This is a genomic window from Pseudarthrobacter oxydans (assembly GCF_013314975.1).
GTDB lineage: Bacteria > Actinomycetota > Actinomycetes > Actinomycetales > Micrococcaceae > Arthrobacter > Arthrobacter oxydans.
The window spans coordinates 1-57671 of sequence record NZ_JABTYH010000019.1 but is presented as its reverse complement, the minus strand read 5'-3'; the positions used below and the strand labels follow the sequence as shown (position 1 = coordinate 57671).

Annotated in this window: 53 protein-coding genes and 1 tRNA gene (1 of these 54 running past the window's edge); 19 read left to right on the top strand and 35 right to left on the bottom strand. The window is 65.4% G+C overall.

What is annotated here, in order from left to right; translation table 11 throughout:
• Positions 1 to 257, bottom strand: the 5' portion of a protein-coding gene (locus HTS88_RS13415; RefSeq protein ID WP_174179161.1) for an ATP/GTP-binding protein. 100 nt of this gene lie to the left of the window's left edge; only the first 257 of its 357 coding nucleotides appear in the window; its start codon is at positions 255 to 257; its stop codon lies off the left edge, out of view.
• A gap of 104 nt (positions 258 to 361) precedes the next feature.
• Here HTS88_RS13415 and nucS point away from each other — a divergent pair, with 104 nt between their 5' ends.
• Entirely contained in the window at positions 362 to 1057 is a 696-nt protein-coding gene (gene nucS, locus HTS88_RS13410) for an endonuclease NucS (RefSeq protein ID WP_174179159.1), read from the top strand.
• Between the two features lie 301 nt (positions 1058 to 1358).
• Positions 1359 to 1562 carry a cold-shock protein gene (locus tag HTS88_RS13405; RefSeq protein ID WP_011692441.1) on the top strand — a complete coding sequence of 68 codons (204 nt, stop codon included), beginning with the start codon at positions 1359 to 1361 and terminating at the stop codon, positions 1560 to 1562.
• Positions 1563 to 1730: 168 nt separating this feature from the next.
• On the opposite strand, the gene HTS88_RS13400 is transcribed toward HTS88_RS13405, so the two are convergent.
• From HTS88_RS13400 to HTS88_RS13335, 14 genes are all read right to left on the bottom strand, one after another.
• Positions 1731 to 4268 carry a phosphatidylglycerol lysyltransferase domain-containing protein gene (locus HTS88_RS13400; protein ID WP_343044963.1) on the bottom strand — a complete coding sequence of 846 codons (2538 nt, stop codon included), beginning with the start codon at positions 4266 to 4268 and terminating at the stop codon, positions 1731 to 1733.
• Positions 4265 to 5575, bottom strand: a complete 1311-nt coding sequence (locus HTS88_RS13395; RefSeq protein WP_174179155.1) for an alpha/beta hydrolase-fold protein — start codon at positions 5573 to 5575, stop codon at positions 4265 to 4267. Before HTS88_RS13395 ends, HTS88_RS13400 begins: the two co-directional genes overlap by 4 nt.
• Before the next feature lie 5 nt (positions 5576 to 5580).
• Entirely contained in the window at positions 5581 to 6012 is a 432-nt protein-coding gene (locus HTS88_RS13390; protein WP_174179153.1) for a DUF2550 domain-containing protein, read from the bottom strand.
• Between the two features lie 10 nt (positions 6013 to 6022).
• Entirely contained in the window at positions 6023 to 6307 is a 285-nt protein-coding gene (locus HTS88_RS13385; RefSeq protein ID WP_174179151.1) for a F0F1 ATP synthase subunit epsilon, read from the bottom strand.
• A gap of 1 nt (position 6308) precedes the next feature.
• A complete protein-coding gene (atpD, locus tag HTS88_RS13380; RefSeq protein ID WP_104184908.1) occupies positions 6309 to 7763 on the bottom strand; it encodes a F0F1 ATP synthase subunit beta in 1455 nt (484 codons plus the stop codon).
• 83 nt (positions 7764 to 7846) lie between these two features.
• Complete coding sequence (locus tag HTS88_RS13375; RefSeq protein ID WP_104184909.1) at positions 7847 to 8737, bottom strand: F0F1 ATP synthase subunit gamma; 891 nt, start codon at positions 8735 to 8737, stop codon at positions 7847 to 7849.
• Between the two features lie 73 nt (positions 8738 to 8810).
• Positions 8811 to 10448, bottom strand: a complete 1638-nt coding sequence (atpA, locus tag HTS88_RS13370; RefSeq protein WP_066277086.1) for a F0F1 ATP synthase subunit alpha — start codon at positions 10446 to 10448, stop codon at positions 8811 to 8813.
• Positions 10449 to 10528: 80 nt separating this feature from the next.
• Positions 10529 to 11356, bottom strand: a complete 828-nt coding sequence (locus HTS88_RS13365) for a F0F1 ATP synthase subunit delta (protein WP_174179149.1) — start codon at positions 11354 to 11356, stop codon at positions 10529 to 10531.
• The gene (locus HTS88_RS13360) at positions 11356 to 11907 is read right to left on the bottom strand and encodes a F0F1 ATP synthase subunit B (RefSeq protein ID WP_066277091.1); all 552 of its coding nucleotides are present in this window, start codon (positions 11905 to 11907) and stop codon (positions 11356 to 11358) included. Before HTS88_RS13360 ends, HTS88_RS13365 begins: the two co-directional genes overlap by 1 nt.
• A 52-nt stretch (positions 11908 to 11959) precedes the next feature.
• A complete protein-coding gene (atpE, locus tag HTS88_RS13355; protein WP_009356484.1) occupies positions 11960 to 12163 on the bottom strand; it encodes an ATP synthase F0 subunit C in 204 nt (67 codons plus the stop codon).
• 107 nt (positions 12164 to 12270) lie between these two features.
• The gene (gene atpB / locus HTS88_RS13350; protein WP_174179147.1) at positions 12271 to 13071 is read right to left on the bottom strand and encodes a F0F1 ATP synthase subunit A; all 801 of its coding nucleotides are present in this window, start codon (positions 13069 to 13071) and stop codon (positions 12271 to 12273) included.
• Between the two features lie 81 nt (positions 13072 to 13152).
• Positions 13153 to 13491, bottom strand: a complete 339-nt coding sequence (locus tag HTS88_RS13345; RefSeq protein WP_174179145.1) for an AtpZ/AtpI family protein — start codon at positions 13489 to 13491, stop codon at positions 13153 to 13155.
• Positions 13484 to 13966, bottom strand: coding sequence for a Cg1360 family ATP-synthase-associated protein (locus tag HTS88_RS13340; protein ID WP_174179143.1), 483 nt, complete (start codon positions 13964 to 13966; stop codon positions 13484 to 13486). Before HTS88_RS13340 ends, HTS88_RS13345 begins: the two co-directional genes overlap by 8 nt.
• 108 nt (positions 13967 to 14074) lie before the next feature.
• Entirely contained in the window at positions 14075 to 15187 is a 1113-nt protein-coding gene (locus HTS88_RS13335; protein WP_174179141.1) for an MraY family glycosyltransferase, read from the bottom strand.
• 284 nt (positions 15188 to 15471) lie between these two features.
• Between HTS88_RS13335 and HTS88_RS13330 the strand changes: the two genes are divergently transcribed.
• Positions 15472 to 16368, top strand: coding sequence for a glycosyltransferase (locus tag HTS88_RS13330; RefSeq protein ID WP_174179139.1), 897 nt, complete (start codon positions 15472 to 15474; stop codon positions 16366 to 16368).
• 25 nt (positions 16369 to 16393) lie between these two features.
• Here the strand turns inward: HTS88_RS13330 and HTS88_RS13325 are convergent, their stop codons facing one another.
• The 10 genes from HTS88_RS13325 to argS form a co-directional block, all read right to left on the bottom strand.
• Positions 16394 to 17167 (bottom strand): WecB/TagA/CpsF family glycosyltransferase, encoded by a 774-nt coding sequence (locus HTS88_RS13325; RefSeq protein ID WP_174179137.1) that lies wholly within the window; start codon positions 17165 to 17167, stop codon positions 16394 to 16396.
• Positions 17167 to 18048, bottom strand: coding sequence for an L-threonylcarbamoyladenylate synthase (locus HTS88_RS13320; RefSeq protein WP_174179135.1), 882 nt, complete (start codon positions 18046 to 18048; stop codon positions 17167 to 17169). Before HTS88_RS13320 ends, HTS88_RS13325 begins: the two co-directional genes overlap by 1 nt.
• Positions 18049 to 18060: 12 nt before the next feature.
• A complete protein-coding gene (prmC, locus tag HTS88_RS13315; RefSeq protein WP_174179133.1) occupies positions 18061 to 18933 on the bottom strand; it encodes a peptide chain release factor N(5)-glutamine methyltransferase in 873 nt (290 codons plus the stop codon).
• 21 nt (positions 18934 to 18954) lie between these two features.
• Complete coding sequence (gene prfA / locus HTS88_RS13310; RefSeq protein ID WP_174179130.1) at positions 18955 to 20028, bottom strand: peptide chain release factor 1; 1074 nt, start codon at positions 20026 to 20028, stop codon at positions 18955 to 18957.
• A gap of 223 nt (positions 20029 to 20251) precedes the next feature.
• On the bottom strand, positions 20252 to 22429 hold the full coding sequence (gene rho, locus HTS88_RS13305; protein WP_174179128.1) for a transcription termination factor Rho: 2178 nt from the start codon (positions 22427 to 22429) through the stop codon (positions 20252 to 20254).
• Positions 22430 to 22725: 296 nt separating this feature from the next.
• On the bottom strand, positions 22726 to 23700 hold the full coding sequence (gene thrB, locus HTS88_RS13300) for a homoserine kinase (RefSeq protein WP_174179126.1): 975 nt from the start codon (positions 23698 to 23700) through the stop codon (positions 22726 to 22728).
• Between the two features lie 2 nt (positions 23701 to 23702).
• Entirely contained in the window at positions 23703 to 24809 is a 1107-nt protein-coding gene (gene thrC / locus HTS88_RS13295) for a threonine synthase (protein ID WP_174179124.1), read from the bottom strand.
• The gene (locus tag HTS88_RS13290; protein ID WP_174179122.1) at positions 24810 to 26138 is read right to left on the bottom strand and encodes a homoserine dehydrogenase; all 1329 of its coding nucleotides are present in this window, start codon (positions 26136 to 26138) and stop codon (positions 24810 to 24812) included. It lies immediately after the preceding gene.
• Positions 26139 to 27620 carry a diaminopimelate decarboxylase gene (gene lysA / locus HTS88_RS13285; RefSeq protein ID WP_174179120.1) on the bottom strand — a complete coding sequence of 494 codons (1482 nt, stop codon included), beginning with the start codon at positions 27618 to 27620 and terminating at the stop codon, positions 26139 to 26141. It abuts the gene before it with no gap.
• A 5-nt stretch (positions 27621 to 27625) separates the two neighbouring features.
• Positions 27626 to 29290, bottom strand: coding sequence for an arginine--tRNA ligase (argS, locus tag HTS88_RS13280; RefSeq protein ID WP_174179118.1), 1665 nt, complete (start codon positions 29288 to 29290; stop codon positions 27626 to 27628).
• 180 nt (positions 29291 to 29470) lie between these two features.
• Between argS and HTS88_RS13275 the strand changes: the two genes are divergently transcribed.
• The 7 genes from HTS88_RS13275 to HTS88_RS13245 all read left to right on the top strand — a co-directional run bounded on the left by HTS88_RS13275 (position 29471) and on the right by HTS88_RS13245 (position 35186).
• On the top strand, positions 29471 to 29944 hold the full coding sequence (locus tag HTS88_RS13275) for an FMN-binding protein (RefSeq protein WP_174179116.1): 474 nt from the start codon (positions 29471 to 29473) through the stop codon (positions 29942 to 29944).
• 3 nt (positions 29945 to 29947) lie between these two features.
• Positions 29948 to 30820, top strand: coding sequence for an FAD:protein FMN transferase (locus HTS88_RS13270; RefSeq protein ID WP_174179114.1), 873 nt, complete (start codon positions 29948 to 29950; stop codon positions 30818 to 30820).
• The gene (locus HTS88_RS13265; protein WP_174179105.1) at positions 30817 to 32361 is read left to right on the top strand and encodes a ferredoxin--NADP reductase; all 1545 of its coding nucleotides are present in this window, start codon (positions 30817 to 30819) and stop codon (positions 32359 to 32361) included. Before HTS88_RS13270 ends, HTS88_RS13265 begins: the two co-directional genes overlap by 4 nt.
• A gap of 115 nt (positions 32362 to 32476) precedes the next feature.
• Positions 32477 to 32552: transfer RNA gene (locus HTS88_RS13260), tRNA-Arg, on the top strand.
• A 335-nt stretch (positions 32553 to 32887) separates the two neighbouring features.
• Positions 32888 to 33616, top strand: a complete 729-nt coding sequence (locus tag HTS88_RS13255; protein ID WP_251424919.1) for a VldE C-terminal domain-containing protein — start codon at positions 32888 to 32890, stop codon at positions 33614 to 33616.
• 123 nt (positions 33617 to 33739) lie between these two features.
• Positions 33740 to 34792: a M4 family metallopeptidase gene (locus HTS88_RS13250; RefSeq protein WP_174179103.1), complete on the top strand. Its 1053-nt coding sequence runs from the start codon at positions 33740 to 33742 to the stop codon at positions 34790 to 34792.
• A 61-nt stretch (positions 34793 to 34853) separates the two neighbouring features.
• Positions 34854 to 35186 carry a protealysin inhibitor emfourin gene (locus tag HTS88_RS13245; protein WP_174179101.1) on the top strand — a complete coding sequence of 111 codons (333 nt, stop codon included), beginning with the start codon at positions 34854 to 34856 and terminating at the stop codon, positions 35184 to 35186.
• A 57-nt stretch (positions 35187 to 35243) separates the two neighbouring features.
• Here the strand turns inward: HTS88_RS13245 and HTS88_RS13240 are convergent, their stop codons facing one another.
• Complete coding sequence (locus HTS88_RS13240; RefSeq protein WP_174179099.1) at positions 35244 to 36212, bottom strand: GlxA family transcriptional regulator; 969 nt, start codon at positions 36210 to 36212, stop codon at positions 35244 to 35246.
• An 81-nt stretch (positions 36213 to 36293) separates the two neighbouring features.
• On the opposite strand from HTS88_RS13240, the gene HTS88_RS13235 reads away from it, so the two are divergent.
• Both HTS88_RS13235 and hrpA read left to right on the top strand, forming a co-directional pair.
• Positions 36294 to 36461 carry a hypothetical protein gene (locus HTS88_RS13235; RefSeq protein ID WP_174179097.1) on the top strand — a complete coding sequence of 56 codons (168 nt, stop codon included), beginning with the start codon at positions 36294 to 36296 and terminating at the stop codon, positions 36459 to 36461.
• 91 nt (positions 36462 to 36552) lie between these two features.
• Positions 36553 to 40530: an ATP-dependent RNA helicase HrpA gene (gene hrpA, locus HTS88_RS13230; RefSeq protein WP_174179093.1), complete on the top strand. Its 3978-nt coding sequence runs from the start codon at positions 36553 to 36555 to the stop codon at positions 40528 to 40530.
• Between the two features lie 56 nt (positions 40531 to 40586).
• On the opposite strand, the gene HTS88_RS13225 is transcribed toward hrpA, so the two are convergent.
• From HTS88_RS13225 to HTS88_RS13215, 3 genes are read right to left on the bottom strand one after another with little or no spacing between them, the layout of a single operon-like run.
• The gene (locus tag HTS88_RS13225) at positions 40587 to 41012 is read right to left on the bottom strand and encodes an HIT family protein (RefSeq protein ID WP_104184935.1); all 426 of its coding nucleotides are present in this window, start codon (positions 41010 to 41012) and stop codon (positions 40587 to 40589) included.
• A complete protein-coding gene (locus HTS88_RS13220; protein WP_174179091.1) occupies positions 41009 to 42172 on the bottom strand; it encodes an NAD(P)-dependent alcohol dehydrogenase in 1164 nt (387 codons plus the stop codon). The genes HTS88_RS13225 and HTS88_RS13220 overlap by 4 nt, the downstream gene beginning before the upstream one ends.
• Complete coding sequence (locus tag HTS88_RS13215; RefSeq protein ID WP_174179089.1) at positions 42169 to 43065, bottom strand: rhodanese-like domain-containing protein; 897 nt, start codon at positions 43063 to 43065, stop codon at positions 42169 to 42171. The genes HTS88_RS13220 and HTS88_RS13215 overlap by 4 nt, the downstream gene beginning before the upstream one ends.
• 76 nt (positions 43066 to 43141) lie before the next feature.
• Here HTS88_RS13215 and HTS88_RS13210 point away from each other — a divergent pair, with 76 nt between their 5' ends.
• On the top strand, positions 43142 to 44245 hold the full coding sequence (locus HTS88_RS13210) for a pyridoxal-phosphate dependent enzyme (RefSeq protein ID WP_174179087.1): 1104 nt from the start codon (positions 43142 to 43144) through the stop codon (positions 44243 to 44245).
• Here the strand turns inward: HTS88_RS13210 and HTS88_RS13205 are convergent.
• On the bottom strand, positions 44242 to 44898 hold the full coding sequence (locus tag HTS88_RS13205; protein ID WP_174179085.1) for an MBL fold metallo-hydrolase: 657 nt from the start codon (positions 44896 to 44898) through the stop codon (positions 44242 to 44244). The two genes, HTS88_RS13210 and HTS88_RS13205, sit on opposite strands and share 4 nt — an antisense overlap.
• Before the next feature lie 94 nt (positions 44899 to 44992).
• Between HTS88_RS13205 and HTS88_RS13200 the strand changes: the two genes are divergently transcribed.
• Entirely contained in the window at positions 44993 to 45457 is a 465-nt protein-coding gene (locus tag HTS88_RS13200; RefSeq protein WP_174179083.1) for a Fur family transcriptional regulator, read from the top strand.
• On the opposite strand, the gene HTS88_RS13195 is transcribed toward HTS88_RS13200, so the two are convergent.
• The 5 genes from HTS88_RS13195 to HTS88_RS13175 form a co-directional block, all read right to left on the bottom strand.
• A complete protein-coding gene (locus tag HTS88_RS13195) occupies positions 45454 to 46332 on the bottom strand; it encodes a metal ABC transporter permease (RefSeq protein WP_174179081.1) in 879 nt (292 codons plus the stop codon). The two genes, HTS88_RS13200 and HTS88_RS13195, sit on opposite strands and share 4 nt — an antisense overlap.
• Positions 46332 to 47147 carry a metal ABC transporter ATP-binding protein gene (locus HTS88_RS13190; RefSeq protein ID WP_174179079.1) on the bottom strand — a complete coding sequence of 272 codons (816 nt, stop codon included), beginning with the start codon at positions 47145 to 47147 and terminating at the stop codon, positions 46332 to 46334. Before HTS88_RS13190 ends, HTS88_RS13195 begins: the two co-directional genes overlap by 1 nt.
• A complete protein-coding gene (locus HTS88_RS13185; protein WP_174179076.1) occupies positions 47144 to 48133 on the bottom strand; it encodes a metal ABC transporter solute-binding protein, Zn/Mn family in 990 nt (329 codons plus the stop codon). Before HTS88_RS13185 ends, HTS88_RS13190 begins: the two co-directional genes overlap by 4 nt.
• Positions 48134 to 48265: 132 nt before the next feature.
• Positions 48266 to 49336 carry a hemolysin family protein gene (locus tag HTS88_RS13180; protein WP_174179074.1) on the bottom strand — a complete coding sequence of 357 codons (1071 nt, stop codon included), beginning with the start codon at positions 49334 to 49336 and terminating at the stop codon, positions 48266 to 48268.
• A complete protein-coding gene (locus tag HTS88_RS13175; RefSeq protein ID WP_246256292.1) occupies positions 49333 to 50739 on the bottom strand; it encodes a hemolysin family protein in 1407 nt (468 codons plus the stop codon). Before HTS88_RS13175 ends, HTS88_RS13180 begins: the two co-directional genes overlap by 4 nt.
• A 552-nt stretch (positions 50740 to 51291) precedes the next feature.
• On the opposite strand from HTS88_RS13175, the gene HTS88_RS13170 reads away from it, so the two are divergent.
• The 5 genes from HTS88_RS13170 (at position 51292) to HTS88_RS22490 (ending at position 57584) form a co-directional block, all read left to right on the top strand.
• A complete protein-coding gene (locus tag HTS88_RS13170) occupies positions 51292 to 55074 on the top strand; it encodes a multifunctional oxoglutarate decarboxylase/oxoglutarate dehydrogenase thiamine pyrophosphate-binding subunit/dihydrolipoyllysine-residue succinyltransferase subunit (protein ID WP_174179072.1) in 3783 nt (1260 codons plus the stop codon).
• Between the two features lie 187 nt (positions 55075 to 55261).
• Positions 55262 to 55861, top strand: a complete 600-nt coding sequence (locus HTS88_RS13165) for a GDSL-type esterase/lipase family protein (RefSeq protein ID WP_156507369.1) — start codon at positions 55262 to 55264, stop codon at positions 55859 to 55861.
• A gap of 85 nt (positions 55862 to 55946) precedes the next feature.
• Positions 55947 to 56774 carry a DUF4097 family beta strand repeat-containing protein gene (locus tag HTS88_RS13160; RefSeq protein ID WP_174179070.1) on the top strand — a complete coding sequence of 276 codons (828 nt, stop codon included), beginning with the start codon at positions 55947 to 55949 and terminating at the stop codon, positions 56772 to 56774.
• On the top strand, positions 56774 to 57385 hold the full coding sequence (locus tag HTS88_RS13155) for a PadR family transcriptional regulator (protein WP_174179068.1): 612 nt from the start codon (positions 56774 to 56776) through the stop codon (positions 57383 to 57385). The genes HTS88_RS13160 and HTS88_RS13155 overlap by 1 nt, the downstream gene beginning before the upstream one ends.
• Before the next feature lie 124 nt (positions 57386 to 57509).
• Positions 57510 to 57584, top strand: a complete 75-nt coding sequence (locus HTS88_RS22490) for a 50S ribosomal protein bL37 (protein WP_369299106.1) — start codon at positions 57510 to 57512, stop codon at positions 57582 to 57584.
• The last annotated feature ends 87 nt before the right edge of the window (positions 57585 to 57671 follow it).

Below are 57671 nucleotides of genomic sequence, written 5' to 3'. Positions count from 1 at the left end.
ACCACCAGGTGGGCCACACCGGGCGGCACGGCCGTGGAGCACTCGGGGCAGATGTAGGTCTTTTCGGCATTCCTGGCGGTCATGGTGCGCACCATCCACTCGCCGTCAGGGGCGCTCTCCCGCCGCGCGATGCCGGCACGCGCCCGTTCCAGGTCGAGCTCGGGTACCTCCCGGCTGCCCTTCTTTCCAGCGCCCGCCCTCCCGGACACAGCCCCCTTTCCGGACACTGGACGGCGGGGTCGGTTGGAGCGCGGCATGCTTCCATTCTGCCCCAGCCGCCGTGCATATTCCTGCGGGCAAGCCCGGGGGCGGTGGGCACCGGCTGCCAGCTGCGTCCACTGCAGACGGTAGTCTGTACGGCGTGCGACTTGTCATAGCCCGATGCTCCGTTGATTATGTTGGCCGGCTCAAAGCCCACCTCCCGCTTGCCACCAGGCTCCTGCTGGTGAAGGCCGACGGCTCCGTCCTGGTCCATTCAGACGGCGGTTCCTACAAGCCGCTCAACTGGATGAGCCCCCCGGCCACGCTCAGGGTTTCCTCCCCGGAAGACGTGGATCTTGAGCTGGGGGTGATGGAGCAGTGGACCGTCCAGTCGGCCAAGACCGATGACCGGCTCATCATCAACATCCATGAAAAGCTCGATGAATCGTCCCACGACCTCGGCGTTGACCCCGGGCTCATCAAGGATGGCGTGGAGGCAGACCTGCAGCGGCTCCTGGCCGAACAGATCGAGACCCTGGGGACGGGGTACTCCCTCATCCGCCGTGAATACTTCACCGCCATCGGTCCGGTGGATATCCTGGCGCGCGATGCCGAGGGCGCTACGGTTGCCATTGAGCTGAAGCGGCGCGGCGATATCGACGGCGTGGAGCAACTCACGCGATACCTCGAGTTGCTCAACCGCGATCCGCTGCTGGCCCCGGTGCGCGGAATTTTCGCGGCCCAGCAGATCAAGCCGCAGGCCAAGGTCCTTGCCAATGACCGGGGCATCGATTGCGTCACGTTGGACTACGACGCCATGCGCGGCGTTGACGACAGCGAGTCCCGGCTTTTCTGACGGTGCCGCCCGGTGGTCCTTGTGTGGTGGAGGATGCCCTGACGTGCGCATTAACCTCCTCTTTGCCCAAAATTTATCCGTTTTGAAGCCCAAACCGTTGACCTGCGGGAATGGGCATGAAATTCTTATCTCAGTCTTTGTGTAGGTGTTTTTTCATGCTCGCAAGACATGTTGCGAGCGCGAAGCTCCTGCACCGCCGGTTCCTTTTCCAGGGGCGGCACACCAGGATTCTTCTCGCGGAGTGACCAAGGCCGGCACGAGGTGTGCCGATCTTAAAAAGTTCCACAATGAGGAGAAATAAATGGCACAGGGAACCGTCAAGTGGTTCAACGCTGAAAAGGGCTTCGGCTTCATTACCCCGGATGATTCGGACGGTGACGTCTTCGTCCACTACTCCGAAATCCAGACCGGCGGCTTCAAGACCCTCGACGAGAACCAGCGCGTTCAGTTCGAAATCGGACAGGGCGCAAAGGGTCCGCAGGCTACCGGCGTAACGCTGGTCTAGTCTCCGCCCGCCGCCCGCACCAGCGGTTGGCAGCAAAATGGTCCCCGGCATTTATGCCGGGGACCATTTTTATGTTCAGTTCCAGAAGCCGGAGTTGCAGGACAAAAGGCGCGGATTCCCGGCCGCCCGTTTTGGAGGAAATGCATCAGTAAAGGTGCCGCGCGGTATTCATTTTCCTAAACTTCGCACCAGACGCGCGCCCTGCGCGAGGGACAGCCCGGGGAGGTAGGCGCGGGTCAGCGCCCGGCCAATGGCCGGCAGGTGCAGCGGGTCCTGGTAAAAGAGGTAGAGTGCGCGATACTCGGGCTTGAACCTTGATTTGAACGCCGCCAGGGACCGGAACCCGTAAACAGGTTCCAGCGCGTGCCCCACGAGGTCCAGGATTTTCACCAGGTTCTCCGGCCCCGGCTGCCCGTCCTCCCCGCCATCGGGGACCCGCGCCAACGGGGAACCGGACAGGGAGATGACCTCCACCGAGCCGCGCAGCTCCAGGACCGCGGAGGCGATCAGGAACTCCATCACCCCGGGAAAACCCTCGGCGCCACGGCGCATGACGTCCAGTGTCCGGCTGACCAGCCGCCCGCCGTCGTACACGGGAAGCCAGCTGGTGACGCCGTGGACGGTTCCGTTGCCGTCCACGGCGAGGCAGCACAGCACCTCCTCGTCCTCAAGCTCGTCCACACCGCCCAGGGTGAAGCCCATCTCGGGGACAGACTTTCCTGCTGCCCACTCTTCGGACACCTCGCTCAACCGTGACCGGAGCGCCGCCGGCAGCGAGTGGTAAGGCCCCCACACGGCACGAACGCCCAGCTTGGCGGCCCGGTTCAGCGCTGTCCGGACGTTCTGCCATTCCTTGCCTTTGAACTCAAGCTCGCGGATTGGCAACCGCGTTTCCTGGGCAACGGCCACCCGGGCGAACCCCTGCTCCTGAAGTGCCGGCCACAATGTGTCATCGCACGAATACAGTGCCGGAATCAACGCGTGGCTCCTGCAATAGGCCAGGAATTCGCCGGTGACGCGCTGCTGGGCTTCCTTCGGTCCGAAGGCTCCGCCCAGGGTGAGGGCAACGCTGCCGTGCTGCTGGAAGGCGACGGCACCCTTGCCGTCGGAGCTGAACCAGTAGGTGTTGGGTTCCCACAGCGCCATCCACGAGAGCGGGCCGCCGCCCTGGCGCAGGAGCGACCGGGCCCTCTCCCTGTCCTCCACGCCGGAGTCTGTGCCATGGGCCTTGCCCAGCAGCACCCACCACACGGCGGCAAGCGCGATGACCCAAAACACCGGTCCGGAATAGGCAAACAGCACGGATTCCACGGCATTGCGGTCAGCGAAAACGCCGCGGTAATGCTGCGGGATGGGGATGGGGACATACTGCCTGGCCAGCTCGGCCAGCAGTCCCAGCAACCCGCCGTCGCGCTCCAGCCCTCCTGACCAGAACCAGGCCAGCGCGTAGGAGCCGGCCAGCGCCAGCCATGTTCCTCCCGCCACCGCCGCAAGCACCCGGCGGGCGTACGGCGCTGTCTGCACCCGGAACTGCCACCGGTTCAACCACAGGACCAGCGCCAGCAGCAGCGGCACCACCACAAGGGGCAGCACGTGGGCAAACGCCGAGCCCAGCGGTCCGGCATTGGGCACTTGGCTCCTCGAGGGCAACAGCGCGAAGAGGGCAAGGTAGACGGCGGCCAGCGCCGTAACGGCCAGCTGGATGGCGATGGCAATGTTCAGGGCAAGGCGCCGGCCGCGGCGCATGCCGTCCGCGCAGATGAGCAGCAGGGCTACCGGGACCACCGCCAGGGCAAGCCCGACCGGACCGGCAAAACCGGCCCGGCCCTCTTCCAGGCAGGAAGCCTCAACCGTGGCGCCGCAGTTGAATGCAAACTGCCCAAGCGTCGGCAACGGATTCAGGACCACGTCGCGCAGCAGGGCCAGCGGACCCGTGGGCGCCCGGGCGATGCCGGTCAGGATCGGTCCCACGGCAAAGACGGCGACCGTCAGGGCCAGGAGGTTCCTGGTTTCGCGTCCGGTTGAACGGTGCCGGTGGAGCTGTCCCTGGTCCCCCTGGATCCACCACCCGGCCAGGAGCCCCAGCACGGCGCCCAGCAGCCCGATCACGGTTTCAGCGTGGCCCACATACAGGACCAGCAGGAGCGAGATGGACAGCACGGCTGTCCGGAGCCTGCGCTGCCACAGGACCGGCAGCCGCGCGCTTCCCGCCAGTCCCGCCGTCAGCAGCGGGGCGTAAGGGCCCACCAGGACGTCGTCCGACATCCGGTCCAGCCAGCCGTCCCCCACGTACCCGGCAACCTGAGTCACCAGGAGGAACAGCGTGACGGCGGCGAACTGGCCTCCCAGCAGCAGCGCGATGGCCGCCCGCGTTCCCAGCCTGCGTTCGGCGGGCCCCAGGAAGACCACAATCATCAGTGCGGCCACCAGGTAGGCCAGCGGATTCGTGGCGAAGAAGAGGCTGGTAAAGAGGGACCACCAGGTGCCGTCCCGAAGCCCCGGCCCGCTGACGCCCGCAAGTCCCAGCAGCTGTTCGGGCGGGCCTGCCGCGAAGCTGCCGGTCACTGCCCCCACGGCGAGGAAAAGACCGAGCACCACAAGCGTAAAGGGGGCCGATTTCAGGGCTGCCTTCCCGTCATGGAGGGCAGGCAGCACCACCGTGGACCAGGCGAGGCGGGCAGTACGCACCTGCCTGTCAGCGTTCACCTCTCCAGCCCCCACCGCTCGGCCAGGAAATCGAGTGCGTCGCCGATACGTTTCGAGGAGGTATCCCAGGAGTGGCCGGTATGCTCCACCTCGTAGGCGCGCACCGTAAACCCGGCATCCTCCGCCGCTGCGGCCAGGGTGCGGAGGTAACCGACGAATTCCGGGTCGTCCTGCCCGGCGGTCAGGTAGAGTCCGCTGCCTTCAAAGCGCCGATCTTTCATGATGACCAGGGGAGTCTGCCGTACGAAGGCTTCGGGGTCCCCCGGAAAGGACGCCTCGATGGTCTTGTGGCGCTCCTTGGCAATCGCGGGCTCCGCCTCGCCGGAGAAGGACAAGACCGAGGGGAAGAGGTCCGGATGCCTGGTTCCCAGCTGCAGTGCGCAGGTGCCGCCGAAAGAGAACCCCCCGGCCGCCCACCTGCGATGGTCTGTGTCGACGGCGAGCGTGGACTTTATCCAGTGCGGGACGTCCTGGGAGAGGTAGGTGTCCGCGCGTGCAATCCGGCTGTCCATGCACATGGTGTTGGCGGACTGGGACCCGTTGGGGTCGGGCACCACCACCACGGGCGCCACTCCCCCGTGCGCGGCAGCAAAGGCGTCCATGTGGGACTGCAGCGCACCACCGGTCAGCCAGTCCGCCGGGCCGCCCGGCTGACCCGCCACCAGCACCAGCACCGGGAGGGCGGGACGGTTCTGTGCAAAGTAGGCGGGTGGAAGGTAGATGTAGGCTTCCCGGGTATCCATTCCGGAGACATCCCCCGGGATCACGGACCGGCGCAGCGCTCCGCCGCCCGGCATCTCCCCCTCCGCGGTCCAGCCCTGGAGCGTGGCGCCGTCGGCCTCGCCAGGCTGGCGCATCAGGTCCCGCTCCAGCGCGGGGACCCTGGCCAGTGCCGTGCCGAAGAGGTCACTGACGGTGCGGTTGAGGCCATAGTAGGCATTGATCTGTACCGCCGAGAGAGCCGCGACCAGGAGGACTGCGGCGAGCCCGGTTCCACGGCTCCGCCAGGTGCCGCGGGGCACCCGCAGGACCAGGAGGATGAGGGCGGCGACGGCGGCCACGATCCAGAGCAGGACAGCGTCCGGGATGTTCGCGGTGAAGACGGAGAAGACGTTGATGAGGGCCCAGTGCACGGCGAAGACCAGTGCAATCGCTGCAGCTGCGCCTGCCAGGACCCGGAGAAGCCAGGGCCGGGGAGGGATGCCGGAAGGGGGCACCAGGAGGTACAGCGCCCCGGCGAGGCCCAGGATGAGGGACAACCAGTAGACCGGCCCGTCCACGAGCCGGACCTCGAAGAGCCAGTCCACGTCAGCTAGCGCCAGGTGCCGACGCCGATGACCGGACCGGCCTCCAGCCAGGACGAGAGGCCTGTGTAGGCATCGAATTTCATGGCGAGGCGCAGGTCCTTGCCTTCATAACGCAGTTCAACGATCACGACGTCGGGCTGGACCTTCACGGCCTCGGCCTCCGTGGGTTTGCGGCGGCCCAGCAGTTCAAGGCTGTGGCGCTTGAACTTGTGTTTGGGCCGGACGCTGAGGGAGAGCAGCCGGAACCACTCGAGGTCGTTGTCCTGATAACGACAAACCCCCATCTGCCAGCTGTTTCCAGCCATGCAAATGGAGGCGTCCACCGTGCCGAGGGCACGCCGCAGGTTGAAGCGGCGCACCCCCGAAAGGCACAGTGCAAAGATCAGCAATCCAAAAGCGATTGCCATGGCGATGAACGGAAGACTCGATGCGTCCATCAAGGTGATGCTAGCGGATCCCAGCGGTAACCGAGCCGCCCAGCTGGGCGTTGTCAGCAACGATGACCACGCGGTTGTTGTCCACGGAGAAGAACCCGCCGTCGACTTCTACCGCGATACGGTCTCCCGATACCGGCTGGATCGCCAGTTCACCCTCGGCCAGGATCGCCAGCAGGGGCGAGTGGCCGGGCAGGATTCCGATTTCACCATCGCTGGTGCGGGCCTTGACCATCTTGGCCGCTCCGGACCACACGAAGTGGTCCGCTGCGACAATCTCAACCTCAAGCTCAGCCATATTACTTGGTCTGTTCCTGGATCTTGGCCCACTGGCGCTCGACGTCGTCGAGGCCGCCGACGTTGAAGAACGCCTGCTCCGCGATGTGGTCGAGGTCGCCGTCGCAGATCGCTGTGAAGCCTTCAACGGTGTCCTTGATGGAAACCGTGGAGCCCTCGACGCCGGTGAACTGCTTGGCGGTGTAGGTGTTCTGGGAAAGGAACTGCTGGATGCGGCGTGCACGCGACACGACGATCTTGTCCTCTTCGGAGAGTTCATCCACACCGAGGATGGCGATGATGTCCTGGAGTTCCTTGTTCTTCTGCAGGATCTGCTTCACGCGGACAGCCGTGTTGTAGTGGTCCTTGCCGATGTACTGGGGATCCAGGATGCGGGAGGTCGACGTCAGCGGGTCAACGGCCGGGTACAGACCACGGGAGGCGATTTCACGGGAAAGTTCCGTGGTCGCGTCCAGGTGTGCGAAGGTCGTTGCCGGAGCCGGGTCGGTGTAGTCATCTGCGGGAACGTAGATGGCCTGCATCGAGGTGATGGAGTGGCCCTTGGTGGACGTGATGCGCTCCTGCAGGAGGCCCATCTCGTCTGCCAGGTTGGGCTGGTAGCCCACGGCGGACGGCATGCGGCCGAGGAGGGTGGAAACCTCGGAGCCTGCCTGGGTGAAGCGGAAGATGTTGTCGATGAAGAGCAGCACGTCCTGGTTCTGCACATCGCGGAAGTACTCCGCCATGGTCAGCGCGGACAGGGCCACGCGGAGACGCGTTCCCGGCGGCTCATCCATCTGGCCGAACACAAGGGCGGTGTCCTTGAGGACGCCTGCCTCTTCCATTTCAACCCAGAGGTCGTTACCTTCACGCGTACGCTCGCCGACGCCGGCGAATACCGAGGTACCACCGAAGTTGCGGGCCACACGGGTGATCATTTCCTGGATCAGAACGGTCTTGCCCACGCCGGCGCCGCCGAAGAGGCCGATCTTTCCACCCTTGATGTACGGGGTGAGGAGGTCGATGACCTTGATGCCGGTTTCCAGCATCTCGGTGGAGCCTTCGAGCGAGGCGAAGTTCGGTGCCTTGCGGTGGATCGGCCAGCGTTCGCTGATGTCCAGTTCCGACTCTGCAACGTCCAGGGGCTGGCCCAGCACGTTGAAGATGTGGCCCTTGACGCCGTCGCCAACGGGTACGGAGATGGGGGCGCCGGTGTCCACGACGTTGGTGCCGCGGACCAGTCCGTCGGTAGCCTGCAGGGAGATGGCGCGAATGAGGTTGTCGCCCAGGTGCAGGGCGGTCTCGAACGTGATGGTCTTGGTTACACCGTTGAGAGTAATCTCGGTGGTGAGGGCATTGTAGATGGACGGGATTGCGTCGGCCGGGAATTCGACGTCGACAACCGGGCCGATTACGCGCGCAATGCGGCCGGTGGCACCGGACGTTGCGGCTACGTGTTCGGTAGCAGTGGCAGTCATCTCTCTCACTTCACTCAGTAGATGGCGTGGGTTTAAGTTTATCTGTGGTGGTGCAGGTCCAGCGGAATCCGGTCTGCTGCTGGCTAGGACGCGAGGGCGTCCGCGCCGGCAACAATCTCGGAAAGCTCCTGCGTAATTTCAGCCTGGCGGGCCGTGTTGCGCAGACGCGTGTACTTCTTGATGAGGTCCGTGGCGTTGTCGCCGGCGGACTTCATGGCCCGCTGGCGTGCAGCAAGCTCGGAAGCTGCCGCCTGCAGCATGGCCGCGAAGATGCGTGACTCGATGTAGCGCGGCAGCAGAGCGTCAAGAACGCGCTCAGTTTCCGGCTCGAACTCGTACAGCGGCAACAGGTCCGATTCAGAAGCAGCCTGCTCCTCCACTACTTCCAGGGGAAGCAGGCGGATGACCGTGGGCTCCTGGGTGACCATGGACTTGAAGCGGGTGTAAACCACGTGGATCTCGTCCACGCCGCCCTCTTCGTAGTCGGTCGCGAACTCGGCCAGCAGCGCTTCGCCGATTTCACGCGCGGTGGTGAACTCAGGCGCATCTGTCCCTCCGGTCCAGACCCGTGCGTATTCACGGTTCCGGAAATCGAAGTAGGCCTGGGCCTTACGTCCAACGACGTAAGTCTTAACTTCCTTGCCTTCTTCGTGGAGCAGCTCGATGAGACCTTCCGCCTGCTTGAGCACGCTGGCCGAGTAGGAACCTGCCAGTCCGCGGTCCGCGGTAATTACCAGGACGGCGGCACGGCGGATCTGCTCCGGCTCAGTGGTCAGCGGGTGGTCGATTTCGCTTTGGCTTGCGACAGCAGAAACGGCGCGCGTGATCGCGTTCGCGTAAGGCAGTGAAGCTGCTACGCGCGCACGGGCCTTGCCGATGCGCGAGGTAGCGATCAGTTCCATCGCCTTGAAGATCTTGCGCATCGACGTGGTCGAGCTGATCTTCTGGCGGTAGACCCGGATCTGGGCTCCCATACTTATCCTTTCCTAGCGTTCCGTAGGCCGGGTGTGCCGGGTCCTGTGGACCCGGCACACCCTGCCAATGGAACTAGCGCTTCTGCTTGACGATCTTTTCCTGGTCAACCTGGCCCTCGTCGATGGCGGCATATTCCTCATGCCCCGCACCCACCAGGTGGTTGTCACCCTCGCCGAAGAAGCCCTTCTTGAAGTCGACGATTGCCGACTTGAGAGCTGCCGCGGTGTCATCGTCCAGCACGTTGGTCTGCGCCAGCGTGGTGAGGATCGAGGACTTGTGCGTCAGGTGCTCCAGGAACTCGGACTCGAAGCGGCTGATGTCCTCAACCGGAACGTCGTCCAGGTAGCCGTTGGTGCCGGCCCAGATGGAGACGACCTGGTTCTCGACCGGGAACGGTGAGTACTGGCCCTGCTTGAGCAGCTCCATGAGGCGGGCGCCACGGGTCAGCTGCTGGCGCGATGCGGCATCCAGGTCCGAGGCGAACATGGCGAATGCCTGCATGTCGCGGTACTGTGCGAGGTCCAGCTTCAACGTACCGGAGACCTTCTTCATGGACTTCACCTGTGCGGCGCCGCCCACTCGGGACACGGACACACCCACGTCAACAGCGGGGCGCTGGTTGGCGTTGAAGAGGTCCGACTGCAGGAAGATCTGGCCGTCGGTGATGGAGATGACGTTGGTCGGGATGTAGGCGGACACGTCGTTCGCCTTGGTCTCGATCAGCGGCAGGCCCGTCATGGAACCGGCACCCAGCTCGTCGGACAGCTTTGCACAACGCTCCAGCAGGCGGGAGTGCAGGTAGAACACGTCGCCCGGGTAGGCTTCGCGGCCCGGCGGGCGGCGGAGCAGCAGCGACACTGCACGGTAGGCCTCAGCCTGCTTGGAGAGGTCATCGAACACAATAAGGACGTGCTTGCCGCCGTACATCCAGTGCTGGCCGATGGCCGAACCGGCGTACGGTGCCAGGTACTTGAAGCCTGCGGGGTCGGATGCCGGAGACGCCACGATGGTGGTGTACTCCAGTGCCCCGTTGTCCTCGAGGGTCTGGCGGATGGCGGCGATGGTGGACGCCTTCTGACCGATCGCCACGTAGATGCAGCGGACCTGCTTGGTCACATCGCCCGAAGCCCAGTTGGCCTTCTGGTTGATGATGGTGTCGATCGCGATGGCTGACTTGCCGGTCTGGCGGTCGCCAATGATGAGCTGGCGCTGGCCGCGGCCGATCGGGATCATGGCGTCGATGGCCTTGAGCCCGGTCTGCATCGGCTCGTGCACCGATTTGCGCTGGGTCACGCCGGGAGCCTGGAGCTCCAGTGCGCGGGTGGTTTCGGCCTTGATCTCGCCGAGGTCGTCGATGGGCATACCCAGCGGGTCGACAACACGGCCAAGGAAGGCGTCGCCCACGGGAACGGACAGAACCTGTCCGGTGCGGTGGACTTCCTGGCCTTCTTCGATGCCGGTGAAGTCACCGAGGATGATGACGCCGATTTCGCGGACGTCGAGGTTCTGGGCCAGGCCCAGCGTGCCGTCCTCAAAGCGAAGCAGCTCGTTCGCCATGACCGAGGGAAGGCCCTCAACACGGGCGATGCCGTCACCAGCGGTAGATACGCGGCCGACCTCTACGCGTTCTGCGTTTCCGGGTTCGTAGGACGCCGCGAACTCGTTCAGCGCATTACGGACGTCGTCGGCGTTGATGGTCAATTCGGCCATCTGCAGTCCCTGCTCTCCTGTTTTTGTGATCACCGTTGCCGGTGACCGGGGTTTCTATCAGTTTGTTTGTGCTTGTCCGGCTAGCCGGCCAGCTGGCGTTGCAGCTCGCCCAGCCTGGTGAGTACCGAAGCGTCGAGCACTTCGTCACCGACCTGGACGCGGATGCCGCCAATGAGTGCCGGATCAACGTTGAGGTTGATCTTCAGTTCCCGCCCGTACATGGCGTTCAAGCCCGCCTGAAGGCGTGCAAGCTGCGTCTGCGTCAGGGGACGGGTCACATTGACCGTTGCAATCCAGCGCTGCTGCCGCTTGGCTGCAAGCTCCGCAAAACGTTCCACCAGCCGGGTGGGCTTGATGCCGCGGGGCTGGGTGACGGCCTGCCGGATGAGGACTTTGGCTTCCTCACTGGCGCCGGGCACCAGCTTTTCGGCGAATGCCGACTTGGCTGCGGCGCTGGCCTGTGTTTCGGACAGAGCACGTTGTACCTCGTGGCTGGAGGCAACAGCCTGGTTGAAGGAGAACAGATCGTTCTCCAGTTCTTCCAGGCCAGTGATTCCGGAGGCAGAAACGGCCGACTTGTTTTCGGCAACGGAAATGACCACCGTTGCGGCAAGAGTCTCGAGTGCATCGCCGATGTCACGGGCAGTTGCCCAGCGCAGGCTGGCCAGTCCGCTCGCGATATCTGCAGCATCAGCGGAGACTTTTCCGCTAACCAGCTGCCTGACCAGCGCCGACTTTTCGTCACCGTTGCGGGACGGGTCAGTCAGGGCGCGGCGCAAGCCAGCCGAGCTGTCCACCATTCCCAGAATTCCGAAGAGTTCCTTTGCCAGCTGCAGCGACGCCGTCGGAAGCTTGGCTTCCAACGCAGTCAGCGCTGTTGCCAGCGATTCGCTCGATACGCCTGCCATTACTTAGCTGCACCTGCGTTCTGGGTCTCCAGATCTGCCAGGAAGCGGTCCACGACCCGAGCTGCACGCTCATCGTCGTTGAGCGATTCGCCGACGATCCGGCCGGCCAGGGTGGTGGCCAAAGTGCCGACCTCGGAGCGCAGGGACACAACGGCCGCCTGGCGCTCGGATTCGATCTGGGCGTGCGCCTGGGCCGTGATGCGGGCAGACTCTGCAGCTGCCTTCTCCTTGAGATCCGCGAGGATCTGGGCACCTTCGGCGCGGGCTTCCTCACGGATGCGGTTGGCTTCGGTGCGGGCGTCGGTCAGCTGCTGCTTGTACTCTTCGAGTGCAGCAGAAGCCTCAGCCTGGGCCTTTTCAGCCTTTGCAATGCCACCTTCGATGGCCTCGGCACGCTCGGCGAAGGTCTTTTCGAACATCGGGACAACGAACTTGACCACGATGAACATGAGGATGGCAAAGCCCACGAGGACAACGCCCATTTCCCAGATGTTGGGAACCAGGGGGTTGACTTCGCCCTCAGTGGCGGCTGAGATGATCAGCTGATTCATATTTCACCCGTCCTTTTCTACTCGGTTCTGTAAGTTCGCTTCGCTCTAAGGACTAGAGAACGAAGGCGAAGACCAGGCCGAGGATGGCGAGGGCTTCGGTGAGCGCAAGGCCGAGGAATGCGATCGGCTGCAGGACGCGCTGTGCTTCCGGCTGACGTGCAACGCCGTTGATGTAGGCAGCGAATACGAGGCCAACACCGATACCACCGCCGATTGCGGACAGACCGTAACCTACGAGGTTGAGATTGCCTTCCATTTTTCTTCCTTTCAAGATGCCACCCGTGTGGCAGGTTGTTTGGGTTGCTCTATCCCCGCGAGGGGAAGTTTTTGTGTGCCTGCGGCGCGATGCCGTGCGGCGGGTGCCTAGTGGCTGTCGGCGTGAAGCGCGCCTTCGATGTAGATCGCGGTCAGCAGGGTAAAGACGTACGCCTGCAGGACCATGATCAGGGCTTCAAGCATGTACATGGCGATCGCGCCGGCGAGGACCAGGAGCGAGGATCCCTTGAGCAGGATGTTCTCCTGCATGACGAGGAACTCGATGCCGTAGCCTGCGATCATCACGATGAGGTGGCCTGCCAGCATGGTGGCGAACAGACGGAGGCTGTGCGTGACCGGCCGGACCAGGAAGTTGGAGATGATCTCGATCGGGATCACGATCGGAAGGATGTACCACGGCACGCCTGAGGGCACGGTGGCCAGCTTGAAGTAGCGGAGCCCGTTCTTCTTGACGCCGATGGCGATCCAGGTGAAGTAGACGATGCCGGCCAGCACATAGGCTCCGCCCACGTGCGAGAACGTGGGGAGCTGGAAGAACGGGATGGCGCCGTAGATGTTGTTAACCAGGATGAAGAAGAAAAGGCTGAACAGCAGCGGGACGTACTTGATGAAGTCCTTGCCACCGATGATGTCCTTGGCGATTCCGTTGCGGACGAAGCCGTAGGCGGCCTCGCCGGCGAACTGGAGCTTGCCGGGTACCAGCTGCTGCTTGCGTGCAGCGAGCACGAAGAAGACGGCGATAAAGACGACAGAGAGGAGGACCAGCAGCATCTGCTTGGAGAATCCTTCTGCGGCACCCCACGGCAGGATTGCCGGCAAATGCATTTCGTTAATACCAGGAGGAGTGAACTCTCCTGAATCTTGGGCCGGGAGCGCAAGCGCGATCAACGCGTTTCCTCTCTGCAGTGTCCATCATTGGGCGTTGGGCGGGGATCGGCAGCCTGATGGCCTGCTGTTCCCCCTGTGAAATTATTTGGCATTAGTGTCGCCGTCCTGGGACGGCCCGCTGGCAGCATGGCGCTCCCCAGCGTTGTTTCGAGAACTGGTAAGGCCATGCATGTGGGAAAGGTAAAAACCTCCGACGGCTCCAAGCAGAGCGCCTGCGAGCACAATCCAGCGCGTTCCCCACACGTAATCCAGTCCCCACCCTATCAAACTCCAGACGATGATTCCGCCAATGATGTAGCTGAATACGGCCATGCCGGCGTTGTATCCGCCGCTGGTTCCGTCGCCTGATACACCGGGGGCGGGACCGCTCGATCCGCCGTTGCCGGTGTTGCCTTGGCTGGGCTTCTTCGGATCACGCATCGGGGTTTTCCTTGGGTTCTGGATCGTTGTAGATCTGGAGGCGCGCCTTGCTGAAACCGTAGATCTCAGCAGCCTGCCACAGCACCACCGCGGTGACGGCGCCGGCCACAAACCAGCGCCCGTCCAGCCACTGCGGTGCTCCCACGACGAACAGGACGACGGCGAAACCGACTACCTTGACAAAGTAGGTTGCCACGAACATGCCAATGGCCCCGGAAGGATTGCTGCGGCCCACGAAGTGACCTACGAGGAGGCTGATGCCGAAGAACAGCATCACCAGCAGGCCACCGGACGTACTGGACAGCACCCCGGTCACGCCATCCAGCAGCATGGCCGGTACAGCGCAAAGCAGGAGTCCGCACCCCGACGCGATCGAACTCAGCTTGAGGAGGTGCAGCCAGAGCGACGGCGTGGGGCCGGATGCGCCAACGCGTCCATTGCCGGACAGAGGTCCAGACTCGGCGTTGGAGGTCATTCGATCCCAATCGTCGGCACCTGCGGCAGATCGTCAACAGGCTGTGTGGAGGGGCAGCTTTGGCTGCCCCTAAATTCTACACGAGATAGAAATATTTCCGCACGGACGTTACGCCCGGGTCTCTTCCCCCCGGCGGGCCAGGTAGGGCCAGGCGGTGATGAGGCCCATGACCAGGGTGGCGAAGAGGTCGATGGACAGCACAATCTGCCACGGAAAGATGGCGAAGGCCAGTCCCCCGAAGGAGAGGATGGCGGTCCAGAGGTACATCAGGATAACTGCGGTGCGGTGCGAGTAGCCGATGTCCAGGAGCTTGTGGTGCAGGTGGCCGCGGTCGGCGGACCAGGGCGATCGGCCCCGGGCAGTCCGTCGCACCACCGCCAGGCCGAGGTCCAGCAGCGGAAGGAAGAGGACCGCGAACGGAAGCAGGATGGGAATCACCGTGGAGATGCCGTTGACCCTGTCGTAGAGCCCCGAGGTGATCTGTCCCGTGGACACCACGCCCGCCGAGGCCATCAGCAGCCCGATCAGCATGGCGCCGGAATCGCCCATGAAGATCTTGGACGGGAACCAGTTGTGCGGCAGGAAGCCCAGGCAGCTGCCCACCAGGACTGCCGTAATCAGGGTCGCGAGGTCTGAATAGTCCAGCAGGACAGCGTTGCGATGCACCCAGTAGGCAGTGAAGAAGAACGCCGTGCCGCCGATGATGGCCACTCCTGCGGCAAGGCCGTCCAGCCCGTCGATGAAGTTGAAGGCATTCATCGTGGTGACGATCAGTCCGGCAGTCAAAAGGACCCGGACGGTTTCATTTTCGAGGTAGATCGGCTCCGGAACCCAGGGGAGAATGGTCATCTGGACCCCCCAGACGGCCACGGTCAGGCCCGCAATGCTTTGGCCAATCAGCTTCACCCACCACCGGATGTCCAGCAGGTCATCGGCGACGCCCACCAGCACAATGACGGCTGCGCCTGCGAGGACGCCCCATGGCGAGAAGTTGTTCCGGTAGATGTCCTTCACGAAAAAGGACTGGCTGGCGACGATGAGGGCCACCATGACACCGAGGAAGATCGCCACGCCGCCCAGGCGGGACACGGGAATGGAATGCATATCGCGGCTTCGGATGGGCATGTGGAGTTCGAGCCGGTGGCCGACGACCCGTGCTCCCCATGTAGCCGCATAGGACACGACAGCAGCCGTCAGTCCCATCAGCAGGTACATGATCATGGGGCGGGTTCCGTTTCCGGGGAGACACTGCCGCCGGGCAACGGCAATGGCAGCTGGTCCTTGGCTATGGGGCTCACTGGCCGGGAATCTGTTCTTCGATAAATGAAACTTCTCCGTCGCCGAGCGCAGCAGGCAGTGCGTATTTCCTCATACGCGGTGCCTTACAGGGCTGTATTACAGTGGACTCTAGTCAAAGATACTAGCGCCAACAGCTTCATGGCTTCGCGCCACACTGGCGCATTGCGAGCGGGGAAATCCCTGTCAGCCATGCTGAAAGGACCCCCATGACCCCCCGCATAGCAGTTGCTGCCGTGACCTTCGACCGGCCGAAGGAACTGGCCGTCCTGCTGGATTCCATCAATGCCCAGACGGCCGCAGTGGACACCATCTGCCTGGTTGACAGCGGCAAAACCCCGGCCCGTGACACAGCCGATGAACATCCGAACGTTGATTACGTCCGCTCGGAGGCCAACCTCGGCGGCGCTGGCGGCTTCGCCCTGGCAGCGCTCAAGGCAGTGGCGAGCGGAGCCAAGTGGATCTGGATGATGGATGACGACGCCGAACCGGCGGATCCGGAATGCCTCGCCACGCTGCTGCGTGAGGCCGAGGCAAGGGACCTGGAGGCGGTGGTTCCGCTGGTGACCGCGCCTGGCCAGCCGGACCGGCTGTCCTTTTTCTTCCGCCTTGACGGCAAGGTGACGCACAGCCGCGCCGAGGTGGAGAAGCTTGGCTTCCTGCCCAACGACGGGCACTTCTTCAATGGCGCGCTGATCCGCTCCGACGTCTTCTTCAAAGTGGGACTGCCGGACATGCGGCTGTTCATCCGCGGCGACGAGGTGGACTTCACCATTCGGCTGCGCAAAGCGGGCATCAGGTTTGGCACCGTGACCACCACCGCCATCAGCCACCCGCATGCGTTCTCGGAAACCCAGCATGTGTTTGGCGCAGGCTGGCACGTCATCGTCCCGGAGTCAGCGTTTAAGCGGTACTACTATTACCGGAACCGCGGCTACCTGATCCGCCGGTACTTCCGCGTCCGGTCCTTTATTGCGGACGTAGGCGGGTATGCAGGCTATTTCGCGCAGCGGCGGGACTTTAAAGGTTTCCTGGGGTGGGCCAGGTCCTTCTCCACCGGCCTTCGCGGCAAGGGCTTTGCCCCGCTGGAAGACCAGAAGTTCTAGAAAGGGCTTGCGGTCCCGCCCCCGTTTACTTGCCGGGCCCGGGAAGGGCCCGCTTCACGCGGCGGCTCCCAAGGAGCCACAGCAGGACCCAGGGTTCTCCGAGCACGCGGTAGGCAACACGGCGGGGATGCAGCAGCAGCCGCCAGGCCCATTCCAGCCCCATCCGGCCCAGCCAGCGTGGGGCAAGCTTCTGGAAGCCGGCCAGCTGTTCGATGGCTCCCCCCACCGCGCAGTAGATAGCCGGCGGCATGTCGGCGAGGCGCCGCTGCAGCACTTCCTCCTGGAGGGGCATGCCCAGGCCCAGCAGGACGAGCTGCGGCTGCTGCGCGTGGAGCCATTCAACGGCCCGGTCTTCGAGATCCCCGTTCCAGCCCTCCCCGGGCAAGCCCGCCACCCGGGCAGCAGGGACAATCAACTCAAGTTGCCTGACGGCCGCGGCATTTGCCTCGGGGCCTGCGCCGATCACGGCAATCCGCTCAAGACCCTGCACCTCTCCCAAAGCCGGGAGCCAGTCCGTGGTACCCAGCCGGTAGTCCATGACGGGTCCTTGGGCTTTGCCGGTCCTCCCCCACAGCCAGAGCACGGGAGCGCCATCCAGCAAAACCACATCACTGCGCTGGTAGAGGTCCCGGAAGCCCTCATCCGAGAGGGTCAGGGTGACGCTGTGCAGGTTGTGCCCCAGCACCGTGCGGGTGGAGCCTTCCTCGACGAAGCGGCTGAGTTCAGCCATCAGGTCCGGCACGCGAAGCGGGGTCGCATCGACCTCCAGCACCGGGATCCGCTGGCGGTCAAGCGCCATCACGGTTCAGGGTTCCGAACCGGAGCCGGGACAGCTGTATGCTCCCCGGAAGGAGATTCCACAGCGGCAGTCTCATCAACCGGAGACCCGCCGGCAGGTGCGGCTTGGGCACGTGCAGCTTCGTCAGGTGCCGGTGCTGCTTCGGCATGTGCAGCTTCTGCCGGGGCCGCTTCGTCAGGTGCTGCTGCTTCTCCTGCCGGTTCCTCCTCGGCCATGGGGATCTCGCCCAGGCCAAGGACTCCGGGTACGTGTTCGCGAAGCTGGTCCAGGGTGACCGCACCGTTCCGGACCACGCGCAGGCGCGGACCCGTGGCGTCCACAATCGTGGACGGTACTGCGGCCTCGCCTTCCAGCGGCCGGAAGCCGCCTTCGAGGTAGACCTCCACGGAGTCGGCCAGCTGCTCGCGGGCCGCAGCAGCTGTCTGTCCGGGGGCATGGCCGGTGCGGTTGGCCGAGGATACGGCCAGGGGTCCGGTAAGGGTCAGCAGTTCCTGGGCAATCTCATCGTCCGGCATGCGGAGGGCCACAGTGCCCTTGGTCTCGCCAAGGTCCCAGTCCAGGGATGGCTGTGCGTGGAGGATGAGGGTGAGGCCTCCGGGCCAGAACGCTTCCGCCAGTTTGCGGGCGTCGGCCGGGACGTCCGTGGCGAGGCCGTCCAGGGCGTTGATCCGCGGGATCAGCACGGGCGGCGGCATGGCCCGGCTGCGGCCCTTGGACACCAGCAGCATGGTCACGGCCTGGGGCGAGAAGGCGTCGGCTGCAATCCCGTAGACCGTGTCCGTGGGAAAGACGACGCACTTCTTTTCGCTGATGGCCCGCTGGGCGTGCTCAAGTCCCTTGGCACGCTCGTCATCGCTGGTGCAGTTGTAGGTAGTGGTCACTCGCCTATCCTTTCATTCGCTGTGGTCCGGATCCGCGAGCACGGCGCTGGTGGCGCGCTCCTTGCCGTTCAGGTCCAGATGCGTCCTGATCCCGGTCCAGTTTCCTGTACCGGCCAAATGGTCCGAAATCCAACCCGCCTGGACTTCTGCGTGCTCCATCACAAAGTAGCCCCCCGGCCGCAGGAGGCGGGCAGCGGAGGCAGCGGCCGCCGTCGGAAGTTCCATGCCGTCCGCTCCCCCGCCGTACAGCGCCTCCGGCGGGTCATGAAGGGCGACTTCCGGCTCGGTGGGGACGGCTTCGGCGGGAATGTACGGCGGATTGGACACCACGACGTCGAAAGTCCCGTTGAGCTCAGGCAGCGCGTCCCGCAGGTCCCCGAGCACAAGCCGGACACCCAGCGGGGCCAGGTTTTTTGCTGCCCAGGCGTGGGCGAAGGGGCTGAACTCGACGGCGTGCACCTCCGCACCAGGGACCTCGTGGGCGATGGAGCCTGCGATGGCACCCGAGCCCGTCCCGAGGTCGACGATCCGCGGGCGGGCCATCCCGCGGACGTGGTCGATGACCAGCTGCGCCACCGATTCGGTCTCAGGGCGGGGTACGAAGACGCCGGGGCCAACGGCCAGCTCGAGGTAGCGGAAATGCGCCACTCCGGTGATGTGCTGCAACGGTATGCGGCTGGCGCGCTCCGCCACCAGCGCCTCGTAACCCTCCGGCGCGGGCGCATCCCCCAGCATCATGGCACGCAGGCGGCCGAGCCCCACGTTCAGCAGGTGGTCGGCCAACAGCTCGGCGTCCACCCGCGGACTGGGGACGCCGGCGTCGCGGAGGATATCCGTTGCCGCGCTGACAGCATCCGCGAGCGACTGGCCTGGCTCGAGTGTCATGTCTGGAAGGTACCGAAGGGACTAGTCGCCGATGGCGTCCAGGCGTGCCTGTTCGTCCATCTCGATGGCGGACTGGATGACCGGCTCCAGGTCGCCGTTCATGACCTGGTCCAGGTTGTATGCCTTGTACCCGGTACGGTGGTCCGCGATGCGGTTTTCCGGGTAGTTGTAGGTGCGGATGCGCTCCGAACGGTCCATGGTGCGGATCTGGGATTTCCGCTGTGCCGAGTTTTCGGCGTCGATCTGCTCCTGCTGGTGCGCCAGGATGCGTGCCCGGAGCACACGCATACCCGCTTCACGGTTCTGCAGCTGGGATTTTTCGTTCTGCATGGCCACCACGATGCCCGTGGGAAGGTGGGTGATGCGCACGGCGGAATCAGTGGTGTTCACGGACTGGCCGCCGGGGCCGGAGGACCGGTAGACGTCGATCTTGAGGTCGTTCTGGTTGATCTCAAGCTCTTCGGGCTCATCCACTTCGGGCAGGACCAGGACGCCGGCAGCCGAGGTGTGGATGCGGCCCTGGGATTCGGTGACGGGAACGCGCTGCACCCGGTGCACGCCGCCCTCGAACTTGAGGCGGGCATACACGCCCTCGGCAGGATCGTTCGAGCTGCCCTTGACGGCAACCTGGACGTCCTTGTAGCCGCCAAGGTCGGATTCCGTGGCGGAGATGATCTCGGTCTTCCAGCCGCGGGACTCCGCGTAGCGCGTGTACATGCGCAGCAGGTCGCCGGCGAACAGTGCGGCTTCGTCGCCGCCTTCGCCGCCCTTGACCTCAAGGATCACGTTGCGGGCGTCGTCGGGATCGCGCGGGATGAGGAGGCGGCGCAGTTTCGCGGCAGCCACCTCAAGGGCAGCTTCCAGCTCAGGCACCTCAGCGGCAAACTCGGGGTCTTCGGACGCCATCTCCTTGGCAGCAGCAAGGTCATCCCGGAGGCCTTCCCACTTGTGGTAGGCCTCAACAATGCCATTGAGCTGAGCCGAACGGCGCCCCAGTTTCCGGGCAAGCCGCTGGTCGGCATAGACAGCAGGATCCCCCAGCTGCGCCTGGATAGCATCATGCTCATCAAGCAGGCCCTGTACGGACTCAAACATTTAAAACCTCTTTCGACTCTTACAAGTCTAGTAACAAACAGACACGGGCCACGGCTGGCGACCTAACGACGAAGCCGCGCGGGTTTTCCGCCCCGGGAGTGGCATCGGGCCTGCCGAAGCGTGGTGGCCAAGTCCGTCAGGACATGGCCACCATGCGAAGGGGCGGGGGCGGAAAACCTGCGTGGCGAACCACGCGAGTCAACCGCACCCGCCCCTGGTACAGCTATTTGTCGTTATCCGACTTCGCACCAAGCGTCGTCTTCTGGACCTGCATGAGGAACTCAACGTTGCTCTGGGTTTCCCGGATCTTGTTGGTCAGCAGCTCAAGGCTCTGCTGGGTCTCGAGTCCGGAAAGGACGCGGCGCAGCTTCCACATGATCTTGACTTCCTCGGGCGAGAGCAGGTTCTCCTCGCGGCGGGTGCCGGACGCGTTGACGTCCACGGCCGGGAAGATGCGCTTGTCAGCCAGCTGGCGGGACAGGCGGAGCTCCATGTTGCCGGTGCCCTTGAACTCCTCGAAGATGACCTCGTCCATCTTGGAACCGGTCTCCACGAGCGCGGTGGCCAGGATGGTGAGCGAGCCGCCGTTTTCGATGTTGCGGGCTGCACCGAAGAAGCGCTTGGGCGGGTACAGCGCCGCGGAATCCACACCACCGGACAGGATGCGGCCGGAGGCCGGTGCTGCCAGGTTGTAGGCGCGGCCCAGGCGGGTCATGGAGTCCAGGAGGACCACCACGTCCATGCCCATCTCCACGAGGCGCTTGGCGCGTTCGATGGAAAGTTCGGCCACGGTGGTGTGGTCGTCAGCGGGACGGTCGAAGGTGGAGGCAATGACCTCGCCCTTGACGGTGCGCTGCATGTCCGTGACTTCTTCGGGACGTTCGTCAACCAGCACCATCATGAGGTGGACCTCAGGGTTGTTGGTGGTGATCGCGTTGGCGATGGACTGCAGGATGAGCGTCTTGCCGGCTTTCGGGGGCGAGACGATCAGGCCGCGCTGGCCCTTGCCGATGGGGGCAACCAGGTCGATGACACGGGGACCGATCTTTTTGGGATCGGTTTCCAGCCGCAGGCGCTCTGACGGGTAGAGCGGAACCAGCTTGGCGAATTCGACGCGGTCCTTGAGCTCTTCGGCGGTCTTGCCGTTCACCGAGGTGACGCGGACCAGCGCGTTGAACTTCTGGCGGGCGGACTGCTGGCTGCGGTCCTCGCCTTCGCGGGGTGCGCGGATTGCACCGACGACGGCGTCGCCCTTGCGCAGGTTGTACTTCTTGACCTGTGCCAGGGAGACGTAAACGTCGTTGGGGCCCGGCAGGTAGCCGGAGGTGCGGATGAACGCGTAGTTTTCCAGGACGTCGAGGATGCCCGCCACGGGCAGCAGGACGTCGTCCTCGGTAACCTCGACGTCGTCGACGTCGGGTCCCTGGGAACGGCCGCGGCGGCGGTCGTTGCGGTCACGGAAGCGGTCGTTGCGGGAGGTGTTGTCCCGGTCCTGGCCGCCGGAGCGGTCATTGCGGTCGTTCCGGTCCCGGCGGTTGCGCCGGTTGCGGCGGCTTCCGCCGTCTGAATCATCGCTGTCGCGGGTGTTGTCGCGGTTGTCGTCCCGGCGGGCACCTTCGCGCTGGCCTGCCTCGCGGCTGCCGGCGTTGTCGCGGCCGCCTTCGGTATTCTCGCGGGCAGCGTTGTCGCGTCCGGCGTTGTCACGGCCGCGGGTGCGGCCGCCTTCGCGGCGGTCGGCGCGCTGGCCTGAGTCGCCGGCCTCCGCGGGAGCTTCGGTGCGCTGGTCCGGGGTGCGCTGTTCTGAGGTCCGCTGTTCGACAACGGCCTGTTCAGCGGGTGCTTCGGCGGCCTCGGCAGCCTGCGGCGCAGCGGCGGCTTCGCCGCGGCGGCGGTTGCGGGTGCGCGGCTGGCGGCGTTCGCCAGCGCTTTCGGGCGCTTCGGTGGCCTCGGCGGCAGGTGCCTCAACCGGAGCGGCGGTGCTGGTGTCGGCGGTGGCAGGCTCGGTGGTTGCCGGTGCCACAACCCCGTCGCTGACGGCGCGACGGCTGCGTCCGCGGCCACGTGCCCGGGTTCCTTCCGCGGGAGCTTCCGTTGCTTCAGCGGCGGCCGGGGAGGTCACTGCGGTGGCAACTGCCGGCGCCGCCGTGGTGTCTACGGACTTTTCGGTTGCCCTGGCGGGAGCCTTGGTCACGGGGGTACCGGCGCGGTGGGCGGAGATGGCCGAAACCAGGTCCCCCTTGCGCATCCGGGAACCGCCTGAAATGCCGAGCTGGCTGGCAAGTGCCTGCAGCTGGGCGAGCTTGAGGCCGGCAAGGCCGCTGCTCTTGGCGGGAGCTGCCGGTGATTCGGCAGCAGAAGATGATAGTTCCACAGCTGGCGACAGCTCAGTGGTTTCGGTCACGAAGGATCCTTCCCCCTCGACGGCGTCCAGACTGGGAGCTGGACGCGATGATTTGATCTGGGCTGCAGTTCAGATCTGCAGCCGGATTGTTCGGCCTTGCCGGTTGGATTTCGGCCAGCAGGGCCGGATACTGATTCACCTTGCGCTCCACCCATGGCGGGACGCCGGACTGACGCTTCAGGGGCAGTTTGAATGCTGCAGATTCCTGCGACAGACCTAGCAGGCGGCACCGGAATGGATTGCGCAGTAAGAGACCAGGCGGCAACTAAGTGCAATAGCAGATCAGATAGGCGGAATTACCGCCGGTGCAACTCCACCTTAGCACCTTCGACGTCCACTGCCAGCTTCAGTACGCGCCAGGCAATATCCGGCGTGTTGGCTGCCGTGAACTGCCCGATGAAAGCCACGGCAGCGGCGGCTTCGGCCTCTCCGTTGGCAAGGACCAGCACCGTGGGCCCGGCCCCGGAGACGACGGCGGCGTGGCCTGCGGTGCGCAGTGCACTGATGAGGGCTGCGCTGGGCCGCATTGCCTCGGCACGGTAGCTCTGGTGCAGGTAGTCCTCGGTGCCGGCCAGCAGGAATTCCGGCTTGTGCGTCAGCGCGTGGATCAGCAGGGCTGCGCGTCCGGCGTTCATGGCAGCGGCGTGGTGGCCCACTGATGCGGGCAGCAGGGCACGCGCTGCTTCCGTGGACAGTTCGTAATCCGGAACCGCCACAACCGGGATCACCGAATCCGCCACCGTGGCGCTGGTGCTGCTGTACTGGTCACTGTCCTGCCAGGACAGCGCCAGTCCGCCGAAAATGGCGGGAGCGACGTTGTCAGGGTGGCCTTCGATTTCACTGGTCAGCTGCAGGATCCAGTCCCGGCCCCGGCGGTCCGCCTCGGGAACCATGGCGTTGGCCGCCGAGACCGCGGCCACCACCGCGGAGGCGGAGGATCCCAGGCCGCGCCCGTGGGGGTTGACGTTGTCAGCGGTCACCTTCAGGCCGCCATGGCGGAAGCCCAGCCGTTCGAACGCCGCCTCCATGGCCCTGATCACCAGGTGGCTCGCGTCCCGGGGCAGGGTTTCCGAACCCTCGCCGCGAAGCTCGAAGAGGAGTTCGTCCGTTTCCAGGCTCTCCACCGTCAGGGTGTCGTGCAGGGCCAGGGCCAGGCCCAGGCTGTCATAGCCCGGGCCCAGGTTGGCCGTGGTTGCCGGCACCCGAACGGTGACGATCTGGCCGGCCTCGATGGGTTGCAGTCCGACGGCGGCCGGCGAGGTGGTTTCCAAGGCTATTTTTCTTCCAGTCCCAGTTCAGCGGCAACGGTGACCACGTCGTTGGGTACCTTGACCGGCTGCACGTCGCTGCCGTCCTCGGTGCGCAGGGCCCACTGGGGGTCCTTGAGCCCGTGGCCCGTGACGGTGATGACGATGGTTTTGCCGGAAGGGACTTCCCCGGCGGCGTGCTTCTTCAGGAGCCCTGCCACGCCCGCGGCCGATCCCGGCTCGACGAAGACGCCTTCGCGGGCGGACAGCCAGCGGTGCGCGCTGAGGATTTCCTCATCGGTGACGGAGTCGATCAGTCCGCCGGATTCGTCGCGGGCGCCGATGGCACCGTCCCAGGAGGCGGGGTTGCCAATCCGGATGGCCGTGGCGATGGTGTCGGGCTCGGTGATGGGGTGGCCGGCGACGAAGGGCGCCGCACCTGCCGCCTGGAAGCCCCACATCGCGGGCGTCCTGGTGGAGACGGCGGGAAGGGTGCCCGCGGTTTCGGACTCGAACGGAGCGGAGTACTCCTTGTAGCCCTTCCAGTACGCGGTGATGTTTCCGGCGTTGCCCACCGGCAGGACGTGGATGTCCGGGGCGTCGCCCAGCGCGTCGACGATTTCGAAGGCACCGGTCTTCTGTCCCTGGATGCGCGCAGGGTTCACCGAGTTCACCAGGAACACCGGGTAGGACTCCCCCAGCTTCCGGGCGATGTCCAGGCAGTTGTCAAAGTTGCCGTCCACCTGGAGGAGCGTGGCGCCGTGGGCGATCGCCTGGCTGAGCTTGCCCATGGAGATCTTGCCTTCGGGCACCAGGACCGCGCACGTGAGGCCGGCGGCGGTGGCATAGGCAGCTGCGGAGGCGGAGGTGTTTCCCGTGGAGGCGCAGACTACCGCTTGCGCGCCGGAGGCCACGGCGGCTGTCATGGCCATGGTCATGCCGCGGTCCTTGAAGGACCCGGTGGGGTTCATGCCCTCCACCTTGAGGTACACCTCGGAGCCGGTGAGCTCAGAGAGCTTCCGGGCATGCACCAGCGGGGTCCCGCCTTCGCCCAGGGTGATCACCCTGGTGGATTCCGTCACGGGCAGACGGTCAGCGTATTCGCGGATGACCCCGCGCCATTGGTGAGCCACTTAGACTCCTTCTACCCGCAGAACGGATGTAACTGAATTGATGACGTCCAGGCCTTTCACGGCCTCGACGGTGGCCGCAAGGGCAGCCTCTGACGCACGGTGGGTGACGATCCGCAACTCGGCGGATTCCACGTTGGACTCCGCGTCGCGGTGGATGGTCTGCCGCATGATCTCGATGGACACGCCGTGCTCGGCGAAGAGCTGGGCAATCCTGGCCAGGACGCCGGGCTGGTCGGCGACGTCCAGGCCGATGTAGTAGCTGGTGACGGCCGCGTCGATCGGCAGGGCCGAAACCTGGCCGGTGGTGGTTTCCGTGCGGCCGGGGCCGCCGAGGACCAGGCTGCGCGCGGCCGAGACAAGGTCGCCCAGGACAGCGGACGCCGTGGGTGTACCGCCGGCTCCCTGCCCGTAGAACATCAGTTCGCCGGCGTTCTCGGCTTCGATGAACACCGCGTTGAAGGCGCCGTGGACGGCGGCCAGCGGGTGTTCACGGGGAAGCAGCGTGGGGTGCACGCGCACGGAGACGCCCTCGCCGCCGTCCGCGTCCGTGCCTGCGGCGGGAAGCTTTTCCGCGATGGCCAGCAGCTTGATGACAAAGCCGGCGTCCTTGGCCGCGGCAATATCCGCCGCGGTGACCGAGGTGATTCCTTCGCAGTGGACGTTTTCCAGGGCAAACCGGGTGTGGAAGGACAGCGAGGCAAGGATGGCGGCCTTCGCGGCGGCATCGTGGCCTTCGACGTCGGCAGTGGGGTCCGCTTCTGCGTAGCCAAGGCGCTGCGCTTCGGCGAGGGCATCGGCGAACTGGGCTCCGGTGGTGTCCATCTGGTCAAGGATGAAATTGGTGGTGCCGTTGACGATGCCCAGGACGCGCGTGATGCGGTCGCCGGCGAGGCTGTCGCGGATGGGCCGCAGGATGGGGATGGCACCGGCGACGGCGGCCTCATAGGAGAGCTGGACGCCCGCCTTGTCAGCTTCCTCGTGCAGGGTGGGGCCGTCCTGCGCCACGAGCGCCTTGTTCCCCGTGACAACGCAGGCACCGTTGCGGAGGGCCGAAAGGATCAGCGTACGGGCAGGCTCGATGCCGCCCATCAGCTCGATCACCAGGTCCGCGTCCTTCACCAGGGTGTCGGCGTCGGTGGTGAAGAGGTCCTGCGGGAGGTCCACGTCGCGTTTGGCGTGGACGTCCCGCACGGCGATGCCGCTCAACTGCAGCTTCGCGCCCGCGCGGGCGGCAAGGGTGTCGGCGTCCTCGATGAGAATCCGCGCAACCTGGGCCCCAACGTTGCCACAGCCCAGCAGGGCCACTTTCAGGGTTCGCAATTCGGTCATTCAGACTCCCATGTCGCGGTTCAGCAGATCTTCTTCGGTTTCCCCGCGGACAATAAGCCGGGCAGATCCGTCGCGCACCGCGACAACGCCCGGCCGGGCCAGATAGTTGTAGTTACTCGACAGGGCCCAGCAGTAGGCGCCGGTACCCGGTACAGCAAGCAGATCACCGGCTGCCACGTCCTCGGGCAGATATACATCTCTAACAACTATGTCGCCGCTCTCGCAATGTTTGCCCACCACGCGGGACAGCTGCGGGCCGGCGTCGGAGGTGCGGGACGCCAGGATTGCCGAGTAATCCGCGTCGTACAGCACCGGGCGGGCGTTGTCGCTCATGCCGCCGTCCACTGAAACATAGCGGCGCGGATGCGTAACGTTGTTGTCTGCGTCACCATTGTTCGACGCAGTCGCATCCACGCGCACTGTCTTGAGGGTTCCCACTTCATACAGGGTGAAGGTGGTGCTGCCCACAATGGCGCGGCCGGGTTCGATGGAGATGCGGGGAGAGTCGATCCCCAGTTCAGCGCAGGTGGAACGCACGACGGCGGCCATCGCCTCCGCAATTTCCGCTGCGGGGCGGGGGGTGTCCACCGGCGTGTAGGCAATGCCGTATCCGCCGCCAAGATCCAGTTCGGGCAGGACGATGGAGTACTTTTCCTGCATGGCGGCAAGGAAACGGAGGAGCTTCTGGGCGGCCAGGGCAAAACCGTCCGGCTCGAAGATCTGGGAACCGATGTGGCAGTGCAGCCCCAGCAGGTCGATGCCCGGATGCGCCGACGCAGCCGCGACGGCTTCCTCGGCAGCCGACAGGCCGGCGTGTTCGGTGGTGTCCGCAGCCATGGAAAGGCCGAACTTCTGGTCCTCATGGGCAGTGGCGATGAACTCGTGGGTGTGGGCGTGCACGCCGGGTGTCAGCCGCAGCATGACTTTTGCCTTTTCCCCCCGGCGTTCGGCGATGTCGCCCACCCTGACCAGCTCGCCGAGGCTGTCCACTACAATCCTGCCGAGCTTCATGTCCAGCGCACGGTGGATCTCAAGGTCGGACTTGTTGTTGCCGTGCAGGGCAACGTCTGCTCCGGGAATACCGGCCTTTGCCGCGACCGCGAGCTCACCGCCGGAGGCGGTGTCCAGCCGCAGGCCCTCTTCTTCGACCCAGCGCACCACGGCGGTGCACAGGAACGATTTCCCGGCGTAGTAGACGTCCACTCCCCCGCAGATGTCGGCAAACGCGTTGTTGAAGGCGTCACTGAAGGCGCGTGCCCTGGCGCGGAAATCGTTCTCGCTCATGACGTACAGCGGGGTCCCGTACTGCCGCTGAAGCTCGCTGACCGGAATTCCGCCCACGGTGAGTTCGCCGGCATCGTTCCGGGCTGCGTCCTGTGCCCACATCTTGGGCTCCAGGGCATTGAGGTCGGCGGGGACCGATAGCCAATCGGGTGCCAGCGGGGAACCCTGGCGCCGGGAATCTTCGCTCTGCGGTGACATGTGGCTCACATCCGTTCCGGGGCGGAGACGCCCAGCAGATCGAGGCCGTTGGCCAGGACCTGGCTGGTGGCGTCGTTGAGCCACAGTCGGGTGCGGTTGACGTCGGTCACCGCTTCGTCGCCCATCGGCGCAATTCGGCAGGCGTCGTACCAGCGGTGGTAGGCCCCGGCAATCACTTCGAGGTGCCGGGCCACCCGGTGCGGCTCGCGCAGCTCGGCGGCCTTGGCCACGATCGAGGGGTAGCTGCCCAGGTACGAGAGCAGTTCGTTTTCCGTAGCGTGGTCCAGCAGGGAGGCGTCAAAGGAGTCCTGGCCATCCACCTGGCGTTCCACACCGGCCGCCACGGCGTTGCGGGCGGCGCCGCGGGAGCGGGCATGGGCGTACTGGACGTAGAACACCGGGTTTTCGTTGCTGTGCTTCTTCAGCAGCTCCGGGTCGAGGGTCAACGGCGAATCCGCAGGGAACCGGGCCAGGGAGTAGCGGACAGCGTCCTTCCCGAGCCAGTCAATCAGGTCCTTAAGCTCGATGATGTTCCCGGCACGCTTGGACAATTTGGCTCCGTTGACGGACACGAGCTGTCCGATCAGCACCTCGATGTGGAGTTCGGGATCGTCGCCGGCGCAGGCCGCAATGGCCTTGAGCCGGTTGATGTAACCGTGGTGGTCCGCGCCCAGCAGGTAGATCTTCTCGGTGAAGCCCCTGTCCTTCTTGGACAGGTAGTAGGCGGCGTCCGCGGCGAAATAGGTGGGTTCGCCGTTGGCGCGGATCATCACCCGGTCCTTGTCGTCGCCAAAGTCCGTGGTCCGCAGCCAGACCGCACCGCCGTCGTCGAACACGTGGCCCTGCTCGCGCAGCCGCGCCACGGCACTTTCGATTGCGCCGGCGTCGTGCAGTTCCTGCTCGGAGAAGAAGACGTCGAACTCCACGCCGAAGTCCGCAAGGGTGGACTTGATGTCCTTCATCTGCGCCTTGTAGGCAGCGGCGCGGATGACGGGAAGGGCAGCAATCTCCGTGAGCTCGCGGATGTCCGGGTGCTCGGTGAGCACCTCGTGGCCAAGGTCGGCGATGTACTGTCCGGGGTAGCCGCCGTCGGGCACGGGAAGACCGTGGAGCCGGTTGTAGACGGAGTGGGCAAAGACGTTCATCTGCGTGCCGGCGTCGTTAATGTAGTACTCAGCGGTGACGTCGGCGCCGGAGGCGCGCAGGACGCGGGCGATCGAATCGCCCAGGGCCGCCCAGCGGGTGTGCCCGATGTGCAGGGGCCCGGTGGGATTGGCAGAGACGAACTCCATGTTCACGGTGTGGCCGGCGAGCGCCGTGTTGGTGCCGTACTGCTTTCCGGCTTCGACAATCGCCTTGGCGAGCGCACCGGCGGCAGCGGCGTCCACCGTGATGTTCAGGAACCCCGGCCCGGCGATGTCCACGGCGGACACGCCGTCGATGGACTTCAGCCGTGCACTGAGGATCGTGGCGAATTCCCGTGGGTTGGTGCCCGCCTGTTTGGCCAGCTGAAGGGCGATATTGGTGGCCCAGTCTCCGTGGTCCCTGTTCTTTGGACGCTCCACGCGCACCTCATCAGGCACAGCTGATGCAGGAAGGGCGATGTCACCGGCGGCGACGGCTTCCTTCAGGCAGGCGGATATGGCGAGGGAGAGTTCTTCGGGAGTCACCCCTCTAGCCTACCGGGGGCCCAGTAACAGCAAGTAATTCGGGGCGTTTCTGATGCCACGGTGTTTACAGAAAACGGTGAATGCGGTCACAGGTTGAACCAATACGCTGGGTTCTGCGTTGACAACACCGTAACCACCCAGCAGTTCCCGCCCCGATCCACCGACGAAACGAGAGCCCTGATGAGACCCTCCGTCCGTAAAAGTGTTTATGCCGGAATCGCCGGCCTGTCCCTGGCAGGAACGGTGGCCGCCTGCGCCCCGTCTGCCGGAGACTCCTCCCCGGCTCCCGCAGCCTCCGGCAGCAGCGCCACCGGAAGCACGTCCTCATCCGGCGCATCAACGCCGGCCGCTGGCGGATCCAGCTACAAGGACGGCACTTACAGCGCGGATGGAACGTACGTCTCCCCGAACGGCACCGAAACTGTGGGCGTGGAGCTGACCCTGGCGTCCGGGACCGTCACGGACGTGCAGATCACCCAGCACCCGTCAAACCCGAACACCCGCAAGTTCCAGGGCGAGTTCGCCGGCGGGATCGCCGGGCAGGTGGTGGGCAGGAACATAGATGAGCTCAACGTTTCCAAGGTTGCCGGTTCGTCCCTCACCAGCGGCGGCTTCAACCAGGCAGTGGAGCAGATCAAGTCGGAGGCCAGGTAGGACGTGCCGGGCGGCGGCTGGGAGGACTTTGCGTTTGAGGGCATTGGCACGCACTGGGAGATATCCTCGCCGCTGCCCCTTGATCCCCTCCTGCGGGCCCGCCTGCTCGGCCTGGTGGAGCGGTTCGACGCCGACTGGTCCCGGTTCCGGGTGGACTCCCGCGTCAGTGCCATGGCCAGGGAACCCGGACGGCATGACTTTCCCGCGGAGGCCGTCGCGTTGGGGCAGCTGTACCGGGCTCTGTATGAGGCCACCGGCGGGGCCATGACGCCGCTCATCGGCCCAAGCCTGGAGCGCCTGGGGTACGGCGCCGGCTACTCCCTTCGCCCCTCCGGCTCCGCGCTGCCGGCGCCGGCCTGGGACGATGTGCTGGAGTGGGCCGGCAGCACCCTCACCACCGCGGCTCCCGTTGTGCTGGACATCGGCGCTGCCGGCAAGGGGCTGCTGGTGGACCTGGTGGCTGCCGAACTGGAGGCGGATGGCGTGGACACGTTCATCGTTGATGCCAGCGGGGACCTGCTGGTGAAGGGCCCGGATGCCGTTCCGGTGGCGCTGGAACATCCGTACAACCCAACCCAGGCCATAGGGGTGGTGCAGCTGGCGGGCCGGGCGCTGTGCGCGTCTGCGGCCAACCGGCGCGCCTGGGGTGACGGCCTGCACCACATCCTGGACGGAAAAACCGGCCGGCCTGTCAGGACTGCCGTGGCGACGTGGGCGCTGGCCGACACCGCGATGCTGGCTGATGCCCTGGCAACGGCACTCTTCTTTGTCCCCGGCGCCGGGCTCCAGGAGGCCTTCGACTTCTCCTGGCTGACTGTCTTCTCGGATGGAAGTGCTGCCCACTCCGCAGAGTTTGAAGGGACACTGTTCACATGAGCCCCATTGAAACGCCGAAGGCGCCGCCGGGCGCTTCCCTGGGCGCGCGGCTGGACACCGCGCTGGGCCGGTTCACCATGTACCGGCTGGTCCTCCTTGTCCTTGCAGTCCTGGCTGTGTACAGCCTTGTGCTTGATGCCCTTGGGTGGCTGACGTTCGGTATTCCCGAAATGCTGGCGCACCTGGTGCTGTGCCTTGGCCTGACGTACGCGTCGAACAGGGCGCTGGCGCCGCTGTTCCGGGTCCGGCCGCACTCCGAGTCCTCGCTGATCACCGGCCTGCTGCTGTACTTCCTGTTCTGGCCCTCGTTCGCCCCGCTGGACGTGGCAGGCGTGGCTTTGGCCTGCGTGCTCGCGTCGGCATCAAAGTACGCGCTCGCCTGGCGCGGCCGGCACATCTTCAACGCCGCCGCGGCGGGAGCCTTCGTGGCCGGGCTCACCGGGCTCAACATCGCAACCTGGTGGGCAGCCACCCCTGCCATGCTGTGGGCGCTGGTGCCCGGTGTCCTCCTGGTCCTGTACAGGACCAGGAAGTTCCTGATGGCCTCCGTGTTCCTTGTGGTGGCCACCGCCATCATCACCTCGGAGCTGCTGCAGGCCGGCATGTCCGCCGGCATGGCATTGTGGCAATCCCTTGCCCAGCGGCCGCTGCTGTTCTTTGTTGGCTTCATGCTCACCGAACCTCTCACGCTGCCGCCCAGGAGGTGGCAACAGCTGGCGCTGGCTGCTGTGGTCGGCGTGGTGTTCGCGGTCCCCTACAACTTCGGATTCATCGCCAATTCTCCCGAGGCAGCGCTGCTGCTGGGCAATGCGATCGCGTTCCTGATGGGGCAGCGGGGCAGGGTGACGCTCCGTTTTACCGGAACCAGGCCTTTGACGCCGAGCACCACCGAGTTCAGTTTCGAGCCGTCCCGGCCTGTCCGTTTTGTGCCGGGACAATACATGGAGCTGGACCTTCCGCACGCAAAATCGGACGGGAAAGGACGACGCCGGGTGTTCAGCCTGACGGGTTCGCCCAGTGAATGCCTGGTCAAGTTCGGGGTGCGGACCGCGGAGCCCCTGTCCGCAGCCAAAAAGGTCCTCCTGTCGCTGAACCCGGGAGACGAGGTGACGGCCACGTCGGTCGGAGGGGACTTTGTCCTCCCCCGCGATCCGCGCAAGCCTGTCCTGCTGATTGCGGCCGGGATCGGCGTCACGCCCTACCTCTCGCACGTGTCCTCCGGAGGGTTGCGGGAGCGGGATGCAGTGCTGCTTTTGCTGGCCAGGAGCGCAGACGAGGTTGCCTATGCGGATGAGTTGCGGGCTGCCGGCATCCGCGTCCTGGTCCGCGTGGCGGACGGTTCCGCGCCGCCTTCGGGATTGGCCAGCGCTTCCTGGGATGGCACGCGGGTGGACGGCGAGGCCATCCGTGCCCTGGTCCCCGACGTGGCCGGCCGGGAGGTGTACGTCTCGGGTTCCCCTGCGAGCGTCGCGTCACTGCGGCGGGCCGCCAAACGGGCCGGGGCGGCAAAAGTCCACGTTGACTCGTTCTCCGGCTACTGACTTCTTACCGTTCGGAGGTTCCTGGGGCAGTGAGGCAGCACCGATTTTCCCTTGCGGGCCACCTTACTGCTAAGCTCTAGGACGTCCCGCCGGCAACGGCAGGAAACCCCGGATTGCCCTCGTAGCTCAGGGGATAGAGCGTCTGCCTCCGGAGCAGAAGGTCGTAGGTTCGAATCCTATCGAGGGCACCAACGAGAGCCACCAGAAATCACGGATTTCTGGTGGCTCTCTGCGTTTTGGCGGGTGCTGCATCCAGTTGGCACCCCAGGCCCGGAACCCTTTGCTTGGGAACTATTGGCCCGGGCCGTGAATTAAACCTTTCAGCAGTGCCCCCCTACCCATACACCGGAGCGCTGGCACCCAACGAAAGGCGCATCATCGTAGGCCGAAACGCCGTGACCAGTACCAAAGCTTCCGGGCCGGGCCTGCCCCCGGGGCTGGCCACTCCCACCGCCGATATCCCGTTGCGGCATGCCTGTGTGGTTCCATGCTGAACCGCGACAGGACTCAAGGAGGCCGCCGCGGCGTGCTTCGGCTGCTCCCGGGCTTTCTCGTTGTTGTGCTGCTCGCGTCAGCGCTGGCGCTCCTCGCACCCGGCCTGCTCAGCGGTTTGCGCGGTGCCGGCGGCTCGCTGGGGTGGAACCCGGAGTGCGTTGTCGAGACCCCCGACGGGAAGGTAGGGATCAGCCGCGAGGAGGCGCAACGGGCCACAACAGCCGTCGCACTCCTTGCCCGCGGCCTGGAGCCACCGGACACCTCCGGCATCGACGCGGCGGCATTGCAGCAGCTGGCCGCCGGGCCACCCGGAGACGCCGGCCCTTCCCTGGGCTGCCGGGGTTCGGCCGCCGCCGGCCTGGAGGAACAGCAGCCGGGCGACACCGGGCTGACACCCCGCGCCGAACAGATGCGCGGGGCCATGACCGAGGTGTTTGGCACCCAAAGCCTGGGCGGGTTCGCCCCGGGCGGCGTTGGCCAGGGACATGGAGCTGAATCCACGCACTACGACGGCCGCGCTGTTGATGTCTTCTTCCGCCCGGTGACCGAGGAAAACCGGCGTGCAGGGTGGATACTGGCCCACTGGCTGGTCGCCCACGCCGACGGACTGGACATCCAGTACGTCATTTTCGACGACCGCTTCTGGAGCGTGCACAGCTCCCGGGGGCTGTGGCAGGAGTACCGCGCCCCCGAGCCCCGCAACGAGATCCTGCGCCATCTCGACCACGTCCATGTGGATGTGCTCGCCGGAGGGTCCTGACCACGGCAGGGAACGGGACGGAACCAGTCTGGATTCCTACCACAGACCAGGTGCGGCGTGAGCCTGCCAAGGATTGTCGGTGGCTCCTCGTAGTCTGAATCCACCAAGTCGAGGGGGTACGCCATGCACGGTCCGTTCTGTTCCATCGTCCCGCCCTACATGCTGAGGAGGCTGGCCAAACAGGGTGCGCCGGAGTTTTCGTCGGCGGCCAGGGCAGCCAGGGAAGCATTAGGCCATGTCGAGTCGTTTCGTTCAGCGCGGTCCCAACCCGCACCGGACATTCCGGCAGGCGTCCGCCAGGCCAAGCCCGGGCCACCACACCGGACCGTCTTCGACGCAAACAGCGCGGAGATCCTCCCTGGCACGCTGGTGCGCAAGGAAGGCGAGGCACCCGTGGGCGACCCCGCGGCCGACGAAGCCTATGACGGGCTTGGCCACACGCACCGGCTCTACGCCGACGTGTTCGGACGCAACTCCATCGACGGACGGGGGCTCCCCCTGAACGCCACGGTCCACTTCGGCCAGCTTTATGACAACGCCTTTTGGGACGGGAAGCAGATGGTTTTCGGCGACGGGGACGGTGAGGTCTTTGAACGGTTTACCAAATCGCTGAGCGTCATCGGGCACGAACTCGCCCACGGCGTTACGCAGTATTCAGCTGCGCTCGTGTACCGGAACCAGGCCGGTGCCCTCAACGAATCAATGTCCGATGTCTTCGGCGCGCTGGTGGAACAGTACGTCAACAACCAGTCCGCTGCTGAGGCCAGCTGGCTTATCGGCGAGGGCATCTTCACTCCTGACGTGGAGGGCCGCGCCCTGCGCTCCCTGAAGGCCCCCGGGACGGCGTACGACGACGACGTGCTGGGTAAGGACCCCCAGCCGGACTCCATGGACACTTACGTGAGGACCAGCGCGGACAACGGTGGCGTCCACATCAATTCCGGCATCCCCAACCGTGCCTTCTACCTGGTAGCGGAGTCCCTTGGTGGAAACGCCTGGGACTCCCCCGGGCGTATTTGGTACGAGGCGCTCACCGGCGGATCGCTTCCGCCGGCTGCCACCTTCAGGGTTTTCGCCCGCGCCACGGCTGCGTCTGCCATGGAACTCTTCGGTTCCGGGTCCCCCGAGCATGACGCCGTACAGCTGGCGTGGGAAACTGTGAAGGTCAAGCTTTAACGGACGCCCGGCCGGCGCTTTTCGGCCGTCCGGGCTGTAGGGGAAGCCCAAGGACCAGGCCATGAAGATCAGTGTTGAGCGCACCGGAGGAATCGCCGCCATACCAAGAGTGTGGACGGTGGAAGCCCGTTCCGAGACCGCTATCAACCAGTGGCAGCCCATTGTTGAAGCGTGCCCGTGGGATTCGGTGCCCAGGACACCACGGGCCGCTGCGGAGAAGTTCGCCGGGCAGCAGCCGGACCGGTTCATTTACGCCATTCGGGCGGGGCAGCACCGGGCTGCACTTCCGGAGCAGGCCGTCACCGGGCCATGGCGGGTCCTGGTGGACAGCACCCGGGAGGCGGCTGAGGCATCGCGCGCCGAGGGGCGGCAGGACGGGGCGTCCGCCGGCTGAGTGGTCCGGGAATACCGGGGTGCGGCCGGAGTCCGTTCCGTTCGTGCCAGGCAGGAGCTACCCCACCTCGGCAAGCTGGCCGCGGAAGGCCCGGCGGTATGACTGCGGACTGGTGTCCAGGACCTTGGCGAAGTGGTGGCGCAACAGGACAGGGTGCCCGAAGCCGGACTCCCTGGCGATCTCGTCGATGTTGAGGTCAGTGGATTCAAGGAGCTCCTGGGCACGGAGTACGCGCTGCGAGTTGAGCCAGGCTGCGGGGGTGGCTCCAGTCTCCGACCTGAACCGACGTGCAAAGGTCCTCGGCGACATGTGGACCCGTGCCGCCAGTTCATTCACGGTGTGCTCGTGCTCCAGGTTTTCCACCATCCAGCGCAGCAGTTTTTCCATGGGGGCTGAACCGCAGGCGGGCATGGGCCGGTCGATGAACTGCGCCTGGCCGCCATCGCGGTGCGGAGGAACCACCATGTCCCTGGCGATCGCGGCAGCCACGTGCGCGCCCAGTTCCACCCGCACCAGGTGGAGGCAGGCATCGATTCCCGCGGCGGTGCCTGCGGAGGAGATGATGTTGCCGTCCTGGACATACAGCACGTTTTCGTCAACCCGGACGAGCGGGTATTCGGCGGCCAACTGGCCGGAATAGTGCCAGTGGGTGGTGCAGCGGCGCCCGTCGAGCAAGCCGGCCCGGGCCAGGGCAAACGCCCCGGAGCAGATAGACATGACCCAGGCACCCCTGGCATCCGCAGCACGGAGCGCCTCCAGAACCGGTTCGGGCAGTTCCTCGTCCCGGCCGTAGGGGGCCATGATGACCAGGTCCGCATCCTCCGTGGCCTCGAGTCCCAGGCCCACGTTCATGGACAGCCCCGACTTCAACGGCACGTTTCCCGGGCAGGGGGTGCACACCCGGAAATCGAAAGCCGGAACCCCGCTGCCCCGGGCCGATCTGTCAATGCCGAAGACCTCGCACGCCGTACCGAATTCGAACATCGAGAAGTTGGGAACAACGATGACCGCGACTGATGTGAGCATGCTTCCATTGTGGCAGGAATTTTAGCTTTTTGGGCGTTTCTGCCACTTTTTTTGGGTTGCTGACAGGAGAAGCATGGAGGCATGGAAATCCTCATAACCGCCCTCCTCATCGTCATCCTCGTCGTTCTCGCCGCCACCGTGTCAGCGCTTCTGCGTGACGGAAGGGGACATACGCCTCCAGTGGAATCCCACGAAGCGTGGTCAGCCCTGGACCTTCCCAGCATCAACTACACGCTCCGCGTTTTCTAAGCCGGCAACACCCCCTTCCGGCCAGGAAGGGAAGCAACTGCAGACAGTCGAAACGGGATGCCCGGGCTCCCGCAGTAGACTGTCAGCAGACATGACACTTCACATCGCCTATCCCGCTGAGCTGCCGGTCTCCGAACGGCGCGAAGACCTGATGGCCGCCATCGCAGCAAACCAGGTCACCATCATTGCCGGTGAGACCGGCTCCGGTAAGACAACCCAGATTCCCAAGATGTGCCTTGAGCTTGGGCTGGGCGAGAATGGCCTGATCGGCCATACGCAGCCCCGCCGGCTGGCCGCGCGCACCGTGGCTGAGCGCATCGCCGAGGAACTGGGCGTGGACATCGGCCAGGAAGTGGGCTTCCAAGTCCGCTTCACCGGGGAAGTCAGCCGCGCCACGAAGGTCAAGCTGATGACGGACGGCATCCTGCTGGCGGAAATCCAGCGGGACAAGCTGCTCCGCAAGTACAACGCCATCATCATCGATGAGGCCCACGAGCGCAGCCTGAACATCGACTTCATCCTGGGCTACTTGAAGCGGATCCTGCCGCAGCGTCCGGACCTCAAGGTGATCATCACCTCCGCCACCATCGACCCCCAACGGTTTGCCAGCCATTTCGGCACAGCCGACCAACCCGCCCCCATCGTCGAGGTCTCCGGGCGGACCTACCCCGTGGAGATCCGCTACCGCCCGCTGTCGCAGCCGCCCGGTGGAGCTGGTCCCGATGATGAGGATGGTTCCGACGACGAACTTGAGGAAGACCGCGACCCCCTCGACGCCGTGTGCGACGCCGTCGACGAACTCGCCGCCGAAGCACCCGGCGACATCCTGGTCTTCTTTTCCGGCGAACGCGAGATCCGGGATGCGGCCGACGCACTGCAGGCCCGCATCCAGTCCAACCGCCGGCTGGCCGGAACGGAAGTCCTTCCGCTCTTCGCCCGGCTGAGCCTGCAGGAACAGCACAAGGTGTTCCACCCGGGCAACAAGCGGCGGATCGTGCTGGCCACCAACGTGGCGGAAACCTCACTCACCGTGCCGGGCATCAAATACGTGATCGACACCGGAACCGCCCGCATCTCCAGGTACTCGCACCGCACCAAGGTCCAGCGCCTGCCCATTGAGCGGGTCTCACAGGCGTCCGCCAACCAGCGTTCGGGGCGGTGCGGCCGCGTCTCGGACGGCATCGCCATCCGCCTTTACTCCGAGGAAGACTTCGAGTCCCGGCCCCTCTACACGGATCCGGAGATCCTGCGGACCAACCTCGCCGCCGTCATCCTGCAGATGACCGCCATGGGAGTGGCCCGCGGCCCCAAGGATGTCGAAAACTTCCCGTTCGTGGAACCACCTGAAACGCGGGCAATCAACGACGGCGTCACGCTGCTCCGCGAACTCGGCGCCCTCGCGGCCGCCCGGCCGCAGAACGGCACGGACGGAACGAAAAGCGGCGGCGGGCTCACGGCCGTCGGACAGAAGCTTGCCCAACTGCCGGTGGACCCACGGCTGGGCCGGATGATCGTGGAGGCGGGAAAACGCGGCTGCGTCCGCGAGGTGATGATCCTGGCAGCTGCCCTCACCATCCAGGACCCGCGCGAGCGTCCAACAGACAAGCAGCAACTCGCGGCGGAAAAGCACAACCGGTTCAAGGACGAGAACTCGGACTTCACCGGCTTCCTCAACCTCTGGAACTACATCCAGGAGAAGCAGCAGGAGCTGTCGTCGTCGGCCTTCCGCCGGATGTGCCGGGCCGAGTTCATCAATTACCTCCGGGTCCGGGAGTGGCAGGACCTGTTTGCCCAGCTGCGGCAACTGGCCCGGCCCCTCGGCATCAGCCTCGACAACAAGCGGCTTGCCGATCCGGTGGGCAACCACGAAGGCATCCACATCAGCCTTCTTTCCGGGCTCCTGAGCCACATCGGCATCTTTGACGAACGCAAGCGCGAGTATGCAGGTGCCCGGGGCAGCCGGTTCGCCATCTTCCCCGGCTCGGCCCTCTTCAAGAAGTCGCCCACGTTCGTGATGGCAGCGGAGCTGGTGGAGACCAGCCGCCTCTGGGCGAGGGTGGCTGCGAAGTTCGATCCTGTGTGGGCCGAACAGGTGGCGCCGGACCTGGTGAAGCGCAGCTACAGCGAACCGCACTGGTCCACCCGGCAGGGTGCGGTGATGGCCTACGAGAAGGTCACCCTTTACGGCGTGCCCATCATCGCCCAACGCAGGATCAACTACGGCAGGGTTGACCCCGTCGTCGCACGGGAACTCTTCATCCGCCATGCTTTGGTGGAAGGCGACTGGAAAACCCACCACAAGTTCTTCCACCGCAACCGGGCGCTCCTGCATGAGGTGGAGGAGCTGGAGGCCAGGATGCGCCGCCGGGACCTCCTGGTGGATGACGAGACGCTGTTCGAGTTCTACGATGCGCGGATCGGACCTGACGTGGTGTCCGAGCGGCACTTCGACAAGTGGTGGAAGGAGGCGCGGCAGAAGAACCCGGACCTCCTGGACTACGACAAATCCCTCCTCCTCAGCGACGACGCGGAGGACCTCGATGACTCCGCCTACCCCAAGACCTGGCTGCACAAGGGCTTCGAGCTTCCGCTGAGCTACGAGTTCCATCCGGTTGCTCCGGGGTCACCGCCCAATCCCTCCGACGGCGTTACCGCCGAAGTGCCGGTCCTGTTCCTCAACCAGCTGGACGACAAAGCCTTCCGCTGGCTGATCCCCGGGCAGCGCGTGGAACTGGTGACAGCCCTGATCAAGTCGCTGCCCAAGCAGATCCGGAAGAACTTCGTTCCTGCCCCGGACGTGGCGCGCCAGGCAGTGGCAGTGCTGGAAGCCGACTTTGATCCGGCGGCGGATGAACTGGAACCGTCCCTTGAGCTTGCCCTGCGGCGCATCCGCGGGCATATCGTCCCGCCTGGATCGTGGAACTGGGACGCCGTCCCGGCCCACCTGCGCGTGTCCTTCAAGGTGGTGGACAGCAGGGGCAAGGTCCTGGATGAGGGCAAAGACCTCGCAGCCTTGCAGGAGAAGCTGGCTCCGGCCACCCGGCGGGCCATTGCCGAATCCCTCGGCGCGACGCCTGCGTCCACGGCACCCGGCAACGGCAGGAAAGCGGCACAGGCATCCGGGAAAGCGCTCGACGGCGGCTCCCCCGGAGGACAGCAGCCGGCCACAGCGCCGCGAACCGCAGGCCCAACCGGTTTCAGGGAGCAGGACGGCCTGACGGAATGGAATTTCGGGACCCTTCAGCGGCAGGTGAGCAACTCCGTCAAGGGCCACACCGTCACGGGATACCCGGCGCTTGTGGACCAGGGAACGTCGGTGGCGCTCCGGGTCTTCCAGACGGCGGCAGAACAGTCGGAGGCGATGCGCGGGGGTGTCATCCGCCTGCTGGCCCTGCGTGTTCCGGCACCGGACCGCTACGTGCTGGAGCACCTGAGCAACACCGAGAAACTGACGTTCAGCCAGAACCCGCACGGCTCCGTCTCGGCCTTGATCGCCGATTGTGCGCTGGCGGCCATCGACAAGCTCACGCCCCAGGAACTGCCGTGGGACCGGGCGTCCTTTGACCGCCTGTATGAGGTGGTCCGGGCCGAACTGATCGACACGGTGTTCAGCGTGACGGCAGTGGTGGAGCGCATCCTTGCCAGCACCCGGCGGATCGAAAAGCAGCTGAAGGGAACCACCAGCCTGGCCCTCATTTCCGCCCTCAATGATGTCAAGAGCCAACTGGAGCAGCTGGTGTATCCGGGCTTTGTGGCACGGACGGGCTACGCACAGCTCAGCCAGCTCCCCAGGTATCTTTCGGCCATCGAAAAGCGGCTGGAACGCCTGCCGGGGAACGTCCAGCGGGATGCCCTCAACATGGCCGTGGTGCAGCGGCTCGAGGACGACTACGACGACGCCGTGTCTGCCCTGCTTCCGGGACGCAAGGCCGGACCGGAATTAACCCAGGTGCGCTGGATGCTCGAAGAGCTCCGGGTGAGCCTGTTCGCCGTCGAGCTCGGGACAGCGTATTCGGTGTCCGAGAAGCGCATCCGTGCCGTGCTCAACAAGGCGTTGGCCCCGGCTTAGGAGTCCCTTCCCCTGCCGCGCGCGGACCCGCCCCGGGGTCCGCGCAGGGCTGGAGGTCAGGCCGGAACGAACTCGCCGTATCCGGCAGCCCGGAGGCCCTGGCGGAGTTTCTCCGCATTGGCGTCCAGGACGTCCGGGTCCGGGTTCTGGTCCGCGGTGGCGAAGTTGAACTCTGCCATGCTCCGGGAAGGCCAAACGTGCACGTGGAGGTGGTTGATCTCGTAGCCGGCCACAATAAGGCCTGCCCGCGCCGCGTCGAAGACCTCCACCTGGACCGCGCCGATCCGGCGGGCCACTTCCATGACTTTGGCCAAGGTCTCCGGGGATGCGTCGGTCCAGCGGTCCACTTCCTCGGTGGGGACCACCAGCGTGTGGCCGTCCGCGAGCGGCCCGGTGGTGAGGAAGGCAGCTACCTCCGGTTCCCGCCAGACAAAGCGGCCCGGGATTTCGCCGTTCAGGATCCTGGTGAACAGTGTGCTCATGCGTGTGCCTCCTTGGCGGGTGCCTGCAGCGTGCTGGTGTCCAGCACAAAACGGTACTTCACATCGCCTGCCACCATCCGGTCGTAGGCCTCGTTAAGCTGGTCGGCGCGGACCATCTCGATCTCCGCGGCCACTCCGTGCTCCGCGCAAAAATCCAGCATCTCCTGCGTTTCTGCAATGCCGCCGATGAGGGAGCCGGCGTAGGCGATCCGGCGCCGGATCAGTGCTCCAGGGTTGACGGGCGGCATCGGCTCCGAGGGGAGCCCCAGCTGGAAGAGTGCACCGTCAACGCGGAGTGTCCGGAAGTAGGGGTTGAGGTCGTGCGGAGCTGCCACGGTGTCGATAATGAGGTCGATGCTGCGGTTGGCGGCGGCCATCGCGTCCTCGTCCCGGGACAGGACAACCTCGTCCGCGCCGAGCTCAAGGGCGGCCGCAACCTTGGCCTCCGACGTCGTGAACACCACCACCCTCGCTCCCATGGCCTTGGCAAGCTTGACGGCCATATGGCCCAGGCCGCCCAGCCCCACCACGCCCACGACGTCGCCGTCTTCGACCTCGAAGTGCCGCAGCGGGGAAAAGGTTGTCACCCCCGCGCAGAGCAGTGGCGCAGCGGAGGCAGGATCAAGCGCTTCCGGCACCCGGAGAACGTAGCGCCGGTCCACCACGATGGACGAGGCGTAGCCGCCCTGGGTGACGGCATCACCGTTCCGGCGGTCCACGGCTCCGTAGGTGCCGGTCATGCCGTTTTCGCAGTACTGTTCAAGGCCGTCCAGGCAGCTTTCGCAATGACGGCAGGAATCGACGATGCACCCCACACCCACCCGGTCACCCACGGCCAAGTCCACAACAGCGGAACCCACCCGGCTGACGGTGCCCACAATCTCGTGTCCGGGCACCAGCGGCCAGACCTTGCCGCCCCACTCGCCGCGGGTGGCGTGCACGTCCGAGTGGCACAGGCCGCAGAACTCGATGGCGATTTCGACGTCGTCCGCCCCGGGAGCGCGCCGGGCGAGCGTCAGCGGCACGAGTCCGCTGTCCGGTGACGTCGCGCCGAACGCGGCAGCGGGGCGGCCGCCGTCGGCAGCAGTTGCCTCAGGAGTGGCAGCTTCCGGGGCGACTGGTTTGGCAAGGGGCGGAGGTACGGGGCGTCCTGGAGTCATGATGCGACGCTACCCTTGCCCGGAGGCGTGGTGCCACCCGGCCCTCCGCTGCCGCGGCCCGGTTCAGCCCCGGTGGCCACGGGCAGGTCCTGGTTGTTGGACCACTCCGAGAACGACCCCGGATAAAGTGCAGCGGGGAATCCTGCGATTTCCAGGGCTGCGACTTCATGGGCGGCAGTAACTCCGGATCCGCAGTACACCGCCACCTGCACTCCGTCGCGGACGCCCATCGACTCGAAGCGGCGGCGCAGCGCGGCGGGGGCCAGGAACCGCCCGCTGCCGTCCACGTTTTCCGATGTCGGCGCACTGATAGCCCCGGGGATATGCCCGGCCCGCGGATCAATGGGCTCAAACTCGCCGCGGTACCTCTCCCCCGCCCGTGCGTCGAGCAGGAGGCCCGCGTCCGGCCAAGCGGCGGCTGCGGCGGCATCGATGGCCGGCATCTTCCCGTTCGTCAGATGCACACCGCCGGGGTCCGGAACAACGGGCCCCGCTTCGAGCGGAAGCCCCGCGGCACGCCAGGCGGCCAGGCCGCCGTCGAGCAGGTATACCTCCGCCAGGCCGCCGTTGCGGAGCTTCCACCACACCCGCGCCGCCGCCATGTTGCCGCTGTCATCGTAGGCCACCACGACGTCACGGTCGTTGATGCCCCAGCGCCGGGCGCCCGCTTCGAAATCTTCCGCCGCCGGCAGCGGATGGCGGCCCCGTTCGGGAACCGCTGGAGCAGCAAGTTCCGTCTGCAGGTCCACGAACACGGCACCCGGCAGGTGCTCCTGCAGGTAGTGGCGGTAGCCGTGGGGATCGCCCAGCGCCCAGCGCACATCCAGCAGTACCGTGCGCCGGTGATCCGCAAGGCGGGCCTGCAGACCGGCAACGTCCATCAGGGGGTTCACTGCACTCCTCCAGCGGTGGTTTGGCCAACGGATCCACTCTATCGGCAGCCCTTCCCGCCGCGGGTAGGCTGGTGCGGTGAAGATCGAGCGCAGCGCCAGCCGGTACACCGCGGACCGGGACTGGGCAGACCAGGCAATCCGCAAGATCCGAGCAGAAAACAACCGTTCTGCCGACACCCACCTCTACGCCGTCCCCCTTCCGGAGCACTGGGGCGTCCACCTCTACCTCAAGGACGAATCCACGCACCGCTCCGGCAGCCTCAAGCACCGGCTGGCCCGCTCACTTTTTCTCTTCGGGCTGGTGAACGGCTGGATCCGTGAGGACACCACCATCGTGGAGGCTTCCAGCGGCAGCACGGCTGTGTCCGAGGCGTATTTCGCGCAGCTCCTGGGCCTGCCCTTTGTTGCCGTGATGGCCCGCACCACCAGTCCCGAGAAGATCGCCCTGATCGAGCAGTTCGGCGGATCCTGCCTGCTGGTGGAGCACGCGTCCGAGGTGTACGCGGCCGCACAGGAGGTCGCAGAAACCTGCAACGGCCACTACATGGACCAGTTCACCTACGCCGAGCGGGCAACCGACTGGCGGGGAAACAACAACATTGCCGAATCCATCTTTGGCCAGCTCGCGCTGGAGGAACACCCTGTACCCGAGTGGATCGTGGTGGGAGCCGGCACTGGCGGAACCAGTGCCACCATCGGCAGGTACCTCCGCTACCACAGCTACTCGACACAACTGCTGGTGGTGGATCCGGAAAATTCGGCGTTCTACCCGGGCTGGCGGGGCACCTCCGGCGCGCCGGCAGGCCTGCCGTCCCGGATCGAGGGGATCGGGCGGCCGCGGATGGAACCCAGCTTCGTGCCGTCCGTGATCGACCGCATGGTGCAGGTTCCGGACGCCGCGTCAGTAGCTGCGATGCGCCACCTCCACGGCCTTGCGGGACTCCACGCCGGCCCCTCCACCGGGACCAACCTCTGGGGTGTGTGGCAGCTGGTGGCAGAAATGGTCGCCACGGGCCGCAAGGGCAGCATCGTTTCACTGATGTGCGACGGCGGTGAACGCTATGCGGGCAACTATTACAACCAGGAGTGGCTGGCCGCCCAGGGGCTGGACCCGGCGCCGTACGAAGCGGTCCTCCGGCGGTTCATGGACACAGGCACCTGGACAGGAGAGCTGGCCTAGACCTCCACAGACTCCCGGGCCGCCAGGTGGGTGTATTCGGTGCCGTACTTGGCACCGATCCGCTGGACATGGCCTTCCACAACCTTCAGGCCGTTCTCGTTGAGCAGTCCGTCGTGGATCTGGAATGCGCGCGGCGCCCTGACGCCGATCACGAAGTCCAGCACCTCGGCGGACTTGCTCCACGGTGCGTGGAGGGGAACCAGCAGCGTCTTGACGCTGATGCCGTCCGGGATCACAAAGGAGTCTCCCGGATGGTAGACATTGTCGTCAATCAGGTAGCCGATGTTGGCCACGATGGGGATCTGCGGGTGGATCAGGGCATGCTGGCCGCCGAAGCTGCGGATGGTGAAACCGGCCGCCTGGAAGGTGGAGCCCGGGTTCACGGCGTGAATGCGGGCGGCCTCGCCGGTGGCCTTGTCCTGCAGCTGTCCGGTAACACGCGCCGGGGCGAAGACTGCCAGTCCGGCGTTTGCGCGCAAAGCGTCCACCACGGCCGGAACATCAATGTGGTCGGCGTGCTCGTGCGTTACCAGGACCGCTTCCGCGGACTGCAGGGCCTCAGCCGATTCCGAAAAGTTGCCCGGATCCAGGACCAGGACCCTGCCGTCTTTTTCCAGCCGGACACAGGAATGCGTGTACTTCGTCAGCTTCATAGCGCCAGCCTAGGGTCCGCCCCGGGACCATGTCCACGAAGCTCCGGCTGGTAATCTGGATCTTTGCCACCATCCTGAGGAAGCGAGTCCACCCATGCCCGTCGGCGCCAAGGCTGATTCCACCACGTCGTCCCCGGCGACGGGCGGCGGCAAGGAGCAGCGCGTCACGAAGCAGCGCAGGGCCGTCAGCGCGGCGCTGGATGAACTGGACGATTTCGTCAGCACCCAGGAGCTCTACCGGATCCTCCAGAACCAGGGCGTTTCGGTCTCACTGGCAACCGCCTACCGGATTCTCCAGTCGCTCGCGGACGAGGGCCTGGTGGACGTGCTGCGCAACGGCGACGGCGAGGCCGTGTACCGCCGCTGCGCCGTGACCGGTCACCACCACCACCTGCTGTGCCGGAACTGCGGAAAGGCAGTGGAAGTCGAGGCTCCGGCGGTGGAGACCTGGGCGGCGCGTACAGCTGCGGAACACGGGTTCACAGAGGTGGCCCATACCGTGGAGATCTTCGGCCTGTGCCCGGACTGCACTGCGCGCAAGGCCGCCGGAAGCCCCTAAGCCGTTCCCGCCAGGACCCGCCCGTTGATTCCCTTCCGGGCCCGCACCGAGCCAACCACCCGGCACACCACGTAGATCAGGAAGGACAATGTGGTGACATAGGGGCTGATCGGGATGCGTCCTCCCAGCGCCAGCAGGATCCCGCCAACGGTGGCAGTCATCGCGAAGGCCACGCTGAGCAGCACCACGGCAACCGGCGAGGACGTCACCCGGAGCGCGGCCGCGGCAGGAGTAATCAGCAGGGCCAGGACCAGGAGGGCTCCCACCACCTGGATGGACAGGGCCACGCTGACGCCCAGCAGGACCATGAAGACGATGGCAAGCGTCCGCACGGGAACTCCGCGCGCCTCGGCAAGTTCAGGATCGACGCTGGCGAAATTGAGGGGCCGCCAGATGGCCGCCAGGGCCACCATCACCACGACGGCCGTTCCGGCAAGCGCCTGCAGCTGGACCGTGTCCACGGAGACTATCTGTCCGGTGAGCAGGCCGAACTTGTTGGCGGCCCGGCCTTCATAGAGGGACAGGAACAGGATGCCCAACCCAAGCCCGAACGGCATGATGACGCCGATGATCGAGTTTTTGTCCCTGGCCCGGACACCCATCAGGCCCAGCAACAGCGCCGCGGTGACGGACCCGATCAGCGATCCAAACACAATGTCGGCGCCGATGAGCAGAGCAAAAGCGGCCCCGGCGAAGGAGAGTTCGGAGATGCCGTGCACCGCAAACGCCAGGTCGCGCTTCATCACGAAGGTCCCCACCAGGCCGCCCAGGAGACCCAGGACGGCACCGGCCCAGATGGAGTTCTGCACCAGCACCAGGAGTTCGCCGTAGTTTTCGAAGCTGAAGATGGCGCCGAGAATGCTGTCCCAATCCATCAGGCTGCCTCTCCGGCCAGCACATGCGTTGGGGCATGGTGGTGGGTGGTGGCATCCGGCAGGCCCACCACCACGATGCGCCCGTTGGCGTGGATCACCTCAACGTGGCTTCCGTAAAGGTCGGAAAGGACCTCGGTGGTCATGACCTCTTCGGGCGTACCCACCTTGAAGCGGCCGCCGGCGAGGTACAGCACCCGGTCCACATAGTCGATGATGGGGTTGATTTCGTGCGTCACGAAAACCACGGCACTGTTTTGCTCACGGCATTGCTTATTGATCAGGGCACTGACCGCCTGCTGGTGGTGGAGGTCCAGGGAGAGCAGGGGCTCATCGCACAACAGGATCTGGGGATCGGTGGCAAGGGCCTGCGCAACCCGCAGCCGCTGCTGTTCGCCGCCGGACAGCTGGCCTACCGGGACTCTCGCATACTCCGTGGCCCCTACCAGTTCAAGGAGCTGGTCGATCCTGCGGTTGGCCTTGCCCGGGGACAGGCGCAGGCCCCACCGGTGGCCGTCCACGCCGAGGCCGACGAGGTCCCGGGCGCGCATCGGAGTGTCCGGGGCGAATGATTTCTGCTGGGGTATGTAGCCGATGAGGCTGCTGCCCCGTTCCACCGGGCGGCTGCCAAGCAGGGCCTGCCCCCGGTGCAGGTCCTGGAGCCCCAGCAGGACCTTCAGGAAACTGGTCTTGCCGCTTCCGTTGGGACCCAGGACGGCGAAGAACTCGCCGGGCATGATGTCCAGGTCCAGGTCCTCCCAGAGCGCCCGCTTACCGAACTTCAGGGACGCTCCGGTGAGGCTGACCACGGGTTTCAACTATTTGTCTCCAGAACGTTGGTGATGTTGTCCACATTGTCCGTCATCCACTGAAGGTACGTCTTGCCCTCCGGCAGTGTTTCGCTGAAGTCGACCACGGGAACACCCGCAGTTTCCGCCGCCTTCTTGAGCGACTCCGTCTGCGGGCCTTCGGTCTGGCTGTTGTAGGCGAGCAGGCGCACCGACTTCGAAGCCACGAGGTCCGTGGCGGCCTTGAGCACTGCCGGCGGGACGTCCGAGCCTTCTTCAATCGCAGCAGTGTAGTCCTCGGGAGTAGCGTTCACCAGCCCGGCGTCCGCCAGGAGGTACACCGGCACCGGCTCGGTCACGGCCACCTGGGCACCCGCCGAAGCGGCCTTCAGTGCGTCCAGCTTTCCGTGCAGTTCTTCTATGCCGGCTTTGAAAGTGGAGGCGTTGGACTGGAATGTCGAGGCAGAGGCGGGCTCGAGCTCGGCCAGCTTGGCGGCGATCTCGTCGGCCAGCTGTTCCACCGCCGGAAGGCTGTACCAGACGTGCTCGTTCAATTCGCCGTGGTCGTGGGCAGATTCGTCCTCTGCCGCGGGTTCCGTCGCCGGGGCTTCCGCGGCGGCTTCCTCCCCTTCAGGGTGCGCCAGGCCGGAAAGTTCGACGGCGTTGAGCACCTTCGCGTCGTCGAGGCCGCTGTCCTCCGCCAGGGTGTGGATGAAGTCGTCGTAGCCGCCGCCGTTTTCCAGGACGAGGTCGGCTTTCGAGACCATCAGCCGGTCCTGGGCGGTGGCTTCGTAGGAATGCGGGTCCTGGCTGGTCTTGGTGATGATGGCGGTCACGCTGACCTTGTCCCCGCCAATGGTTTTGGCAATGTCACCGTAGACGTTTGTTGAGGCGACGATGTTGATTCCGTCGGCGGCGTCCGGCGCGGGTTCGGCCTGCGGGCTGCACCCGGTCAGGAGCAGGCCAAGCCCGGCAAGGGCAGCGAGGGACGATCGGGCAGCGGCGGGACGGCGCACGGAAACCTCATTCAGTGGGAAGGGGCGAAAACAACCCTCCCAGCTTATACCTAAATGGGAATGATTCCTATTTAGAACAGAAGGGTGCCATGACACCGGTGCCCACCGCCCGCGGGAGAAGGGCACCTCCCGCTAACCCCCGTTGGGCTGCCCCAGCCGCCGGATGCCGGTGGCCTGGGTTGCATCCCGGATTTCGCCGACGAGCTGCTCGATCACGTCTTCCAGGAACAGGACGCCCTTGGTGTTGCCGTCGGGCCCGATCACCCGTGCAAGGTGGGATCCGGTGCGCTGCATGACGGACATTGCCTTCTCGATCTCATCGTCCAGCGCGAGGTTTGCCAGGGAGCGGATGCGGCTCTCGGCGATGGGCCGCTCATATGCCTGCTCGGGGATGGAGAGCACATCCTTGACGTGGAGGTAGCCGTACAGCATGTCGTCCTCGTCAAGCATGGGGAACCGGGAGAATCCGGTGCGGCTCACGGCCTTCTCGAACTCCACTGGCGTGGTGGCGGCCCGGAGCATAACCAGCTTCTCCAGGGGAACCATGATGTCCGCGGCCGTGTACTCGGAGAATTCCAGCGCGCCGGTGATGAGCCCGGCGTCGTCATCCACCAGCCCGTGGCGGGTGGACTCCTGGACAATGGACTGCACTTCCTCCAGCGTGAAGGAGGAGTTCACCTCATCCTTGGGCTCGATGCGGAGGAGCTTGAGGATGTGGTTGGCCGACCAGTTGAGGACCGAGATGACGGGGTGGACCAGCCGGGCAACGAACATCAGCGGCGGGGCAAGCAGGAGCGCCGCCTTGTCAGCCACGCTAACCGAGATGTTCTTTGGCACCATTTCCCCGAAGGTCACGTGCAGGAACGTCACCAGCATCAGCGCCACCGCGAACGCTGCCACATCGGCAACTTCCTTCGGCAGGCCCAGCGTCTCCAGCGGTACGGCGAGGAGGTGGTGGATGGCTGGTTCTGCCACCAGCAGGATCAGGAGGGAGCAGACGGTGATGCCAAGCTGTGCGCATGCCAGCATCAGCGACACGTTCTCCATGGCGCGGAGGGTGGTCTGCGCCCGCTTGGACCCTGCCTCGGCCAGCGGTTCGATCTGGCTGCGCCGCGCGGACATGACGGCAAATTCTGCGGCCACGAAAAACGCGTTGCCGAGCAGCAGCACAGCCAGCCAGAGGATCCCGGCCCAGTCGCTCATTGTCCAGCCCTGTCGTCGCGTTGGTTCCTGCCGTTCCGGGTGGACTTGTCGTCGCGCCTGGGATGATCGTCGCGCTGGGAGCTGTCCGCGCGGTCGTTGTCGTCGGAGTCGGCAGCCGGCCGGAAACAGATCCGGTCAATGCGGCGCCCGTCCATCCTGGTGACGCTCAGCGTGCCGCCGCCAACGGGGACAGTATCCCCAACGACGGCGATCCGGCCCAGCTTGCTCATGACGTATCCGCCCACGGTTTCGTAGGCGGCTTCGTCCGGGACGCTCAGCCGGGGAATCTGCTCGGACAGCTCGTCCGGGCGGAGCAAGCCCGGGAAGTACCAGTCGCCGGAGGCACTCTGCAGGAGTCCCGGGCGGACCTTGTCATGCTCGTCCGCCACCTCTCCCACGATTTCCTCCACCAGGTCCTCGAGCGTGGCGATGCCGGCGGTTCCGCCGTACTCGTCCAGGACGACGGCGAGCTGGAGGTTGCCCTCGCGGAGTTCCGCAAGCAGGGCGTCGAGGTGGATGGTTTCGGGGACCCTCAGCACCTCCGTCATGATGGCACCGGCTTCCAGGTTCTGCCGGCGGTCCCACGGCACAGCCACTGCCTTCTTGACGTGGACCAGCCCCCGGATGTCATCCGCGGAATCACCAATCACCGGGAACCGCGAGTATCCGGTCCGGCGTGCAGCACTGAGGACATCCGAGACGGGCTGGTCGGCATCAATCGTTTCCACCCGGATGCGGGGCGTCATGACGTCTGCCGCTGTCCTGGCGGAGAAGTTGAGGGTACGCGCCACGAAGTTGGCAGTGCCGGCGTCGAGCGTTCCCATGGCCGCGGACCGGCGCACCAGTGATGCGAGTTCCGCCGGTGTCCGGGCACCGGAAATTTCTTCCTTCGCCTCCAGTCCGAAGACGTTCAGCACTCTGTTGGAGAATCCGTTGAGTACCACGATGGCCGGCTTGAAGACGGCCGTGAACATCAGCTGGGGCCGGGCGAGCGCACGGCCAACCGGGAAGGACAGCGCGATGGCCATGTTCTTCGGCACCAGTTCGCCCAGGAGCATGGAGAGCAGGGTAGCGAGCACCATGGCCAGGACCAGGGAGACGGAAGCGACGGCGACATCGGGAAGTCCGACGGCGGCCAGGGGGGCTTCCAGGAGGCGTCCCACCGATGGCTCCATCACGTAGCCGGTCAGGAGCGTTGTCAGAGTGATGCCCAGCTGGCAGCTGGACAGCTGCGTGGACAGCGATTTCAGGCAGGTGAGCAAAGGGACAGCACCGGTGTCGCCGTCGTCAATGGCACGTTGGACCGTGGGCTGGTCCAGGGCGATAAGGGAGAACTCGACGGCCACAAAGAATCCGGTGCCGGCAATCAGCAGCAGGCCTGCTGCAAGGAGAAGCCATTCCATTCAGCATCCCGCCTGGACGGCGGTGGCGAATGTCATGGCTGAAGAAGGAAAGTTGCGGAGACTGGAACGTCTTCCCGGGGGAGGATGGTCGGCTGAAGCCGGTGCCCGTTTCCCGGGGCCGCTGGCCGGCCGCGCTGCCGGCGGATGATGGGCTGGCGTTCGGGGTTTGCCGGCTCTGCGGGTGGACTGCGCGGTGCTGCTCTTCATGCTCCGCTGACAGCCCCCAGGCCGGCACCTAGATTTACTGTCCATAAGAGCTTCAGTCTACAGGAGGCACCTGCGCCAGCTTCACCCGCACTGCCACCCGCCGGGTGCTTCGCTGGCGGTCTTTCCGCCGCCGGGCAACACACCGTTGATGACGCCGTTTTCCGCCATATTCCGCCATCCCCGCGTCACTTCATGATTTGGGTCACCCTTATTGGCAGTTAACACACGATGCTCACTAGACTTGCAAAGGTCTGGGTTCAGAGGACGCAGAAATCGGTTCGAACGTGTTGCTGAAGCACCGTGGGGCCGGGGAGAAATCAAACTCATGGAAGAGGCGTATTTCAAGTGCCAGAGCAGCCTAGCCACCGTCTACCAGAGGAATTTGGCGGAAACGAGTGGCTCGTTGACGAACTGTACGAGCAGTACCAGCAGGACAAGAACGCCGTGGATGCCAAGTGGTGGCCGCTGTTTGAATCGTTCGGGTCGGGCAGTTCTTCTTCCAACGGAAATTCTGCCCATCCCGCTACCAGGGAAATGCCGTCAGTAAATGCAGCCCCGGCACCGTCGCCGGCAGCAGCACCTGCGGTCCCGCCGGTACCGTCCGCTCCACCGGCCTCCGCGCCCGCACCGGCAAAGAAGGCCCCCGCCACCGTTGCCCGCGACGGCGGCAAGAAGACCGAGGCCGGAACCGGCTCCCAGCCCATCCCGGCGCAGCTGCCCAAGAACGTCAAGGCACCCACCGCTCCTGAGGAAGACGTCGTCTCCGTCCTCCGCGGACCGGCAAAGGCCATCGCCACGAACATGGTCACCAGCCTCCAGGTGCCCACGGCCACCAGCGTCCGCGCCATCCCGGCCAAGCTGCTGATCGACAACCGCGTGGTCATCAACTCGAACCTGGCCCGCGCCCGAGGCGGCAAGGTGTCCTTCACACACCTCATCGGCTACGCCGTGATCCGCGCGCTCTCCCAGTTCCCCTCCATGAACGTGTACTACGACGAAGTGGACGGCAAGCCCGTTGCCGTCCAGCCGGCCCACGTGAACTTCGGCATTGCCATCGACATGCCGAAGCCGGACGGCACCCGCCTGCTCATGGTCCCGAACATCAAGAAGGCCGAAACCCTCAACTTCTCCGAGTTCTGGCACACCTACGAGGACCTGATCAAGCGCGCCCGCAACGGCAAGCTCACGGCGGAGGACCACCAGGGCACCACCGTGTCGCTGACCAACCCCGGCGGCATCGGCACCGTCCACTCGGTGCCCCGCCTGTCCAAGGGCCAGGCTGCCATCATCGGCGTCGGCGCCCTCGACTACCCCGCAGAATTCCAGGGTGCCAGCGAAAAGATCATCGCCCAGAACGCGATCAGCAAGGTCCTCACCCTGACCTCCACCTACGATCACCGCGTGATCCAGGGTGCCGGCAGCGGCGAGTTCCTCAAGCTTGTCCACCAGCTGCTCCTCGGCGCACAGAACTTCTACGATGAAATCTTCGAGTCGCTCCGTATCCCGTACGAGCCCGTGCGCTGGAGCGCCGACAAGCAGGTGGACCCGGCCGACGAAATCAACAAGGTGGCACGGATCCAGCAGCTGATCCACTCCTACCGCGTCCGCGGCCACCTGATGGCGGACACCGATCCCCTGGAGTATGTCCAGCGCAAGCACCCGGACCTCGACGTCCTGACCTACGGGCTGACGCTCTGGGACCTGGACCGTGAATGGCCCACCGGCGGCTTCGGCGGCAAGCCGATGCTCAAGTTCCGCGACATCCTGGGCGTCCTGCGCGATGCCTACTGCCGCACCACCGGCATCGAATACATGCACATCCAGGAGCCTGCCGAACGCAAATGGTTCCAGGACCAGCTGGAGCACCCTTACTCCAAGCCCAGCCGCGAAGAGCAGCTGCGCATCGTTTCCAAGCTGAACGCAGCCGAGGCCTTCGAAACCTTCCTGCAGACCAAGTTCGTCGGCCAGAAGCGCTTCTCGCTGGAGGGCGGCGAGTCCCTGATTCCGCTGCTGGACGCCATCATGTCCGACGCCGCCGACGACGGCCTGGACGAGGTAGCCATCGGCATGGCCCACCGCGGCCGCCTGAACGTGCTCACCAACATCGCCGGCAAGACCTACGCGCAGGTCTTCCGCGAATTCGAAGGCACCCAGGACCCCCGCTCCGTGCAGGGATCCGGCGACGTCAAGTACCACCTGGGCACCGAGGGGACCTTCACCTCGGACAACGGCAAGGAAACCAAGGTCTACCTCGCCGCCAACCCGTCCCACCTTGAGGCGGTGGACCCCGTCCTGGAGGGCATTGTCCGCGCCAAGCAGGACCGGCTGGACCAGGGCGAGTCCTTCCCTGTCCTGCCGATCATGGTCCACGGTGACGCGGCATTTGCCGGCCAGGGCGTTGTCGCCGAAACGCTCAACCTGTCCCAGCTCCGCGGCTACCGCACCGGCGGAACCATCCACGTTGTTGTCAACAACCAGGTGGGCTTCACGACGGCCCCGTCATCATCACGCTCGTCCACGTACTCCACGGACGTTGCCAAGATGATCCAGGCCCCTGTGTTCCACGTGAACGGCGACGACCCCGAGGCAGTGGTCCGCATCGGGCAGCTCGCCTACGAGTTCCGCCAGCGGTTCCACAAGGACGTCGTCATCGACATGGTCTGCTACCGCCGCCGCGGGCACAACGAGGGCGACGACCCCTCGATGACCCAGCCGCTGATGTACAACCTCATCGAGGCCAAGCGCTCGGTCCGCAAGCTATACACCGAGTCCCTGATCGGCCGTGGCGACATCACCGAGGAAGAAGCCGAGCAGCTGCTCCGCGATTACCAGGAGCGCCTGGAACGCGTCTTCGCCGAAACCCACGCGGCCCAGACCTCCCCTATCCCGATCGTCACGGCAGACACTGCCGCTGTCTCGGACATCGAGCGTCCCATCTCCCAGCAGTCCGACTCCGGCACCTCCGCGCCGGTCTCGACGGCCATTTCCGCGGACACCCTGGCCCGGATCGGCAAGGCGCACGTGGAAGTCCCCGAGGGCTTCACCGTCCACGCGAAGCTCAAGCAGCTGCTCGAGAAGCGCGAACAGATGTCCCGCGAGGGCGGCATCGACTGGGGCTTCGGTGAAATCGCAGCCTTCGGTTCACTCATCATGGAAGGAGTTCCTGTACGCCTGGCGGGACAGGACTCCCGCCGCGGCACGTTCGTGCAGCGCCACGCCGTCTTCCACGACCGCGCCAACGGCAAGGAATGGCTGCCGCTCGGCAACCTCACCGACGACCAGGCGAAGCTCTGGATCTACGACTCCCTGCTTTCGGAATACGCGGCCATGGGCTTCGAGTACGGCTACTCTGTTGAGCGGCCGGATGCGCTGGTCCTGTGGGAGGCGCAGTTCGGCGACTTCGTCAACGGTGCCCAGACCATCATCGACGAGTTCATCTCCTCCGCGGAGCAGAAGTGGGGACAGCGGTCCTCGCTGGTCCTGATGCTGCCCCACGGATACGAAGGCCAGGGCCCGGACCACTCCTCCGCGAGGATCGAGCGGTTCCTGCAGCTGTGCGCCGAAGAGAACATGATCGTGGCCAACCCCACCACGGCGGCCTCGCACTTCCACCTGCTGCGCCGCCAGGCCTACAACCGGCCGCGCAAGCCGCTGATCATCTTCACGCCCAAGCAGCTGCTGCGCCTCAAGGCTGCGGCATCATCCGTGGAGGATTTCACCACCGGCACGTTCCGCCCCGTGATTGGGGAACACGAGCAGCTGGCGGGAGACGCCGTCGAACGCGTCCTGCTGGTCTCCGGCCGCCTGTACTACGATCTCCTGTCCACCCGGCAGAAGACGGATGACAAGACCACCGCGATCGTCCGCGTGGAGCAGCTCTACCCGCTGCCGCACGAGGAGATCGCAAAGGAACTCGCCAAGTACCCGAACGCGGAAGTTGTGTGGGCGCAGGACGAGCCTGCCAACCAGGGTCCGTGGCCGTTCATTGGCCTGAACCTTCCGGGTGCCCTGGAGCGCACCATCCGGCTGGTTTCGCGTCCGGCGTCGGCATCCACTGCCGCCGGGTCCATGAAACGGCACGCCGCGGAGCAGGATGTCCTCCTGAAGCAGGCATTTGCACGGAAATAAGCACTAAGGCTGCCCGGCCGGACGTCGAAATCCCAGACTCCGGCCGGGCGGTTCTGTTTAATGGAGTGCACAGCGCTGAAGGAAACAGGCAGCGCTGAATGAAAAGCCCCAATCGCATGCACGGCCCTACCCCGCGGCCTGAACCAGGCCCGCGGCGGCGGCAAGGCACCGACGTAAAGAGGAACGCGTGGAAGACAGGAAGCTGCGGATTGCAGCTGTAGGAGATGAACTGCTGGCCGGACTGGGTGACCCCCGGGCCCTCGGCTGGCTGGGCCGTGTGCTGGCCCGCACTCCCCGGGACAGCATGCTCCTCGAAAGCTACGCCCTCCCCTGCCCTGAGGAAGGGACGGAAGGCCTTGCCGCGCGCTGGCTCGAAGAGGCCGGGCGCCGCTTCAGCGACAAGGCGGAGAACCGCCTGGTGATCGGGCTCTCCGGACGCGACATCGAGTTCGGGCTCTCCACCGCACGCAGCCGGCTCAACCTGGCCAACATCCTGGACTCGGCGTCCCAGAACCGCATCGAGGTCTTCGTGGTGGGCCCTCCCCCCACCCTGGACCCCGCCCAGAACAGGCGCCTTGACGAACTCAACACCGCCTTCGCCGACGTCACCACCCGGCGCAAGCACCTGTACGTGGACACGTTCTCCCCGCTCCTGAACCACGAACAGTGGCGGCAGGACCTGGCAGCCCAGGGCGGCACGCCCGGCCAGGCCGGCTACGGGCTGATGGCCTGGCTGGTGCTGCACCGTGGCTGGTTCCAGTGGCTGGGCCTGGACGCTCCGGAGTAGCACCAGGTTCGCGATATATCTTGACCTGCCCCATGGGCAGGGGTACGTTGGGAAGGGTCAACACGATATATCGCCTGGAGGGCCCGTGACCGATCAAGAATGGACTGTCACCAGTCCGGAGACCATCGACGTCGACGGCGTGACGTCCCTGAAACTGGGCATGGTGCAGGGACGCTTCGACGTCGTTACGCACCAGGAACCCGTCACGCGGGTAGAGATTTCGGATGTGCACGGTGATCCGGTGGCTGTTTCCCTGAGCGACGGCCGGCTGGAGGTGCGCCACCAGCTGCACGGCCCGCAAGGCTGGTTCAAGAACCTGATGGGAACGGTCAACCACAACAGCGAAAACTCGGCCGTCATCAGCATTGCCGTGCCGGCCCACGTCAGCGTGGAGGCCGGCACCGTCAGCGGCGACGGGCTGGTGTCCGGCATAGCCGCGAACACCCGCCTCAGCACGGTTTCCGGTTCGGTCATGGCGGACAGCACAGCCGGGGAACTGCACGTCCAGACTGTCAGCGGGGAAGTCTCCATCCGCAACCACACCGGGGTCCTGACGGCCAAGAGCGTCTCCGGTGAAGTGACGGCGTCCGGCCGCCTCAGCAATATCCGGGCGAACACCGTCAGCGGGGACATGAGCTTCGACCTCCTGGGTTTCACCCATGATTTCGGGGCGAACTCAGTTTCGGGAGACATCACCATCCGGCTGCCCCACGACGTAGGCGTGGACATCATCGCCAAGTCCGCCAGCGGTGCGGTGGTGATCGGGGACCAGCGGTACACGGTGGTGGGAGGCAAGGTGGAGACCATTGCGGGCCCTGACGGCCAGCTGATGCTGGTGCGGACCAACTCAGTGTCCGGAAAGACCTCCATCTTCCACAGGACCGTGGCAGGAAACGCAGAAGCAGGGACCTGATGGCACCGGTCTTTGCCCACGGCGCGCTCCGGCTTTACCTTCTGGCGCTTCTTGAGTCCGGGCCCAAACACGGCTATGAGCTCATCAAGGCGCTCAAGGAGCGGTTCGGCGGGACATACTCCCCCAGCGCCGGCACCATCTATCCCCGGCTGGGCAAACTCGAGGAGGAAGGCCTGGTTGCCACCGAATCCGCCGGCCGCCGCACGAACTACCACATCACCTCCGCAGGCCTGGCGGAGCTCAACCGCCGCCGCGACGAGCTGGCAGGCGTGGAGAGCGAGATTTCAGCCTCTGTCCGTCGGCTGGCGGACAACCTGCGCGCGGACATCCGCAGCAACATGAGGGGGCTGCGTGCGGACCTTGCTGCCACCGCAGAGGCAGCCCGCGCCAGCGCACTGTCCACGGAGTTCAGGGTCCCCGGACGGCTGCCGGCCGAAAGCCAGCGGTCCCTCAAGGAAGCCGAAATGATGCTCCAGCAGTTCCGGGACGACCTCAGGGCGGAGCTGCGGCTGCACGCCGGCAGGCAACCGCTCAGTCCCGTGGCACTGGAAACGCTGAGGACAGTCCTGGAACAGGCCGGCATCTCCATCCGCAACTCACTGGGCTCTTAGCCCGCCAGGGGTCCCACCGCCGTCAATGCGCAGGTCATCCGGCTGTTCCTGGTTCGCGGGCCGCCCCGTGATGTGGGAGACTTGAGGGCAGCTCTTTTGAGTACCAACATTAAGGAGGCCAGCTATGAGCAAGCGTGCACGCAAGCGTCGTGACCGTAAGCGTGGCGGCGCGAACCACGGGAAGCGCCCCAACACCTAGGCACATGCCAGGAACTACGGTTCAAACAAAGAACCCCGGAAGCCACATGGCTTCCGGGGTTCTTTGTTGTCAGCTGGGGAGTGGCGT

Coding starts and splice junctions, on each gene's coding strand:
- HTS88_RS13405 (WP_011692441.1), top strand. CDS start 1,359: ATGGCACAGGGAACCGTCAAGTGGTTCAACGCTGAAAAGGGCTTCGGC.
- HTS88_RS13390 (WP_174179153.1), bottom strand. CDS start 6,012: ATGGACGCATCGAGTCTTCCGTTCATCGCCATGGCAATCGCTTTTGGA.
- HTS88_RS13385 (WP_174179151.1), bottom strand. CDS start 6,307: ATGGCTGAGCTTGAGGTTGAGATTGTCGCAGCGGACCACTTCGTGTGG.
- atpD (WP_104184908.1), bottom strand. CDS start 7,763: ATGACTGCCACTGCTACCGAACACGTAGCCGCAACGTCCGGTGCCACC.
- HTS88_RS13375 (WP_104184909.1), bottom strand. CDS start 8,737: ATGGGAGCCCAGATCCGGGTCTACCGCCAGAAGATCAGCTCGACCACG.
- atpA (WP_066277086.1), bottom strand. CDS start 10,448: ATGGCCGAATTGACCATCAACGCCGACGACGTCCGTAATGCGCTGAAC.
- HTS88_RS13365 (WP_174179149.1), bottom strand. CDS start 11,356: ATGGCAGGCGTATCGAGCGAATCGCTGGCAACAGCGCTGACTGCGTTG.
- HTS88_RS13360 (WP_066277091.1), bottom strand. CDS start 11,907: ATGAATCAGCTGATCATCTCAGCCGCCACTGAGGGCGAAGTCAACCCC.
- atpE (WP_009356484.1), bottom strand. CDS start 12,163: ATGGAAGGCAATCTCAACCTCGTAGGTTACGGTCTGTCCGCAATCGGC.
- HTS88_RS13345 (WP_174179145.1), bottom strand. CDS start 13,491: ATGCGTGATCCGAAGAAGCCCAGCCAAGGCAACACCGGCAACGGCGGA.
- HTS88_RS13340 (WP_174179143.1), bottom strand. CDS start 13,966: ATGACCTCCAACGCCGAGTCTGGACCTCTGTCCGGCAATGGACGCGTT.
- HTS88_RS13335 (WP_174179141.1), bottom strand. CDS start 15,187: ATGATCATGTACCTGCTGATGGGACTGACGGCTGCTGTCGTGTCCTAT.
- HTS88_RS13330 (WP_174179139.1), top strand. CDS start 15,472: ATGACCCCCCGCATAGCAGTTGCTGCCGTGACCTTCGACCGGCCGAAG.
- HTS88_RS13325 (WP_174179137.1), bottom strand. CDS start 17,167: ATGGCGCTTGACCGCCAGCGGATCCCGGTGCTGGAGGTCGATGCGACC.
- prmC (WP_174179133.1), bottom strand. CDS start 18,933: ATGACACTCGAGCCAGGCCAGTCGCTCGCGGATGCTGTCAGCGCGGCA.
- prfA (WP_174179130.1), bottom strand. CDS start 20,028: ATGTTTGAGTCCGTACAGGGCCTGCTTGATGAGCATGATGCTATCCAG.
- HTS88_RS13290 (WP_174179122.1), bottom strand. CDS start 26,138: ATGACCGAATTGCGAACCCTGAAAGTGGCCCTGCTGGGCTGTGGCAAC.
- lysA (WP_174179120.1), bottom strand. CDS start 27,620: ATGTCACCGCAGAGCGAAGATTCCCGGCGCCAGGGTTCCCCGCTGGCA.
- HTS88_RS13275 (WP_174179116.1), top strand. CDS start 29,471: ATGAGACCCTCCGTCCGTAAAAGTGTTTATGCCGGAATCGCCGGCCTG.
- HTS88_RS13265 (WP_174179105.1), top strand. CDS start 30,817: ATGAGCCCCATTGAAACGCCGAAGGCGCCGCCGGGCGCTTCCCTGGGC.
- HTS88_RS13250 (WP_174179103.1), top strand. CDS start 33,740: ATGCACGGTCCGTTCTGTTCCATCGTCCCGCCCTACATGCTGAGGAGG.
- HTS88_RS13245 (WP_174179101.1), top strand. CDS start 34,854: ATGAAGATCAGTGTTGAGCGCACCGGAGGAATCGCCGCCATACCAAGA.
- HTS88_RS13240 (WP_174179099.1), bottom strand. CDS start 36,212: ATGCTCACATCAGTCGCGGTCATCGTTGTTCCCAACTTCTCGATGTTC.
- HTS88_RS13235 (WP_174179097.1), top strand. CDS start 36,294: ATGGAAATCCTCATAACCGCCCTCCTCATCGTCATCCTCGTCGTTCTC.
- hrpA (WP_174179093.1), top strand. CDS start 36,553: ATGACACTTCACATCGCCTATCCCGCTGAGCTGCCGGTCTCCGAACGG.
- HTS88_RS13225 (WP_104184935.1), bottom strand. CDS start 41,012: ATGAGCACACTGTTCACCAGGATCCTGAACGGCGAAATCCCGGGCCGC.
- HTS88_RS13220 (WP_174179091.1), bottom strand. CDS start 42,172: ATGACTCCAGGACGCCCCGTACCTCCGCCCCTTGCCAAACCAGTCGCC.
- HTS88_RS13205 (WP_174179085.1), bottom strand. CDS start 44,898: ATGAAGCTGACGAAGTACACGCATTCCTGTGTCCGGCTGGAAAAAGAC.
- HTS88_RS13200 (WP_174179083.1), top strand. CDS start 44,993: ATGCCCGTCGGCGCCAAGGCTGATTCCACCACGTCGTCCCCGGCGACG.
- HTS88_RS13195 (WP_174179081.1), bottom strand. CDS start 46,332: ATGGATTGGGACAGCATTCTCGGCGCCATCTTCAGCTTCGAAAACTAC.
- HTS88_RS13180 (WP_174179074.1), bottom strand. CDS start 49,336: ATGAGCGACTGGGCCGGGATCCTCTGGCTGGCTGTGCTGCTGCTCGGC.
- HTS88_RS13175 (WP_246256292.1), bottom strand. CDS start 50,739: ATGGAATGGCTTCTCCTTGCAGCAGGCCTGCTGCTGATTGCCGGCACC.
- HTS88_RS13155 (WP_174179068.1), top strand. CDS start 56,774: ATGGCACCGGTCTTTGCCCACGGCGCGCTCCGGCTTTACCTTCTGGCG.